Origin of the sequence: Microbacterium sp. 22242 (assembly GCF_052045495.1) — a bacterium.
GTDB lineage: Bacteria > Actinomycetota > Actinomycetes > Actinomycetales > Microbacteriaceae > Microbacterium.
On sequence record NZ_JBQEOZ010000011.1, the window covers coordinates 1 to 55,287 of the forward strand.

A 55,287-nucleotide genomic window follows, 5' to 3' on the forward strand; every position below is an offset into this window, starting at 1 on the left:
GACGCAACGCCGCGGCGAAGACCGTGTCGAAGAACGCACCGCCCTCGTCGTCGAACACCACGCTCCCGCGCCGTGCACCCTCCGGATCGAGCCAGGTGCGGAACGCCCGCCGCTCATACCGCACCCGGGCACGCTCCTCAGCACCGACCGGATCCATCAAGTCCCGCACGCACCGCGCGTGTGCAAGCAGTTCCTCCACCGTGAGGCGCGGCGCCTCGTCCACCAGCTGCCCCGCCGCGGTCGACCACGCATCCTCGCACCCACCCGGAGGCTCGCCCAGCCCACGACGGATCCCATCGAACTGCGCCGACGTCAACCACCCCGCCCGCAACGCCGCACGCAACGCCTCGAACCACGGCAACACCGGATCCGGCCCCGGACGCGGCGTCGGATCCTCCTCCGCGGCTTGCGCCCCGGAACCGGCCCCGTCCTGCGCCCCTGGATCCGCCGCACCCTCAGGCTCCGGATCCTCCGCTCGCTCGGACTCCGAGTCGATCCCCTCATCAAGCAGCGCCTCCCCCACCCGCACCCGCCGGGACGCCTCCGCCTTGCTCACACCGCCGAGCTTCTGCACCAGCGACGCCGCAGACCGATGTCCCAGCCGCTGCGCCAGCCCTTCATGCCCCGCCCGCCACGACGACCGCGCGTGAATCACCCCGGCCTCGATCGCCTGCAACTGTTCGATCAGCGCCCCGATTTCCGCGGTCTCTCCGAACGCCGTCACGAGATCGGCGTCGCTCAAAGTGACGATCACGGCCTGCGCATCCTCGACGCCCGCACCTGCGCCGAGCCGACCCCAGAGGGTCGGGATCAGCGCAGCGATCGCATCGAAGGAAGCCATACCCCATGCTCTCAGCCACCACCGACATTCGAACATTCATCCACAATCGAATTGGCGGATCCAGATCACGAACCGGTAACGAAATCTTCGCCGCTCGCTCGCACTACGGTGGTCAGATGACCACCCCCGACTTCGTCCTCGCGCTCCGAGAGCATGTGGGCCACGCCCCGCTGAACCTCGTCGGCGTCACCGCGATCGTGTTCCGCGACGAGAAGGTGCTGCTCGGCAAGCGCGCGGACAACGGCGTCTGGCAGGCGATCTCCGGGATCGTCGAACCGGGCGAGGAGCCCGCCGACACCGCCGTGCGGGAATGCCTCGAGGAGGCCGGCGTGGCGGTGAAGGTCGAGCGCCTGGCGCTGGTGCAGCAGCTCCCGCGGGTGACGTACGCCAACGGTGACCAGGTCGACTACCTGGATCTGGTGTTCCGCTGCACCTGGGTCGCAGGTAAGCCGCATCCGGTCGATGGGGAGCTCACGGAGGTGGGCTTCTACGACCTCGCCGCGATGGGCGATATCGACGACGCTCACGTGCGCAAGATCGCCCTCGCCATGGCGGAGGACGATCCTGCGCACTTCCGCGGNCAAGACTGACGCCTACTTCTCCGGGAGTTTCACCGAATCGGGGAGCGCATCGACGACGGTCGTCGTGACTTTCTTGACTCTGTCCGGGATGTCGCCGGCGACGCCGGATTTCGTCCCCTGCGTCTCCGCCAGCTCCGCGATGTAGCCCTGCGCGGTGTCGATCACGATCGACCTCGGTCGGTCGTTCCCCTCCTCATAGTGGCTGAGGGTCACCAGGTCGCCATCGCGGTTCTCCACGCGAAGACCAGGGATCAGCGCGATCGCCCGGAAGAAGGCGGCGCGAAGGTCGGCCGGCATGAGATTCACGGTGTCGGGATCTTCCAGGCTCGACAGCACCCATGCATCGGCGGCGTTTCCCGTCATGCCGGATGGCCGGCGCAACCAATCCAGGAGAGCCGCAGGATCGCGCGGCATCTCGGCATAGTGGGGCCGATAGCTGTCCAGATAGAACACGGTCCCCGGAGCCGGACCGCTCCCGTCCGTTGTCGCACCACCGCGCGACGGATCAGTGCTCTGCGTTCCTGTCACACCCCCTGGCATCACCCAGACTCGGCCGACCATGTCCTGACCCAAGCCATAAGCTTCCGGGGAGTTTCGGACCTCCTGCTCGACCTCGGCACCCCTGGGGCCGAATCTCGCCACAATGCTCTTCGGGCCATACACGTAGAGCCAGTCTGCAGCGCGGTCAGCGGGGACGTAAACCGTCTCCATCTCCTGGATCTGCAACGCCGCATCACCATTGCCCCGATACGCATGAGACGGAACCGTGTTCGGGTCTCCGTCTTCGGCGGCAGCCGTGTTCCAGTAGCCGACCGTCTTACTGACCGCCTCGATCTTCAGATACTGACCCGGCTTGAGCGTCGTGTCGACGGCATGGATCGTCACATCGGCCGTCTCGTTCAGTACCTCCGCTGCGGACGCGCTCGGCGGCGCCGGCGGCGTCAGCACGGAGCCGATCACGATCGCCGTCGCGGCAGCGCCGGCCACGAGTCCCCCGATGCCGATCCCGGTCCACCGCCGCCGTCGTGCACGCACTGGATCCTTCATCCGACCGCCCCCCCGCGCGATCTCCCGCGTCAGCGCCGCCCGCGCGGCGCGGATCGTGCCCTCCTCGGGGTGCGCCTCGGCGGCGCCGAGCTCACGCACCTGTTCCATAAGCGGCATCGTTCTCCTCCTTCGCCATCCAGGTCAGCCGGGTCGCGGAGTGCGATCCGGGCGGTGCGAGCTTGCGGCGGACCCGGTTGAGGCGGGAACGCACGGTCCCCACCGGCACGCCCAGCGCCTCGGCGATCTGCTCATAGGTCAGGTCAGCCCAGGCGTACAGCAGCAGCGCGTCCCGGTCCCGGCCGGCCAGCGCCGCGATCCGGGGCGCCAGTGCACGCAGTGCGGTGTCCGCGTCGAGGCGGTCGTCGCTTGCGGCATGCACGGACTCGGTGTGCTCCGCCGCCCCGGCGGAGGCCTCGAACGAGCGCCACTGCCGGGCCTCCGCCGCGCGATGGCTCTTCGCGACCCGCGTCGCGATCCCGAGCAGCCACGGCAACGCCGACTCCGCCGTCTGGTCGAACGACGACCGACGCCGGAACGCGACGAGGAACGTCTCGCTCAGCACGTCGTCCACGGCGTCGGCGCCCACCCGCCGGCGGACATACCCGCCGACGGGCCGGACGTGACGCTCGAAGATCTCCGAGAAGGCCTCCGGTCGCTCGAGCGATCGCCCGATGATCTCGCTGTCTGTGCTCACAACAGGTATTGCCCGAGGATCCGGGTTCGGTTCACGGATTCTCAGCGCAGGTCCCGTCGCATCAGCACCCGCGGGAAGCCGTCCAGGACGGAGCCGGTGTCGGCGGCTTTCACGAAGCCGGCGGACTCGAACAGGGCCCGCGTGCCCGCGTAGGCCATCGTGAGGTTCACCGTCGCGCCTGCGTTGTCGACGGGATACCCCTCGATCGCCGGCGCACCGTGACCACGCGCGTGAGCGACGGCGCCTTCGATCAGCGCATGCATCAGCCCCTGCTTGCGGTGCCCCGGCCGCACCCGGAAGCACCACAGCGACCACACGTCGAGATCGTCGAGGTGCGGGATGAGCCGGTTGCGGGCGAAGCTCGTGTCGCGGCGGGGGTGCACGGCAGCCCAGCCGACGGGTTCGCCGTCGAGATACGCGATGATGCCCGGCGGCGGATCCTGATGGCACAGCTCGCGCATCCTGTCCGCCCGCGCCTGACCCTGCAGCGCTCTGCCCTCCGCACCGCCGATCCGGTAGCTCAGGCAGAAACAGGACTGCGACGCCGGATTCTTCGGCCCCACCAGGGTCGCGATGTCGTCGAACTCCGTCGCCGGACGCACCTCGATGCTCATGTGCTCAGTCTGCCGTGCGCCGCCGCACCGCGGTCACGGCTCCCTGGTGCTGTCCGGCGAGGGATCCCCGACCGGTCCGTCGTTCTCCAGCCCGTCGGGCGCCGCGAGGAAGGCGTCGCCCGGATCCGTCTCGGTCTCGAACGCCCGGCGTGCCCGATCGCGCTGCTCCTCGGCCTCGAGATCGATGAGCCCGATCGTGCCGGTCTCGGTCGACGCGAGCCCGTGCCGGGCGAGGATCCCGCGGCGCTGACCGGCGAGGAAGTCGCGGTTCGCGTTCTGCGCGTCGATGAACATCGTCGTCTTCCCCGCCACGATCCGGCGGGCCCGTCGCGCCTCCCAGTACGGCTTGCCGACCAGCATGAGGATCACCCCGACCGCGGCGTAGACGGACATCATCAGCAGACCGCGGGCGTAGCCGGGGCCGACCCCGTAGACCGTGCGCTTGATCATCTCGGTGATCCCGCTGCCGACGACGACGTTGTTCAGCCACGCGAAGGGCTGCGGCATCATCCACGGCGGATAGGCCGCGCCGGACGCCGGAACGGAGAGGAACACGAACACCACCATCGACGGCAGCGCGATGAACCGTCCGAAGAAGTAGCTCAGGCCGTTCACCGCGAGGCCGATCGCCACGATCCAGCCCCAGGCCATCAGCGCGAGCGGCCAGAAGTGCCCCTGGATGGCCCCGATCACGGGTCCGGAAAGCAGGTTCGTGACCAGCGAGATCAGCAGCCCGAGTCCGACGATGACGGCCAGCCGAGTGCGGTGGCGCAGCGGGCCGCCCATGAGTCCGATGAACATCGCGGTCATGTAGCCGCCGATGCACCACGCCAGCATCAGGTACATCGAGGTCATCCCGAACGCGTCGTGCGCGGGCAGCGGCGACAGGTCCTTCACCGTCGGCGCTGCGCCGTTCGCGCTCAGCACCGGGATCAGCATCCGCTGCAGCAGGGTCGACGCCTGCAGCTGGTGGGCACCGGCGACGAGGAGTTCACGCCGGGCGGGATCGTATGCGGCCGCGACCGTGCCGTGCAGCACGGCTTCGCCGGCGGCACGCGCGTCCGGATAGTCGGTGAAGGCGATCGTGCCGCCCAGCGCCTTCTCCACGCCGGACTCGAGGCCGGCCGAGGCCTGCGCCGACCCGACCACGCCGACCGGCACCTCGTGCGGCGTCGGCGCGTGGAACGCGGCCACATAGCAGAGGCAGAACATCACGATGAAGAACAGCGGCATCCACAGCTGCAGCAGCACGAGCTGCAGCGAGGGGTGCAGCGTCGCGAACCATCGCCGGTACGCGCTCGTGCGCGGACGGTCTCCTGTCCCCGCCCGTCCGCGATCGTCGCGCCGCCTCATCCGCCCAGGGTACCGAGAGCAGCACCTCAGCGATTGACGATGCGCTGATCCGTGTTGGTGTAGCTGATCGAATCGGCGGTCGTGCCGACCAGGCCCATCGTGACGCGGAGCAGTCCCGGTCTGACGTCGTCGAGCGGCGGCGGCGTGTCCGTGCCGAGGGTGAGCGACCGGCCGTCCTGCGTTGTCGCCGTGATCGAGCCGAGGTAGACGTTCACGTGTCCCTGCAGCGTCATGGTGTCGGCGTTCGTCACGAGACCCGCCTCGTCCGGCGGGCGCACGGTGAGCGAGAACCCGGAGATCGTGATCGAGTCGGCCGAGATCTTCAGCGCGCGGACGGTCCCGCCGTCGACGGTGGGCACGTCCACGATCGCGATTCCGCTCAGCCCGGTGAACGACAGCCCCTGCGATCCCATGGAGGCCGGGGTCTTCGTGAACACCGGAGCGCCGGCATCCTTGGTCGCCGTCACGGGCGTGGGCGTCGGTGCGGGAGCGCCGGGGGTCGATCCCGGCGGAGCCGGTGCGGCCGGCGTGCCCGGGGCCGCGGGAGTGCCGGGCACGGCCGGTGCCGACGGGACGCCGTGAAGTCCTGGTGTCGCTTGCGAGGGTGCCGGCGTGGGACTCGGACTCGGTGCCGGACACCAGATCAGCGGGATGCACAGGGCGGCCGGGCGGGCGGCTGGCGCGGCTGCGGCGCCCAGCGTCATCGGCGCGATCAGCGCGAGCCCGGCCAGCAGCGCGCCCGCGGCCCGGCGCTTCGGCATCACGACACGGTCTCCGGGGTCTCGGCGGGCGGCCTGCGCGTCCCCATCCACGCGACGACCAGCACCGCGCCGACGCCCGAGAGCAGCATGCCGACGATGAAGCCGCCCAGGTTCACCCCGATCAGCGAGTAGATCGCGACGACGAGCGCGAGGATCCCGTAGAACACGTGGTGCGCGGGCATCGTGATCGCGAGGATCCCGAGCAGCACGAGCGCGATCGGGATGATCGTGGCCTGCAGGCCTTCGATCCCGAGCTGCACGTGCAGGTGACCGATGTCGAGCTGTCCGGAGAAGAACATCTCGACGCCGCCGAGCGCGACGAGCAGGCCGCCGATGAACGGCCGCCCGCGGCGCCAGTGCCGGAATCCGCCGGCCGACTGCGGCTCGGCGGAGGACGCGCCGGCGTCGGGCGCGGGGTCGGGCTCGGTCTCCGCCGCTTCAGGCGTGCGCACCGGACGGAGCGAAGGATCCGCCGCACCGCGCTGGTTGCGCCGCGGCGTTTCGCGGCGTTTCTCCTCCTCGGTCATCGAAGCGTCGTCTCTCAGAAGCATCCCTTGGATCCGTCCGTCAGCTCCAGCGTCATCCCCGTGAGGGTGAACACCGAGGCCTGGGTGCTCCAGGCCGTCTGCTGCAGGTTCTTGATCGAGACGGTGTCGGCGTCCTGCGCGAAGTCGCCCGCGGAGCCCTTCGCCTCGGTGTTGACCGTCGAGGCGTCGACGCCGATCCGGATCGCACCGAACGAGGCGTCGCCCTTGAGCCCGGTCATGCCGATCTGCAGGTCGCTGGCCGAGGCCGGGTTGCCGTTGCCGCCGGCTTTGATGAGCACGCCGACCTTGCCGAGCGGCGTGTCGGTGACCACGGCCTGGCACAGATCCGCCAGCGTCGCGCTCTTGATGTTCGCGATGGCGACCGTGTGTTCCTTGCCCTCGGTGTCCTTCGCGAGTCCGGCGTACTGCGAGAAGCCGGTGCCCTGCAGCTGCGACGCGCTGATCTGGAACTCGCTCCCCGACACCGCGAACGACACCGGCACGGCGCCCTGTGCGACGCCGCCCATCAGCACGGCGGCGACGACCCCCGCGGGGACGGCGACGAGCGCGATGCGCCCTGCGTGCGACGAGCCGAGCTTGCGGACGCGGTCAGACTTCGGGAACTTCATCGATCCTCCTCCGGGGCGCCGGCTGCTGTGGCGGCGCGCAACATCTCGAGTATATGAGCCGTTGACTCAGAGTCAATATAGCCGAGAGCCGTGCGCGCCGACACTAAGCTCGTGGCATGCCCGACCTGCGCCGCGCCCGCCTCAGCCCCGAGGAGCGCCGCGCCCAGCTCGTCGCGACCGGTGTGAACTTCCTCGCCGAGCACTCCCTCGACGAGCTCACGATGGACGTGCTGGCGCAGCTGGCCGGCGTCTCCCGGCCGCTGCTCTTCCACTACTTCGAAACCCGTCAGGGCATGCATCTGGCGGTGGTCACCACGGCCAGGGACAGCCTGCTGCTCGCCTCGGAGCCGCGCCTCGACCTGGAGCCCCGGGCACGGATCAGGGACACGCTGCTGCGCATCACCGAGTTCGTGCGCCAGCACCAGGGCACGTTCCACTCGCTCGTGCGCGGCATCGCGAGCGGTGATCCGGCGGTGCGACGGGTCGTCGACGAGTCCCGCGAGCGGAACGCGGTGCGGCTCCTCGAGGCGTTCACCGAGCTCGGCGCGCCGGACACCCCGGCGCTGCGCGTGGCGCTGCGCGCGTGGGTCTCGTTCACCGAGGAGACGCTGATCAGCCTGGTCATCGAACGCGACGTGGCGCCGGCGGACGTGGTGGCATTCCTGGAGTCGACACTGGACGGGGTCGTGGCGGCGACCGGCGAGCTCCGGATCTGATCCTGGCCCGGCCGGTGAGGATCTCATGCCGGCGCGAGCTCAGCGGGCTGGCTCAGTCCTCGCCGCGCAGCACGTCCAGCGCGTGCTGGAAGTCGGCGGGGTACGGAGACTCCGTCCGCACCCACTCCCCCGTGGTCGGATGCGCGAACTCCAGCCGGTGCGCGTGCAGCCACTGCCGGGTCAGCCCGAGCCGTGCGGACAGGGTCGGGTCGGCCCCGTAGAGCGGATCGCCGGCGCAGGGGTGGCGATGCGCGGCCATGTGCACGCGGATCTGATGCGTGCGGCCGGTCTCCAGGTGGATCTCCAGCAGCGACGCGCCAGGGAAGGCTTCGAGCGTCTCGTAGTGCGTCACCGACGGCTTGCCGTCCGGCACGACCGCGAACTTCCAGGAATGGTGCGGGTGCCGACCGATCGGCGCGTCGATCGTGCCGGCCAGCGGATCCGGATGTCCCTGGACCACGGCGTGATAGATCTTCTCGACCGTGCGCTCCTTGAACGCGCGCTTGAGCACCGAGTACGCGACCTCGGTCTTGGCGACCACCATCAGCCCGCTCGTGCCGACGTCGAGCCGGTGCACGACGCCCTGCCGCTCCGGCGCGCCGCTGGTCGCGATCCGGAATCCCGCCGCGGCGAGGGCGCCGACCACGGTCGGCCCTTCCCACCCCACGGACGGATGCGCGGCGACCCCGCACGGCTTGTCCACCACGACGATGTCGTCGTCGTCGTAGACGATCCCCAGGTCGGGAACCGCGATGGGCTCGATCCGCGGCTCCTCCTTGGGGCGCCATTCCACGTCGAGCCAGGCGCCCGCGCGGAGCTTGTCGGACTTGCCGAGCGTGACGCCGTCAAGGCTCACGCCGCCGGCTTCCGCGACCTCGGCCGCGAAGGTCCGGGAGAAGCCGAGCATCTTCGCGAGCGCCGCGTCGACGCGGACGCCGTCGAGCCCGTCCGGGACGGGCAGCGCGCGGGACTGCATACTCAGGCGCCGGCTCCTGCCGTGTGGCGATCCTCGGAGCCGTTCTCAGAGGATCCGGGCGGCGCGGATGCATCGGACGGCGCGGATGCATCGGACGGATCGGACGAAGGCTCGCCGAGCGGCTTCTCCGCTTCGGGCGCCTTCTCCGGCTCTCGCGGCTCCTCGGACTCCCCCGATTCGGGAGCGTCGGCCTCCGCGGCGTCAGTCGTCTTGGCGTCGCGCTCCCGGGTGCCGTCGAGGCGGAGGCCCGAGATGATCAGCAGCGCGATGGAGATCATGCCGGTCACGATGAACATGTCGGCGACGTTGAAGATCGCCGGCAGCATCCACGGCATCGAGATCATGTCGACGACGTGGCCGACGGCGAACCCCGGCTCGCGGAACAGGCGGTCGGTGAGGTTGCCGAGCACGCCGCCGAGCAGCGCGCCCAGGACGACCGCCCAGAGCCGTGCGCGGACCGAGAACGCCTTCCACACGATCACGCACGCCACGACGGCGAGGGCGATCGTGAAGATCCAGGTCGCCCCTTCTCCGATCGAGAAAGCCGCCCCCGCGTTGCGGACGTAGAACAGCTGCAGGAAGCTGCCGAGGACGGGAACGGGTTCCCTCTCCGGCAGATGCGTGATCGTGAGGTACTTCACAAACTGGTCGGCGGCCAGCACGAACACCGCGAGGATCGCGATGATCGTGCCGGCCGCCGAACCGTGAAGCGGTTGACGCCGGGCCAACGGGGCTCCTTACTGGCCGGTGGAGGCGGAGTCCGAGGGCCCGCCCTTCTCGTCGAGGTCGCGAAGCTGACCCTCGATGTAGCTGCGCAGCTGGGTGCGGTAGGAGCGCTCGAAGTCGTGCAGCTCGGCGATCTTGCCCTCGAGCACGTTGCGCTCGCGGTCGAGACGCGCGGTCTCCTCGCGCTGACGCTGCTCAGCGTCGGCCAGGATCTTCGCCGCCTGCGCCTTGGCCTCTGCGACCAGCTGGTCACGCTGCGACTTGCCCTCGGCGACGTGCTCGTCGTGCAGGCGCTGAGCCAGCTCGATGATCCCGGCGGTGGCGGTGGCGGGAGCGGCGCCCTCGGCCGGAGCCGCGACGGGTGCCTGCGCGACCGGGGCCTGCTCGGCGGCAGGCGCCTTCTCGCCGGACTCGTAGGCCGCGAGCTTCGCCTTGAGCTCGGCGTTCTCGTCCAGTGCCTTGCGCCACTCGAGAACCACCTCGTCCAGGAAGTCGTCGACCTCGTCCGGGTCGAAGCCGTCCTTGAAGCGGACGTGCTGGAACTGCTTGGTGACGACGTCATCCGGGGTCAGTGCCATTGGTGGCTCCTCTTTCGATGAGTTCTCGGTGGCCGGTGGGACATTGGCGCTTGCCCCTCGGCGCGCACCTCAGGAAAGCATAGCCGTCCTGTCCCAGCGCCGCGAAGACGGGCTCCGCGCGACGGCCGGGTTTCAGATGAACGACCGGGTGATCGTCATCAGGATCAGCACGACGAGCATCGTCAGGGTGAACCCGAGATCGAGCGCGACCGGTCCGAGTCTCAGCGGAGGAATGAGACGCCGGAACAGACGGATCGGCGGGTCGGTGATCGTGTAGATGATCTCGGCTGCGATCAGCAGCCCGCCTCGAGGACGCCACCCGCGGTTGAAGATGGGAATGTACTCGAGGATCAGCCGTGCGAACAGCGTGAGCAGGTACAGCAGCAGCAGGATGTTCAGGACCGCTGCGATCACGGAGATCGCGGGCAGTGCGGTCACGCGTCAGGAGTGCGCGAGCGCGGGCTCGTCGCCCCCGGCGATCCCGCCCTGCCCCGACACCGCGATGCTCTCCGGCGACAGCAGGAACACCTTGCTCGTCACGCGCTCGATGCGGCCGTAGAGGCCGAGGGAGAGTCCGCTCGCGAAGTCGATGAGGCGACGCGCGTCGGCGTCGCTCATCTGCGACAGATTGATGATCACGGGGATCCCGTCGCGGAAGCTCTCGGCGATGACCTGCGCGTCGCGGTACTGCTTCGGGTGCACGGTGAGGATCTCGTTGACCGCACCGGCGGCGGGCTGACGCACCGCGGTCGGACGGCGCAGCGGGGTCACCGGCGCGGGCCGGGCCTCCTCGCGGCGGTCCTCGTCACGACGGGTGCTCTCGTGGCGCGTACGCTCGTGCGTCGCGACCGGAGCGGCCGCGGGGGCCTCCTCGTAGACCTCTTCCTCATCGGCGAGGCCGAGGTACACCATGGTCTTCTTCAGCGGGTTCCCCATCGCGTCCTCCGTAGTATGCGGGTGGTTCTGTTGTCGAGGTTAACCCTGCGCAGGGCGCGGCCCCGTGATTGCGGACCCGATGCGAAGGTGTGTCGCACCCGCCGCGATCGCCTCGGCGTAGTCGCCGGTCATGCCTGCCGAGATCCACGTCGCGTCGGGGGCGACCGCGCGCACGCGCTCGGCATAGCCGTGCACGCGCGCGAACGCGGCGGCGGGGTCCTCGTCGAGCGGGGCGACCGCCATCACGCCGCGCAGCCGCAGCGTCGGCAGCGTCAGCACATGCTCGGCGAGCCGCTCCAGCTCCGCGGGGGCTACTCCCCCGCGGCCCGGATCCTCGGTCAGGTTGATCTGCAGCAGCACGTCGAGCAGCCCGTCGTCCGTCGCCGCGCGGTCCAGCGCATCGGCGATCCGGGACCTGTCGACCGAGTGCACCGCCTGAGCGGCGCGGCGGATCGCGGCCGCCTTGTTCGTCTGCGCCTGGCCGATGAAGTGCCAGCGCAGCCCGTCCAGGCCGGCGAGCTGCTGCGCCTTGGCGGACAGCTCCTGCTGGCGGTTCTCGCCCACCTCGCGGACGCCGAGACCGTACAGCTCCTGCACGAGCGCGGCGGGATGGAACTTGGTCACCACGATCCTGGTGATCGCGCTCGCGTCGCGTCCGGCCCGCCGTGCGGCCTCCGCGATCCCGTCATCGACTGCGGACAGCCGCGCGGCCAGGCTCGGGTCTCCCGGAGCCTGGCTCGCGGTCACTTCAGGAACTCGGGGATGTCGAGGTCGCTCTCGTCGAAGGCCGGCTCGATGCTCGTGTGCACCGGGGCGATGGGCGCGCTGGCGACGGGTGCGACCGGGCGGGGCTCCACTGCGGGCTTCTCCTCGGACGCGGGCTCCTCGGAGTCGCGCTTCTCCGCTGCGGCGGGGGCCGTGGTGCGGGAGAAGATCTGCGGGTCCAGGCGCAGCGTGGGCTCTCCGCTGTCGAAGCCGGCGGCGATCACCGTGACGCGCACCTCGTCGCCGAGGGTGTCGTCGATCACGGTGCCGAAGATGATGTTCGCCTCGGGGTGCGCCGCCTCCTTGACGAGGTCCGCGGCGTCGTGGATCTCGAAGATGCCGAGGTTGGATCCGCCCTGGATCGAGAGCAGCACGCCGTGCGCACCCTCGATGGATGCCTCGAGCAGCGGCGACTCGACGGCGAGCTCTGCCGCCTTGATCGCGCGGTCCGCGCCGCGGGCGGAGCCGATGCCCATGAGCGCGGATCCCGCCCCCTGCATGACCGACTTGACGTCGTTGAAGTCGAGGTTGATGAGACCGGGCGTGGTGATCAGGTCCGTGATGCCCTGGACACCGGCGAGCAGCACCTGGTCGGCGGTCGCGAACGCCTCGATCATGGAGATGCCGCGGTCGCTGATCTCGAGCAGACGGTCGTTCGGCACCACGATGAGGGTGTCGACCTCTTCCTTCAGCTTGGCCACGCCCGCGTCGGCCTGGCTCTGCCGGCGGCGGCCCTCGAAGGAGAACGGCTTGGTGACGACGCCGATGGTCAGCGCGCCGATCGACTTCGCGATCCGCGCCACGATCGGGGCGCCGCCGGTGCCGGTTCCGCCGCCCTCGCCCGCGGTCACGAAGACCATGTCGGCGCCGGCGAGAGCCTGCTCGATCTCCTCGGCGTGGTCCTCCGCGGCACGGCGTCCGACCTCGGGATCGGCGCCGGCGCCGAGACCGCGGGTCAGGTCGCGGCCGACGTCGAGCTTGACGTCGGCGTCGCTCATCAGCAGCGCCTGCGCATCGGTGTTGATCGCGATGAACTCGACGCCGCGAAGGCCGAGCTCGATCATGCGGTTGACGGCGTTGACACCACCACCGCCGACGCCGACGACCTTGATCACGGCAAGGTAGTTCTGGTTCTGGCTCATCCCGTCCTCCGATGTATGTGGAGCCTTGAGCCGGGAGAACCTTAAACCTCAGGCAGAAGGTTAAAGTATTTCCCGGTATTGCTTTCTCTTGATCGAAGGTAAGCGGCAGCACCCGTCCCGGGCCCAAGCGACACGCGCGTGTCCGGGATCGATGTCCGGATTCACCTCCGGAAGAGGTGCAGCGTCAGCCGACGACGCCGACGTTCGGCGATGACACGTCGTACATGCCGTGGTCGGGGCTCGCCGCCATCAGCTTCTGCAGCGTGGTCGCCTTCAACGCGGACTGGTCCGGGCTCCCCCACACGATCTTCGTCCCGCTGCTCAGCTGCAGCGTGATGTCGTCCGGGGTGGGCGCGGTGACGCTGTCGACCTGGGCCCGCAGCGCCGCGGGGAGCGTGCGCAGCACGACGCCGACGCCACGGAAGGACGACGCGTCCGTGCCGCCTTTGAGGTCGATGAGGGCGTAGCCGGCCGGACGGTCGTCGGTCGTGGAGAGCGGCACGCCCGCGGCGTCCACCACGGTGAATCCGCGCTCGGACGCCACGACGCCGACGGGGGTGCGCTCCACGATCTTGACCACCAGGTCGTGCGGCGGATGCGCCTCGAGCTGATACGTCTCGATGAGCGGGAAGCCGACGAGCGCCGCCTTCACCGCGCTCGAATCCACGAGCGCCAGCGGCCTGCCCAACTGGCTCGACAAGGCCTTCTGCACGTCGCGCGCCTTGAGCGCGCTCGTGCCCTCGACCGAGATGGTCTGCACGGCGAAGAGCGGGCTGTACGCCGCGCCCACGCTCCCGCCGACCACCAGCACGGCGACGAGTGCGGCCACGGCCCAGCCGATCCGGCGGCGCCGGGAGCGCTGCGTGAACCGACGGATCTCGGCGCGCAGTGCTCGCCTGCGCGCCCGTGCGGCCTGCCACAGGTCCCGTGCCGTGAGCGGACCGTCCCCTTGCCCGGCACCGCTCTCGGCAGGATCGGCGGACGGCGTGCTCTCGCCGCGCAGGGACGCGGCGTCCAGCGGGATCGGCGCCGCAGTCCGCTGCGGAGCCGCGTCCTCGCGGAAGCCCACATGCGGCGGGCGCACATCCGCGGGGAGGATGCGCGCCTGCGTGGACGGCGCAGCCGAGCGCGCCGGCTCCGCCCGTTCGGTCGGCGGCGCCGAGGTCGGGATCGCGGACGGCCGGCGCACGCTCAGTCCTCGGCGGTCGCGCGGAGCGCCTCGAGCACCTGCGGGATGATCTGGTAGACGTTGCCGCAGCCGAGCGTGATCACGACGTCGCCCTCCCGGGCCACGGTCGCGGTGTACTCCGCGGCCTGCTGCCAGTCCGCGACGTAGTGCACGTGGGCGGGGTCGGCGAACGCGTCGCTGACCAGCTCGCCGGTGACGCCGGGGACCGGGTCCTCGCGGGCGCCGTAGACGTCGAGCATCACGGTGTGGTCCGCGTAGGTCTCCAGCACGTCGGCGAACTCCTGGAACATGTGCTGCGTGCGGGAGTAGGTGTGCGGCTGCTGGATCGCGATGATCCGGCCGGATCCGGAGATCGTGCGCATGGCCTCGAGCGCGGCGCGCACCTCCGTCGGGTGGTGCGAGTAGTCGTCGTACACGCTGACGCCGCGCTCGGCGCCATGCAGCTCGAGCCGGCGCACCGTGCCCGCGAAGCCCTCGACCGCCCGGACCGACTCCGCCAGGCCGTAGCCCAGCGTGCCGAGCACGGCGACCGCGCCCGCGGCGTTGATCGCGTTGTGCACGCCGGGGACTGCGAGCTGCATGCGCGCGCTTTCGCCGCGGAGGGTCAGAGTGGCGGCGACCGGACCGTCGGTGACGACATCGGTGATGCGCAGATCGGCGTCCTCGGCGAGGCCGAACGAGATGACGTTCGAGTGCGTGAGCCCCGCGCGCACGCGGAGCGCGCCGGCGTCGTCGCTGGAGATCACGACCGCCTCGCTCGCCTCGTTCGCGAACGTCACGAAGGCGTCGTGGAAGGCCTCGTCGGATCCGTAGTGGTCCAGGTGATCGGGGTCGACGTTCGTGATCAGGGCGACTGAGGTGTCGTAGAGCAGGAACGTGCCGTCGGACTCGTCGGCCTCGATCACGAACAGGTCGCCGCTGCCCGTGGAGCTCGACGCGCCGAGCTGCTCGATCACGCCGCCGTTGACGAAGTTCGGGTCGGCGCCGAGCGCGAGCAGTGCGGTGACGATCATGCCCGTCGACGTGGTCTTGCCGTGCGCACCCGCGACGGACACCAGCCGGCGCCCGCCGATCAGCCAGTGCAGGGCCTGGGAACGGTGGATCACCTGCAGGCCGCGCTCCTTGGCGAGCACGAACTCCGGGTTCTCCGGCCAGATCGCCCCGGTGTGCACCACGGTGTCGGCGTCGCCCAGGTTGGCGGCGTCGTGGCCGACGTGCACGTCGGCACCGAGGGCCGCGAGAGCCCGCAGGTTGGCGCTGTCGGCCCGGTCGCTGCCGGAGACGCGGATGCCGGCGTCGAGGAACATCCGGGCCAGGCCCGACATGCCCGATCCGCCGATGCCGATGAAGTGTGCAGCGGTGATGCGGTCCGGAATCGGCAGGGTGAGGTCGGGTCTGATCATGACTGAATCATCCTAAGTCGCAGCGCACCGGTCCGGGGGCCTGGCACGCCGGGTCCGGGGCGGCGGCGAGGCTCAGCGGGAGAGGGCGCGGTCGGTGAGCGCGATGAGATCCTCGGTGCCGGTGCGGGATCCGACGCGCTCCGCGGCCTGTGCCATGGCTCGGCGGCGGTCCTCGTCCTGGAGCAGCCCGATCACCTCGCTGCGGATCCGGTCGCCGTCCAGCTCCGCGTCCTCGATGAGGATCGCGGCGCCGCTGTCGATCGCCGCGGCCGCGTTCAAGCGCTGCTCGCCGTTGCCGACGGCATAGGGCACGTAGATCGCCGGGATGCCCAGCGCGCTGATCTCGCTCACGGTGGCGGCCCCCGCGCGGGACAGCACCACGTCGGCCAGCGCGAACGCGAGATCCATCCGGTCCAGGTAGCGGCGCAGCGTGTACCCGGCGACGCCCGGGTCGGGCATGTCGGAGCGGTCGCCGGTGGCGTGCAGGATCTGCCAGCCGGCCTCGAGGATGCTCCGCCAGGATCCGGCGATGGCCTCGTTCAGCCGCTGCGCACCCAGGGACCCGCCGAACACCAGCAGCACGGGACGGGCGGGGTCGAGGCCGAACGCCGCCGCCGCCTCGGCGCGCAGCGCCGATCGGTCGAGGTCGACGATCTCGCGCCGCAGCGGCATGCCGACGACGGTTCCGCCACGCAGCGGCGTCCCGGGGAATGCGACCCCGACCGCCGCGGCGCTGCGGGCGCCGAGCACATTCGCGAGACCGGGGCGGGCGTTCGCCTCGTGCACGACGAAGGGGATCCGCTCGCGGCGGGCTGCGACATAGGCGGGGGCCGAGGCGTAGCCGCCGAAGCCGATGACCGCGTCCACGCCGTGCTCCCGGAGGTGCTCCCTGGCCTGCTTCACGGCGCGCGCGAACCGCACCGGGAATGCCAGGGCGGCCCTGTTCGGACGCCGCGGGAAGGGCACCTTGTCGACGGCGAGCAGCTCGTACCCCCGTTCGGGGACCAGTCGCGCCTCCAGCCCCTCCCTGGTGCCGAGCACGAGCACGCCGGCCTCCGGATCGCGGGCGCGCAGTGCGTCGGCGACGGCGAGCAGCGGGTTGACGTGCCCGGCGGTGCCGCCGCCGGCCAGGAGAAACGTGGTCACCGGAGGACTTTACCGGACCCGCCTGCACGCGCGGATCCGGCGGCTGCCCGCGCGTCCGCCGGCAGCGTGCGCGCGAACGACAACAGTACGCCGCACGCCATCAGCACGGACAGCAGCGACGTGCCGCCCTGCGACATGAACGGCAGCGGCACACCCAGCACGGGGAAGATCCGCAGCACCACGCCGATGTTGATGAGCGCCTGGGAGAGGATCCACACCACGATGCCGCCGGCAGCGACCCGGACGAAAAGATCGTCGCTCTTGCGGATCATCCGGAACACCGCGACCGCGAACAGCACGAACAGGCCGAGCACGAGCGCGCAGCCGATCAGGCCGAGCTCCTCTCCGACGATCGCGAAGATGTAGTCGTTGGAGGCGGCGGGGAGCCAGCCGTACTTCTCGTGCGAATTGCCCAGTCCCAGGCCGAAGACGCCGCCGTTGGCCATGCCCCAGATGGCATGCACCTGCTGCCAGCACCCGTCGTGGTAGCAGCTCGCGTCGCTCTGCGGGCTGAAGAGGCTGAGGATCAGCTTCCGGCGCCGGTCGTTCGTGAACGCGAAGACCGCCACCGCCACCGCGATCACGAGCATCGGCAGGATGAAGATCCGCAGGCGGACCCCGGAGAAGAACATCGTGCCCAGCAGCAGCAGGAACAGCACCATCGAGGTGCCGAGGTCTCCACCGCCGTAGACCGATCCGATCGCGAAGAACGCGACGGGCAGCAGCGGGATGAACACGTGCTGCCAGCGGCCCAGCAACTCCTGCTTGCGCCACAGGATGAAACCGGCCCAGATCGCGAGCGAGAGCTTGATGAGCTCCGAGGGCTGGAACTGCTGCCCGGCGATGTTCAGCCAGTTGGTGTTGCCGTCGTTGCTGTGCCCGAGCGGGGTGAACACCAGCAGCTGGGCGCCGACGGAGCCGATCAGCAGCAGCCAGGCCGTGCGCTTCCAGAATCGGACGGGCAGCCGGCTCATCAGGAACATCAGCGGCACACCGACCGCCGCGATCAGCGCCTGGGAGAGCGCGATCGCGTAGGGGCCCCGCCCTTCGTCCAGCGCGTTGGCGCTGGACGCGGAGAGGATCATCACGAGGCCGAAGAGCGTCAGCATCAGGGCGCTCGACGCGATCAGCGTGAACTCGGTGGACACGGGGCGGAAGACGCGCCCCAGTCGCACCCGTGCCGCCAGGCCGTCGACGCGCGGCTCGGCCTCAGGCCTGGCCGTCGGGCGTGCTGCCACCTGCGTCACCGGACTCCTCGATTCGTTCGGCTGACCCCTGACCGATCCACTGCCGCACCGCCTCGGCGAAGCGATGACCGCGATCCGCGTAGCTGCGGAACTGGTCGAAGGACGCCGCTGCGGGCGCGAGGAGCACGGTGTCCCCGTCCTGCGCGATGCCCGCCGCCAGTTCGACGACGCGGGTCATGACCTCTTCAGTGTCGCCGGGGACGACCTCGATCACGCGCACCGCGGGCGCGTGTCGTGCGAACGCCTCGAGCACCTCGCCGCGCTCGGCCCCGATCACGAGCGCGGCCCGCGCCGTGGACCCCGCGCCGGCGACGAGCTCGGACAGGTCGACGCCCTTCAGGTCGCCGCCGACGACCCAGATCGCACCGGGGAACGCCTGCAGCGAGGACTGCGCCGCGTGCGGGTTGGTGGCTTTGGAGTCGTCCACCCAGGTGATGCCGCCGGCGCGCGCCACGACCTCGATCCGGTGCGGGTCCAGGCGGAAGCCGTCCAGGGCCGCGCTGATCGCCTCCGGCTCCACCCCGAGCGAGCGGGCGAGCGCCGCCGCCGCGAGGATGTTCTGCACGATGTGCGGGGCGTTCAGGCCGTGTGCGGCGAGGCCTTCGACCGTGGCCAGCTCGAGCGCGCTGTTGCGGCGATCGTCGAGGAACGCCCGGTCCGCGAGGATCCCCTCGACGACGCCGAAGTCGCTGGGACCGGGGATCCCCAGCCCGAAGCCGATCGCGCGCGCCCCCTCGACGACGTCGGCCTCCTCGACCATCCGCCGCGTCGCCAGGTCGGCCTTGTTGTACACGCAGGCCACCCGCGTGTTGCGGTACACGAGGGCCTTGGCCGCGCGGTACGCCTCGGCGCTGCCGTGCCAGACGAGGTGGTCGTCGGCGAGGTTCAGGCACGTGGTCGCGTACGGCACGGGCTGGGCGGCCGGATCGGTGAGGCCGAGGTACCACAGCTGGTGGCTGGACAGCTCGACGACGAGCACGTCGAAGGGGGCAGGATCGCGCACCGCGTCGAGCACCGGCACGCCGATGTTGCCGCACGGTGCAGCGCGCAGGCCCCCCGCGACGAGCATCGTGGCGGCGAGCTGCGTCGTGGTCGTCTTGCCGTTGGTGCCGGTGATGAGCACCCACTCCGCGGGCGTGCCGTCGGGGCGGAGCACCTTGTCGCGCACCCGCCAGGCCAGCTCCACATCACCCCACAGCGGGATGCCCTGGGCGCGGGCCCAGGCGATCACGGGATGCGAGGGCGAGAAGCCCGGGGAGGCGATGACGACCTCGGGGGCGAACGCCTCGAGCTCCTCCGGCACGGCGTCCAGGGCTCCGATCCGCAGGTCGGCGCCGATCACCGGGAGCAGCCGCTCGTACTCCTCGCTCGCGCTCTCGCTGAGCACGAGCACCTCCGCGCCGAGCTCTGCGAGGGTGTCCGCGACGGAGAAGCCGGTAACGGACAGGCCGAGCACGGCGACCCGCAGCCCCTGCCAGTCCGCGTGCCAGCTGATCAGGGCGTCGAGATCCCGCGTCATGAGCTGGTCAGCCTCAGCCACTCGACGTAGAAGAGCCCGAACGCCGACACCGAGAGCAGGCCGGCGATGATCCACATCCGCACCACGATGGTCGCCTCGGGCCAGCCGCGCATCTCCAGATGGTGATGGAACGGGCTCTGCAGGAACAGCCGCTTGCCGCGGGTGAGCTTGAAGTACGTCAGCTGCACGATGACCGAGCCCGGCGCGATGATGAACACGCCCGCGAGCAGGACCAGCAGCAGCTCGGTGCGGGTGAGGATCGCGAGCGCGGCGATCACGCCGCCGATCGACATGGATCCCACGTCGCCCATGAACACCTTCGCCTTGGGCGCGTTCCACCACAGGAATCCGATGAGCGCGCCCACGAAGGACGCCGAGATCACCGCGAGGTCGAACGGGTGCGCGACGCTGTAGCAGCCCGCCAGGGACGACGAGGAGAGGTTCTCGGCCGTGCAGGACTGCTTGAACTGCCAGAACGAGATGAGGCTGTACGAGCCGATGACGAACACGCCCGACCCGGCAGCCAGGCCGTCCAGGCCGTCGGTGAGGTTCACGCTGTTCGAGGTGGCGATCCCGATCACGGAGATCCAGGCGAGGTAGAGCAGCCATCCCGCGACCGCGCCGAACGCGAACATCGACAGCACGGGGATGTCGCGGAACAGCGACACGAACCCGCTCGCCGGCGTGTTGCCTGCGGCGCTGCGCACCGTGAGGGCGACGATCCCGAACGGCACCATGACGAGCACCTGCCCGACGATCTTGCGCCAGCCGGACAGCCCGAGGCTGCGCTGCTGCCGCAGTTTCATGTAGTCGTCGATGAATCCCACGGCGCCGAACCCGACCATGAGCCAGATCACCAGCAGCCCGGACGGGGTCGGATAGCTGCCGCCGGTGAACGTTCCCACGCTGTAGCCGACGATGGTGCCGAGGATGAAGATCACGCCGCCCATGGTCGGCGTGCCGCGCTTGGCGTGGTGGCTCGGGTTCTCGATCGCCTCGGGCGTGCGGATCACCTGCCCCCAGCCCCACCTCCGGAACAGCCGGAGGAAGACCGGCGTCAGCAGGAGCGTGAACGCGAGGGAGATCGCGGCGGCGGTCAGCAGGGATCTCACGAGAACGATTCTCCCAGACGATCGCCGAGGAACCTGAGTCCTGCGGAGTTGGAGGACTTCACCAGCACCCGGTCGCCGGGGCGCAGTTCGTCGCGCAGATACTCGAACGCGGCCTCGGCGTCGGGCAGGTGCACGGCCTCGCCGTCCCAGGACCCCTCTCCGACCGCGGCCAGGTAGAGGCGCCGGGCCTCGGCGCCCACGACCACGATGCGCTGGATGTTCAGGCGCACCGCGAGCAGTCCGATCCGGTCGTGCTCGTCGCCGGCGGCCTCGCCGAGCTCGCTCATCGCGCCGAGGACGGCGACCGTGCGCTCCCCCGGTCCGGTGATCTGCGCGAGCGTGCGCAGGGCCGCCGCCATGGAGTCGGGGCTGGCGTTGTAGGCGTCGTTGATGATGCGCACCTCGTCGCTGCCCATCGGCTGCATGCGCCAGCGCTCCGCGATCTGCACCGTCTCCAGGCGGGCGATCGCGGCGGCCGGGTCCACGCCGAGGACGGCGGAGGCCGTGATCGCGGCGAGGGCGTTGTTCACGTGGTGCGCGCCCAGCACCTGCAGGGTCAGCGGCAGCGCGCGCTCGTCGCCGGCGGCGGTCCGCACGTGCACGGTGCAGGACGTTCCGGCGGCGCTCACGTCGATGTCCGCCGCGCGCACGTCTGCCGCGGTGCCCTGCCCGAACCCGACGATGCGCAGTCCGCGCGCCTCGGCGCGAGGACGCATCGCGGCCACACGGGAGTCGTCGATGTTGAGCACGGCCGTGCCCGCCGCGTCCGCGGCGTCGATGAGCTCGGCCTTGGCCCGCGCGGTCTCCTCGATGCCGCCGAAGCCGCCGGCATGCGCGAGTCCGACCATGAGCTCGATCACCACGTCGGGATGGACCAGGCCGGCCAGCCGCGCGATCTCGCCGGGCGCGCTGGCGCCGAACTCGCACACCAGGAAGCGGGTCGAGTCGGTGATCCGGAGCATGGTCAGGGGGGCGCCGACCTCGTTGTTGTACGAGGCGATGGGCGCCACGGTCTCGCCCTCGTCCTGAAGGATCCGGGCGAGGAAGTTCTTCGTCGTGGTCTTGCCGTTCGAGCCGGTCACGCCGACGATGCGCAGCCCGCCCGCAGCGCGCACCCGCGCGACCACCGCACGCGCGAGCTCCGCGATGGCGTCGACGACGTCCGCGACGACGATCTGCGAGATCTCGTCCTCCACGCGGTGCTCGACGATCGCGAGGACCGCGCCGCCTTCGAGGGCCGCGCCGACGAAGCGATGCCCGTCGGTGTGCTCTCCTGGCTTGGCGACGAACACGCCGCCGGCCGTCATCTGGCGCGAGTCCGTGTCGACGACGCCGGAGACGATCGATGCGGGGTCGTGGTCCCCGACGGTGTGCAGGGTGCCGCCGACGATGCCGGCGATCTCCCCGAGTGACAGAGCGATCATGATGCGAAGGGATCCTCCGGGGCGATGACGCGCGATCCGATGAGCGCGGTCATTCCTTGAACTTGGGGAGCAGCGGTTCCATCGGGTCCGTCGACGGCTGCACGCGATAGGTCTTCAGCACCTGCGTCATCGCCTTCTGGAAGGCGGGCGCGGTGGCCGCAGACGAGGTTACCCTAGTGGGCTCGTCGAGGGTGACGACGACCACGTACTGCGGGTGCTCGGCGGGGGCGTAGCCGACCATGCTCGTGAAGTAGACCCCCTCCTTGTACGCGCCGGTCTTCGGATCCGGCTTCTGCGCGGTGCCCGTCTTGATCGCGATGCGGTAGCCGGGGATCTTGATCTGGTCGGCCACAGCTGTGTCCTGCACCGCCACGTTCTCGAGGATGCGGCTGAGCTCGGCGTCCTTGGCCGGATCGAACACGCGCTGCGGCTTCGGCGCCGGTGCCTCGGTGACCTTGCCGTTCGCGGTCGTGCACGACTCGACCAGCGACAGCGGCACCTTCACGCCCCCGTTCGCGATGGTCTGGTAGGCGCTGGCGACCTGGGGCGCCGTCACGGTGTAGTACTGGCCGAATGTGGTCGTGTAATGCGACTGGTAGTCCCAGTCCTTGACCGGGTGGATGATGCCCGAGGCCTCGCCGGGGAAGTCGATCGCGGTCTTGCTGCCCACCCCGAACTTGACCAGCTCGTCGTAGCGCTGCTGGTCGGTGACCATGTCGCCGAACTTCGAGAGCGCGACGTTCGAGGAGTCGATGAGGGCGCCGGCCAGGGTGTAGTCGTAGGCGGGGTGCTCGAACGCGTCGTTGATCACCGCGCCGTTCGGGAACTTCTCGTGGCTGGACGCGTTGACCGAGGTCGAGGAGTTCACGTTCGCGTGCTCCATCACGGCGGCCGCGGTGATGGCCTTGAACGTGGACCCTGGCTCGAAGCTCGTCGAGAAGATCCGCGATCCCCGGTCGTCCGGATCCGAGGCGCCGGGGTTGTTCGGATCGACGGACGGGTACTCCGCCGCCGCCCGGATCTTGCCGGTGCCGACCTCGACCACCGTGACCGTGCCGGCCTTGGCGCCCTGCGCCTTGGCTTCCTCCATGATCATCTGCTGCAGGTACCATTGCAGCTCGGTGTTGATCGTGAGCTTCACGGTGCCGCCGTCCACGGCGGGCTTCTCCGTCATGCTGCCGGGGATGACCACGCCGTCGTTGCCGGTGAGGTACGTCTCCGTGCCCTTGGTCGCGCTCAGGCAGGAGTTCTGCAACTCCTCGAGTCCTTCCCTGTCGCCGTTGCCGGCGATGAAGCCGATCAGGTTGCCCGCGACGGCGCCGTTCGGGTAGACCCGCACGCTGCGGGACACAGGCGTGAGGTAGTCCAGGCCGAGCGCGCGGATCTTCAGGAACTGCTCGGTGCTCAGCCCCTTCTTGATCTCGGCGTACTGCGAGTCCGGGTTCGCCGCCAGCGCGTCGGACGCGATCTTGCGCACCTCGTCGCCGGTCTGCCCGGTGATCGCCGCGATCTTGTCGGCGGCCTTGGCCCAGGGGAGCTTGGGCTTGGTCTTCCCCGTCTCGAGTCCGTGCATGGCCGAAGGGTCCATCTGGAGGTCGTACACCAGCTGGCTCTCCGCCAGAACCGTGCCGTTCTGGTCGAGGATCGACCCGCGCGCGCCGTCGAGGGTCCGCGTGATGCCCAGACCGGTGTCGCCACGCGACTCCTTCACGTTGGCCGCGGCGTTCACCACCTGGATGTCGACGAGACGCACGAGGAATCCGCAGACGACCGCGAGGATCACGGCGAGGGCGATGACGGTCCGACGCCGCGGTGTCCGGGTCGCTCGGGTGGTCATGGGATCTCCGTCCGGGTCTCGCGGTCTGTGTTCTCTGAGGTGCGGGTCGTGCCCGCCTGATCAGCGGATCGTGGGAGTCGGAAGGCCCTCGGCCGTGGGCGGGGCCACCAGGGACGTCCCCGTCTTCGGTTGTACGCCTGTGCCGGGCTTCGCGGGCGCGGGCGACGGCGGCGTGTCGTGGACCAGTGCGTTCGCGACACCGCCGTTCTTGGTCGGATCGACGGTGGAGGCCACCGCCGCGGGGCCGGCAGCGCCGATCACCGTGCCGTCGCTCAGGCGCAGGTAGTTGGTGCTGCCGCCCACGACGAGACCCATCGCCGAGGCCTTGGCCGCGAGCGCCTGCGGCGAGCTGACGCCGTCCAGCTCCTGCGCGGCCGCCTGCGCCTGCCAGTTCAGCATCTTGTTCTGCTGGTTCAGCTGCGAGACCACGAACGAGTCCTGAGTGGTCGCGATCGACAACGCGATCTGTGCACCCCCGATGAGCGCGGCCCCGGCCAGCGCGACGATCGCGTAGGCCAGGCGGGGCCGACGCCGATGAGACGGCCGCTCGATCGCGCGCAGGTGGCGGGAGCGGATCGGCTCGTCGAGAGCCGGTTCCCTCAGGGTCGGATCTGCCAGGCTCATCGCGCCGCGCTCCTCTGATCGTCTCTCACACGTTCCGCCGCCCGCAGGCGCACCGGAATCGCACGGGGATTGGCGGACCGCTCGGCCTCGTCCGCCTGCTCCGCGCCCTTGGTCAGCGTCCGGAACCGCGGTGCGTGCTCCGGCAGCTCGACGGGCAGCCCGGCGGGGGCCGTCGAGGCCGAGGCCGCCGCGAAAGCCTGCTTGACGAGCCGGTCCTCGAGGGACTGGTACGACATCACGACGATGCGCCCGCCCACGGTCAGCGCATCCATGGCCGCGGGGATCGCGTCCGCGAGGACGTTGAGCTCCCGGTTGACCTCGATCCGCAGCGCCTGGAACACCCGCTTGGCAGGATGCCCGGCGCGTGCGACCGCGGCGGGCGTGGCCTCCTGCAGGATGTCGACGAGCTGACCCGAGCGCTCCAGAGGCGCGCCCTCGCGCGCCCGCACGATCGCCCTGGCGTAGCGGCCGGCGAGCTTCTCCTCGCCGTACCGCTCGAAGATCCGCCGCAGCTGCCCTTCGCTGTACGTCGCCAGGACCTCGGCCGCGGTCGTGCCGGAGGTCTGGTCCATGCGCATGTCCAGGGGCGCGTCCTTGGCGTAGGCGAAGCCGCGGTCGGCCTCGTTCAGCTGCAGCGAGGAGACCCCGAGGTCGAACAGGATCCCGGAGGCGCCCTGCGCGTGCTCGCCTATCGCGTCGTAGACCGTGTGCACCAGCGTGACCCTGTCGCCGAACCGGGAGAGCCGCTCCCCCGCGATCCGCAGGGCGTCGGTGTCTCGATCCAGTCCGATCAGCCGGATGTTCGGCAGGCGCTGCAGGAAGGCCTCGGAGTGGCCGCCCATCCCGAGCGTGGCGTCCACCAGCACCGCGCCCTCGTGCTGCAGCGCGGGGGCGAGCAGTTCGACGCAGCGGTCGAGCATCACCGGGGTGTGGATCTGTCGGATGTCCATGAGCTCCTCGTGGTCTGTCCCGGACTCTGATCCCCATCCGCTCGACCCGGCACCGGGGAAGGTGCGCCGGGGCGGGAGCGGCTGGGAGTCACAGCCAGGGTCAGAACAGGCCGGGGATCACCTCCTCCTCCAACTCGGCGAATGCGTCTTCGTGTCCTTCGGCGTAGGCGTTCCACGCCGCGGCGTCCCAGATCTCGGCGTGCGCACCGACACCCGTGACGACGAGCTCCTTGCCCAGACCGGCGTACGCGCGCAGGTGGGCGGGGATGGTGATGCGGTTCTGGCTGTCCGGCATCTCGGCACTGGCGCCGGAGAGGAACATCCGCAGGAAGGCGCGCGCCTCCTTGTTGCTGAGCGGCGCCTGACGGATCCGCTCGTGCACGCTCTCGAACTCGGTCGTGCTGAACACGTAGAGGCAGCGGTCCTGCCCTCGTGTGACCACGACGCCTCCTGCCAGATCCTCACGGAACTTGGCGGGGAGGATGACGCGGCCCTTGTCGTCGAGCTTGGGGGAATGAGTGCCGAGCAACATGCGCCTCGCCCCCTTCCACCCCGTTCCGCGCCGTTTCCTCCACTTTACTCCACTTCCCTCCATTTTGATACCCTCGTGCGCTTCCGATCACCTGTTCCCGCACACGAAGAAGGCCCCTGAACCGCGGGATTCCGGGGGTCAGGGGCCGGTGGAGCGAAATGGAGGGGTTTGTGGGAGAAGGGGGCGCCTCAGCGCACGGAAAAGGGCCCGGACGACGAATCGTCTCGGGCCCTCAAAGTCTTCCGGGAGGTGTCAGTGATCCTCGTGGCGGCGATCCCAGCGGTCGTTCATGCGATCCATGAACGACGGCGACGGCTCTTTCGTCTTGGTACTGGAGCCCGGGCCGCGCCCGCCACCCCGGTGCACGGGCGTGAAGGCCAGCATCAGGCCGCCGAGCATCGCCGCGAAGGCGATCACGCCGACGATGATCCCGCCGACGCCGCCGACGACGACACCGACGATCAGTCCGCCGATGCCGGCCAGCAGCAGCACGGCGCCGTAGATGAGATTGCGATAGCTGAGCGCGCGGTCGCCTGGGTGCGCGGAGACGACGTCGGCGTCGTTCTGCATGAGATGGCGCTCCATCTCATCGAGCAGGCGCTGCTCCTGTTCGGAGAGTGGCATTTCATCCCCCTCGGGTGGTGTTGATCACAGTCTACGCGCGCCGGGAACCGCCAGGCTAGGAAATCACCTTGGAGTTGCGGATGGGGATCCTGCGTGCTAGCTCACGTCGTCGAGGTCGCGCTGGCTAGGCTGAAGGGGTGGCCGCCCCCTCCGATCTCATCGACCAGGTCTCTGCGCATCTGAGCGCGTTCGTCGAGCGGATGCGTGACGAGACCGAGGCCTACGGGGCGGACGCGGCAGCGCTCGTCTCGGCCGCGGAGCGCACGCTCGGCGGCGGCAAGCGGCTGCGCGCCCGGTTCTGCCATGCCGGCTGGGCGTCGGTCGCGAGCCTGCACGGGAGCACGGTCGAGCCGGGCAGCCTCTGGGACGCATGCGCGGCCCTCGAGATCTTCCAGTCCGCCGCGCTCGTGCACGACGATCTGATCGACAACTCGGACACCCGGCGGGGACGGCCCGCGGCGCACCGGGCCTTCGAGACCGCCCATGCGCGGCAGGACTGGAGCGGCGACGCCGGCGCTTTCGGGCGGGCGTCGGCCGTGCTGCTCGGCGACCTCCTGGTGGCGTGGAGCGACGATCTGCTGGAGCTCGGCATCGCCGGCCACCGTCATGCCGACGCGGCGCGTGCGGAGTACGCCCGCATGCGCCGCGACGTCACGATCGGGCAGTTCCTCGACATCGCCGAGGAGTCGGCCTGGAGCGTGAACGACGACGCGGACCACGCTGAGCGCGCGCTGCGCGTCGTCTCCCTCAAGGCGGCCCGGTACAGCGTGGAGCAGCCATTGCTGATCGGCGCCGCGCTCGCCGGCGCCGACCAGGCGCAGCGGACGGCGCTGCGTGCGTTCGGCCATCCGCTCGGCATGGCCTTCCAGCTCCGCGACGACGTGCTCGGCGTGTTCGGCGACGAGCGCGTCACCGGCAAGCCCGCGGGCGACGATCTGCGCGAGGGCAAGCGCACGCTGCTGATCGCCTGGACGAGGGAGGCGCTGGCCGCACCGGGGCGCCGCCTGGTCGACGAGCTGCTCGGGGATCCTCAGCTGACGCCGGATCAGATCGCGAGCCTGCAGGCGACGATCGCCGAGTCGGGGGCGCTCGCGCGTGTGGAGCGGCTCATCGCGGACTACGCGGCCGACGGCGAGGCCGCGCTGAGCGGCGCGCCGCTGGACGCGGAGGCTCTCGAACTGCTGCGCGGACTCGCGAGGGACGCGACCCAGCGCACCGCCTGAACGGGCCGTCGCTCAGGCCAGCGTGCGCGCCACCCGGCGCACTTCGCTCTTGTGCCCGTCGCGCAGCGCGGCGATCGGCGAGCGCCCGATCGACTCCTCGTCGTCGAGCAGCCAGTCGATGACCTCGTCGTCCGAGAAGCCGGCGTCCTTCAGCACGATGATCGTGCCGCGCAGCGACGGAAGCGGGCGATCGTCCTGCAGGAACACGGCAGGCACCGCGAACGGGCCGTTCCTGCGGGAGCCGACGAGATGCTGCTCGTCGAAGAGGCGATGGACGCGTCCGAGCGGTTCGCCGAGGATCTCGACCAGTTCGGGAAGGGTCAGCCATTCCACCGGCGCGGGCGCCGTTTCAGTTCCAGACACCCAGCCATGATCTCATCTCGGGGACACGGTCACCCCCGCGGCCCACGGCGCTCGTCACATCGTGCACATCCTCACCTTCCGTCACGGCAATTGACTCCGAGCAACTTCCGTGACACGGTCGAGAGATCGACGCGCACCGGGGCGCGTGCGGTATAAGACGTCCGAACCGGGGGATCCATGACGACCACACCGCTTGCACGCCGCACCCTGAGCCTCACGGTGCCGACAGCCGTGGTCACCACCATGGCCACGGCGTTCACCGCGCTGCCTGCCCATGCGGAGACCTTCGCCGACCATCGCCCGACGCCGCAGCTCGTGTCGCTCCCGTGGGGAGCGCACGCGTCGGCACATCGCGCGGCCGTGCTCCGGCAGGAGGCGACGCCCCCCGGCGGGCGCTACACCGTGCAGGCCGGCGACACCCTGTGGGACATCGCCCTCCGATTCGGCACGACCGTCGGCGCCCTGATCGCGGGGAACGGCCTGAGCAGGGACAGCGTGCTGCAGCCGGGTCAGATCCTGCAGCTCTCCCCCGCACCGGCGCCCGCCGCCGCTTCCGCGCCGGCACCTGCACCCGCGGCCGCGACGTGCGTCGTCGCGGCCGGAGACACGCTGTGGTCGATCGCGCACGAGCACGGCACGACCGTCGCCGCCCTGTACGCCGCGAACGGGCTCGGGCCGGGATCCGTCATCTACCCGGGGCAGACCCTGCAGCTCGCCGGGGCGAGCGCCGCCCCGGCGGCTCCCGCGGCACCGGCGCCCGCCGAAGCACCTGTTCCGGCCCCCGCCTCCGCGCCCGCGAGCTACACGGTCGCCGCCTCCGACACGCTGTGGTCGATCGCGCACGAGCACGGGACGACCGTCGCGAACCTCTACGCCGCCAACGGGCTCGGACCGGGGGCCATCATCTACCCGGGCCAGACGCTCCTGCTCGCCCCGACCCCCGCTCCGGCGCCGGCCGCAGCGCCGGCCCCGGCGGCAGCGCCGCCCGTGGACACCTACACCGCGCCGCAGGTCACGCTCTCCGCGGAGCAGACCGCGAACGCCCAGCGCATCATCCAGATCGGCCGCCAGCTCGGCGTCCCCGCGCGCGGCATCGCGATCGCCCTCGCCACCGCGATGGTCGAATCCGGACTGACCAACCACCCCGGCGGCGACCGCGACTCGGTGGGCCTGTTCCAGCAGCGTCCCAGCACCGGCTGGGGTACGAAGGAGCAGATCGCGAACGCGGACTACGCGATCACCGCGTTCTTCCGGGGCACGCCGTCGACCAACGGCCTGCTCGACATCCCCGGGTGGGAGAACCTGGGATTCAGCGCCGCCGCGCAGGAGGTGCAGATCTCGGCGTACCCCGCGCGGTACGGGCTGTGGGAGCCGCAGGCCGAGACCTGGCTCGCGAACCTGGGCTGAGCGGCACCGACACCGCAGCTCCTGGCTGCCCGTCGGAACGCGCGGTCCCCGCGATCCGCCTGCACCGCTGCACTTTTTGACAAGCGCGGCAGCGATCTCTGCCGCACCAGTCGAAAAATGTGGCAGAAGAGCGTCGGAGCGCAGACGTGGACCGCCGAGCGGCGTCGGCTGAGCGGCACCGATACCGCATCGTGATCGAGGCGGAATGGCCTTCTCACGCGAGCCGTTGCCGGGCCTCACAGGCAGTTCTCCATAGAATCTTGCCGTGACGACCAGCCAACAAGCCGACCCCCTGATCGGGCGGCTCGTCGACGGTCGCTACCGGGTGCGGGCCAGGATCGCCCGCGGCGGCATGGCCACCGTGTACGTGGCGACCGACCTGCGTCTCGAGCGGCGCATCGCGCTGAAGGTCATGCACGGGCACCTGAGCGACGACACGGTGTTCCAGAGCCGGTTCATCCAGGAGGCGCGCGCGGCGGCACGGCTGGCGGATCCGCATGTCGTCAACGTGTTCGACCAGGGCCAGGACGGCGAGCTCGCCTATCTCGTCATGGAGTACCTGCCCGGGATCACGCTGCGCGAGCTGATGCGCGAACAGCGCCGGCTGACCGTTCCGCAGACCATCACGATCATGGACGCCGTGCTGTCCGGCCTCGCGGCCGCGCACCGCGCCGGCATCGTGCACCGCGACGTCAAGCCGGAGAACGTGCTGCTCGCCGAGGACGGCAGGATCAAGATCGGCGACTTCGGCCTGGCGCGCGCGACGACCGCGAACACGGCATCGGGCGCCCAGCTGATGGGCACGATCGCGTACCTCGCCCCGGAGCTGGTGACCCGCGGGACCGCGGACGCCCGCAGCGACATCTACGCGCTCGGCATCATGCTCTACGAGATGCTCGTCGGCGAGCAGCCGTACAAGGGCGAGCAGCCCATGCAGATCGCGTTCCAGCACGCGACCGACTCGGTGCCGCGTCCGAGCGTGCGCAACCCCGGCGTGCCGGAGCAGCTCGACGAGCTCGTGCTGTGGGCCACCGAGAAGACCCCGGACGAGCGCCCCCGCGACGCGCAGGAGATGCTCGACCGGCTGCGGGCGATCGAGCGCGAGCTGGGCGTGGCGCCGAGCCCCACCACCGCGAAGACCACCATCATCCCGATGCGGGACACCGGCGACCAGACCAAGATCCTGCCGGGGGTCTCGCTCCCGACCGCGCCGACCCCCATCGCGGAGGCACCCAAGGACAATGCGACGCTGCTGCGCCGCCGCACCGCGCAGCGCCGCTCCCGTGGCGCGTTCCTGCTGGTGCTGGTGCTGCTGCTCGCCGTCGCCGCCGGCGCATCCGGCTGGTGGTTCGGATCCGGTCCCGGCTCGCAGCTGTCCGTGCCTGACGTGGCGGGGAAGACCTGGGATGTCGCTGCCGCGCAGCTCAGCAAGGACGGCATGAGGCCGGTGCAGGCCTCCGCGAACTCGCTGGAGGTGAAGGCCGGCCTCGCGATCACCAGCAAGCCCGGTCCCGGCGCACGCGTCGACAAGAACGCGAAGGTCACGGTCGTGATCTCGGCCGGCCCCGCAGCCGTCACGATCCCGAAGCTCGACGAGATGACCGAGGATCAGGCCAAGCAGGCGCTGACGCCGCTCAAGCTCCAGCTGCAGGACACGGTCAAGCTGTTCTCCCGCGCACCGAACGGCATCGTCATCAACGCCGAGCTCACGCCCGCCGGCGGCTCGACCTCGGAGTGCGGCGAGGGCTGCGGCGCGCATCAGGGCGATCAGATCCGACTGCTCGTCTCCCTCGGATCGGTCCCCGACGTCTCCGGCCTGACGGTCGACGACGCCACGAGCAAGCTGACCGGCGTGGGCCTGAAGGTCAATCCGGACTCGAACTCCTCGTACAGCGACACCGTCGGGAAGGGCCGGGTCATCGACTACGCCGACCGCGACGGCGGCGGCAACTGGCGCCCCGGGGACACGATCACGCTGAACGTGTCCAAGGGACCGCAGCCCGTGACGATCCCGGACGTCGGCGGGATGAGCCTCACCGATGCGATGCAGAAGCTGACCGATGCCGGGCTGCAGCCGCAGACGAGCGTCCCCAACACGCTGTGGGGCCTGTTCACGGCGACGTCCACGGATCCGAAGGCCGGTCAGAGCGTCGACAAGAACTCGACTGTGCGCGTGAAGGTCTCCGGCTGATCGGAGGTCGCCCTGATCCCGCCCGGGACTTCGGGCGGGGCGCTGGCTAGACTCCGGGGATGAAGCACTTCGTCGACCCCCCGTCCGGCACGCAGCTGCTCGTGTTCGCCAAGGGCGAGGAGCTCATGGCCGGTCTCGCCTCGTTCGCCCGCGATCAGGCGCTCGCCGGCGCCTGGGTGGACATCGTGGGTGGAGCCGCGGCGGTGACGCTCGGCTTCTTCGATCCCAGCGCGCGGGAATACCGCTGGCGCCGCTTCGAGGAGCCGCTCGAGATCACCGGGCTGCACGGCAATCTCTCCTGGGTCGACGGCCGGCCCACCTGGCACGTGCACGGCACGTTCTCCCGCTCGGACTACTCGGTGCTCGGCGGCCACGTGAAGGAATGCCTGATCGGCCTGACCGGCGAGGTCTTCCTCACGTCCCGCGGCGACCGTCTCACCCGGGTCCACGATGACGAGACAGGGCTGAAGCTGCTCAGCAGACCCTGATTCGGGCCCGTCCCTTCGAGAGGCTCAGGGACCGGCGAGCGTCAGCGCTTCTCGAGCTCCTCGGCGACCAGGAAGGCGAGCTCGAGCGACTGCATGTGGTTCAGGCGCGGGTCGCACAGCGACTCGTAGCGCGTCGCGAGGCCCTCTTCGTCGATCTGCTCGGATCCGCCCAGGCACTCGGTGACGTCGTCGCCGGTGAGCTCGACGTGGATCCCGCCCGGGAAGGTGCCGACCGCGCGGTGCGCCTCGAAGAAGCCGCGCACCTCGTCGACCACGTCGTCGAAGCGACGGGTCTTGTACCCGGTCGGCGTGGTGATGCCGTTGCCGTGCATGGGGTCGGTGACCCACAGCGGCTGCGCGCCGGAGTCCTTGACGGCCTCGAGCAGCGGCGGCAGGGCGTCGCGGATCTTTCCTGCGCCCATGCGCGTGATGAAGGTGAGCCGGCCCGGCTCGCGGTGCGGGTCGAGCTTGTCGATCAGCGCGAGAGCGGTCTCGGTCGTCGTGGAAGGGCCCAGCTTCACGCCGATCGGGTTGCGGATCTTGGAGAAGTAGTCGACATGTGCGCCGTCGAGCTCACGGGTGCGCTCGCCGATCCAGAGGAAGTGCGCCGAGGTGTTGTACGGCGTGAGCGTCCGGGAGTCGATGCGGGTCATCGGGCGCTCGTAGTCCATGAGCAGGCCCTCGTGGCCGGTGAAGAACTCGACGCGCTTGAGCTCGTCGAAGTCGGCGCCCGCGGCCTCCATGAACTTGATGGCGCGGTCGATCTCGGCCGCCATCCGCTCGTAGCGCTGGTTGGCGGGGTTCTGCGCGAAGCCCTTGTTCCAGGAGTGGACCTCGCGGAGATCCGCGAACCCGCCCTGCGTGAACGCGCGGATCAGGTTCAGCGTCGACGCGGCCGTGTGGTAGCCCTGCAGCAGCCGGGCGGGATTCGCCTCGCGGGATCCCTCGGTGAAGTCGTAGCCGTTGACGATGTCGCCGCGGTAGGCCGGCAGCGTGACGTCGCCGCGGGTCTCGGTGTCGCTCGAGCGCGGCTTCGCGAACTGCCCCGCCATGCGTCCCATCTTGACGATGGGCATCGACGCGCCGTAGGTCAGCACGACCGCCATCTGCAGCACGGTCTTGATCCGGTTGCGGATCTGGTCGGCCGTGGCGCCGGCGAAGGTCTCGGCGCAGTCGCCGCCCTGCAGCAGGAAGGCCTGTCCGGACGCGGCCCTGGCGAGCCGCTCGCGGAGGTTGTCCACCTCGCCGGCGAACACCAGCGGCGGGAGCGCGGAGATCTGCGCAGAGACCTCGGAGACGCGCTCGGCGTCGGGCCAGTGCGGCTGCTGCTTGATCGGGAGGGCACGCCACGAGTCGAGGTCCAGAGGCTGGGGCATCCCCCCATCCTAGGGCGCGCGGAGAACCCGGATCGCCTCAGCCCGCCTCTGTGACGGCGGCCAGGCGCTCCTTCACGGTGGACGCGTACACGTCCTCGTAGGTCTGCTCCCCCAGCCGCTGCAGCGCCACCATGATCTCGTCCGTCACGGAACGCAGGATGTACCGGTCGTTCTCCATGCCGGCGTAGCGGGAGAAGTCGAGCGGCTCGCCGATCACCATGCCGACGCGCATGATCTTCGGGATCCGCTGCCCGGTCGGCATCGCGACGTCGGTGTCCACCATGACCACGGGCACGACGGGGACCTTCGCCTCGAGCGCCATCCGGGCGATGCCGGTGCGGCCGCGGTACAGCTTGCCGTCAGGGCTGCGCGTGCCCTCGGGGTAGATCCCGAGCAGGTCGCCGCGGCCGAGGACCCGCAGGCCGGTGTTCAAAGAGGCCTCGGAGGCCTTGCCTCCCGAGCGGTCGATCGGGAGCTGGCCGGTGCCCTTCATGAACATCCGGGTCGCCCAGCCCTTGATGCCGCGGCCGGTGAAGTAGTCGCTCTTGGCGAGGAAGGACATCTTCCGGTCCAGCATGAGCGGCAGGAAGATCGAGTCCGAGAAGGACAGGTGGTTGCTCGCCATGATCGCCGCGCCGGAGGTGGGGACGTGGGAGCGCCCCACGATCCACGGCCGGAAGATCGCCTTCACCAGAGGGCCGATGGCGATGTACTTCATGAACCAGTAGATCATCGCCCCGCAGTCTATCCCGCTGCGCCGGCCCGCACGAGGCTCTCTTCCTCACGTGCGACGCAGTTTCACGATCGGTGCGACTGGATGTCACGCGTGTGGCCTCCTTCCCAGCGGCGGCGTGACATAGACTCCTGGGAAGCATGTACCCGTTCCGGTACCGAAGGAGTTGCCGTGGTCTCTAACGAAGGCGTCCAGTTCGAAGTCCCCGCGATCGTCCCCGCCGCCCCCGAGGACAACATCACCGACCTCCTCGAGCAGCGCGTGCAGAAGACCCCGAGCCTCGCGCTGTTCTCGGTCCCCGAGGGCGACGGCTGGCGCGACATCACCGCCGCGGACTTCCGCACCGCCGTCATCGGCCTGGCCAAGGGCTTCGTCGCGGCGGGCATCCAGCCGGGCGAGAAGGTGGGCTTCCTCGCGCGCACCACCTACGAGTGGACCCTCGTCGACTTCGCCCTGTTCTACGCCGGAGCGGTCATGGTGCCGATCTACGAGACCAGCTCGCCGACCCAGATCCAGTGGATCCTGGAGGACTCCGGCGCGATCTCCCTCGTGGTCGAGAACCCCGACCACTTCGCGCGCTTCGACGAGGTCCGCAGCGACCTGCCGCTCATCCGCGAGGTGTGGCAGATGCACCTCGGCGCGATCGCCCAGCTCACCGCGCAGGGCTCGGACGTGCCCGACGAGGAGATCGAGCGTCGCCGCGGCATCGCGAACGGCGCCGACATCGCGACCCTGATCTACACATCCGGATCCACCGGCCGCCCCAAGGGCTGCGTGCTCACGCACAGCAACTTCGTCGAGCTCTCCCGCAACGCCGCGAAGTCGCTCGACGACGTCGTATCGATCCCCGGCGCCTCGACCGTGCTGTTCATCACCACCGCGCACGTGTTCGCGCGGTTCATCTCGATCCTCGACATCCACGCCGGCGTGCGCACGGGCCACCAGCCCGACACCAAGCAGCTGCTCCCCGCGCTCGGATCCTTCAAGCCCACCTTCCTCCTCGCCGTGCCGCGCGTGTTCGAGAAGGTCTACAACTCGGCCGAGCAGAAGGCCGAAGCCGGCGGCAAGGGCAAGATCTTCCGCGCCGCCGTGGCGACCGCGATCGAGCACTCCCGCCTCCTCGAGGAGGGCGCGAAGATCCCGCTCGGCATGAAGATCAAGTTCGCCCTGTTCGACAAGCTCGTCTACGCGAAGCTGCGCGAGGCGATGGGCGGCAACGTGCGGTACGCGATCTCGGGATCGGCGCCGCTCGGCGCCCGTCTCGGCCACTTCTTCCACAGCCTCGGGATCACCATCCTGGAAGGCTACGGCCTGACCGAGACCACCGCTCCGGCGACGGTGAACACCGCGCGCAAGTCGAAGATCGGCACCGTGGGACCCGCGCTGCCCGGTGTGGGCATCCGCCTCGCCGACGACGGCGAGATCGAGGTGCGCGGCATCAACGTCTTCAAGGAGTACTGGAACAACCCGGAGGCGACCGAGGCCGCGTTCCACGACGGCTGGTTCCGCACCGGCGACCTCGGCTCCTTCGATGACGAGGGCTTCCTGGCGATCACCGGACGCAAGAAGGAGATCATCGTCACCGCAGGCGGCAAGAACGTCTCCCCCGCCGCGCTCGAGGATCCGATCCGTGCCAACCCGATCGTGGGCCAGGTGGTCGTCGTCGGCGATCAGAAGCCGTTCATCGCGGCGCTCGTCACTCTCGATCCGGAGATGCTACCCGCCTGGCTGGCGAACAACGGCCTTCCGGCGGACATGTCGCTCGCCGCCGCCGCCACGAACGACGCGGTGCGCGCCGAGGTGCAGCGCGCGATCGATGTCGCGAACACCCGCGTGTCGCGCGCCGAGTCGATCCGCAAGTTCACGATCCTGCCGACGGAGTGGACCGAGGCCAGCGGGCACCTGACACCCAAGCTGTCGATCAAGCGCAACGTGATCATGAAGGACTTCGCGCCGCAGGTCGCCGAGATCTACAACGAGACCACGGCGACGACGACGGTCCCGCTGGGCTGAGCAGCGGGCCCTTCGACAGGCTCAGGGACCGGATGGACACGCTCAGGGACCGGAGGGACCGGCGCGCCGGGTCGGCGGTTCAGAACCAGGGGCTCTCGCGGACCTCGCGCATCGCGGTCCTCCTCGTCTCCGGATCCAACCGGGAGAGGTACACCTTGCCGTCCAGGTGGTCGGTCTCGTGCTGCAGGGCCTGGGCGAGCAGCCCCTCGCCCTCGAGGACGACCGGTTCGCCGTCGAGGTCGATGCCCTCGACGCGCGCCCACGGGTGCCGCAGGGCGTCGTGCCAGAGGCCGGGTACGGAGAGGCAGCCCTCGCCGGTGGGGACCGGCTCGCCGCGCACCTCGGTCAGCACCGGGTTGATCACGTAGCCGGTCTCTCCGTCGATGTTGTAGCTGAAGGCGCGCAGCGCCACGCCGATCTGCGGCGCGGCCACGCCCGCGCGCCCTGGCAGCTCGACGGTGTCGACGAGGTCGGCGATGAGCGCGCGGACGCCGTCGTCGATGGACCCGATCTCCGCGCACGCCGTGCGCAGCACCGGGTCGCCGAAGAGGCGGATCTCCCTGACCGTCATCAGGCGGCCTGCGCCCGGAGGCCCTCGACGACGATCGCGGCCAGCTCGCGCGCCGCCTGACGCGTCTCCGGCTGCAGCGCGGAGTACGTGATCGCGCTGCCGGCGGCGATCTGCGTGTCGTACGGGATCCGCAGCACGTGCGCCACCCTGGTGCGGAAGTGCGCCTCCAGCTCGTCCAGGCGCACCATGGGCGCGCCGGGCGTGGACTGGTTCAGCACCACGACGGCATCGCGCACCTTGTCGCCGTAGCCGTTCGTCTCGAGCCAGGTGAGGGTCTCGGACGCGAGCCGCGCCTCGTCCACGCTCAGCCCCGCGACGACGACGATCGTGTCCGCCCTGTCCAGGGTCGCGCCCATCACGGAGTGCACGATGCCGGTGCCGGTGTCGGTGAGCACGAGTGAGTAGTAGTGCGCGGCGACCGAGGCGACCTGCTCGTAATCGACGTCGCTGAACGCCTCGGAGACGCGCGGGTCGGCGTCGGAGGCGAGCACGTCGAGACGCGTGCCGTCGCGGGAGACCACGGCCGAGATGTCGTGGTAGCCGGTGACCTGCTCGTGGATGCGGACCAGGTCGCGCACGGTCTTGCTGTTGGTGCGCGCGATCCGGTCGGCGAGGGTGCCGCGGTCCGGATTGGCGTCGACCGCGATGACCCGGTCCTCCCTGGCATCGGCCAGCGCCATGCCGAGCAGTGCCGTCACGGTGGTCTTGCCGACGCCGCCCTTGCGGGACAGCACCGGCACGAACCGTGCGGTGCCGGACAGCGGCGCGGCGATGCGCGCGTTCAGCGCCTTGCGCTCCCTGGCGCGCTTGCCGTCGCCGATGTTGATCCTGCGGCCGGACACGGTGTAGAGCAGGTGGCTCCACACTCCCTCGGGCTCCGGGCGGGTGAGCTGGCTCGGGTCGAGCAGCCGGTCAGCGGTGAGCAGGTCGGCGCTCTCCCGCTCGCGGTCGGCGAACTGGTCCAGGCGGCGCGAGACGAGCTCGGGGTCGGGCGTGCGGGCGGGTTCGTGGCTCACGGTCTCCTCCTCGACGGCAGCGACAGGCGCGGTGTGCACGGCGAGCACCGGGGCGAACGCCGGGGCGTCGACGACGTCGGCGTCGCGGGCGGGCGACGGCTCGGGTTCCGCGACCTCGGCGGGAGCGTGCTCCCGCTCGGACGGCACGTCGACGGCCTCGTCATCCGAGGCCTGCACGTCCGTGCCGGATCCGGGGAACCGGACGTCTTCGAGCTCTTCGGCGACGTCGTCGGGATCCTCGTCGGCGGCGTCGTCGCGATCCTCATCGGCGGTGTCGTCGACGTCCTCCGCACGGATGGCCGGCTCCTCGGATCCTTCCGCCGGTTCCGCCGGAGCCTTCGCCGTGGCCGGCTCGGCCTCGTCGTGGAACCCGGTCTCCGGGTGCGCGCTCCACGTCGCGGCCTGAGGGCGCGCCGTGTCGTCGTCCGTCCCGTCCTCCGGCCCGTCGGCGGCCGATCCGAGCGCCTCCGGTTCGTCGTCTGTGCGGTCGGGGTCCGTCCCGTCCTCCACGAGCTCGGCCACCACGACGGCGTCGTCTGCACCGGCGGGGATCTCGATCACGATGTCCGCGACGTCGAAGCCCTCATGGATCCGCCCGATGCCGTCGTCCTCGCGGACGAGGGCCGCGGGGTCCGCGTCGAGCACGAGGTCGTTGTGGGCCTCGCCGTCGACGACGTCGTCGTCCACGAGGTCGTCGTCCTCGAGACTCGGCAGCGTGACCAGGACCTGGGCGGTGGCGTCGCCCAGCAGGCCGATGTCCGCCGTGCCGATGGCACCCGTGCTGTCGAGGACGCCGAGCGAGTCGTCGGCGTCGTCCTCGGGTTGTATGCTTCTGCGTTCTGTGGTCATGATGTTTCTCCCCCGGGACGCCCTCTCGTCGAGCACGTCGCCGGCCACAAGGCTAATGCACTCGGCAGGGACCGCGCCGATCAGGACCCCGGCGGCGGCCGGAGCCGGCCTGCTCAGCGGGAGGGATGGATCACGACGAGCAGGTCACCGGCGTCCACCTGCTGGGTGGATCCGATCGCCAGCCGCTCCACGACGCCGTCGACCGGAGCGGTGATCGCCGCCTCCATCTTCATGGCCTCGATCGAGGCGACGGGATCGCCGGCCCGCACCGCGTCGCCCACCTCGGCCTTCAGGGTGACGACGCCCGAGAACGGAGCCGCAACCTGACCGGGCTTCGAGGTGTCCGCCTTCTCGACCTCGTGCGCGTCGACGGCGACCGCGCGATCGCGCACGGCGACGGGACGGAGCTGACCGTTCAGGGTCGTCATGACCGAGCGGATCCCCTTCTCGTCCGCCTCGCCGATCGACTCCAGGCCGACGTAGAGCTGCACGCCGCGGTCGATCTCGACCAGGTGCTCCTGGCCGGGGACGAGGCCGTACAGGTAGTCGCCGGTGTCCAGCACCGACAGGTCGCCGTACTGCTCCCGCATCGCGAGGAACTCGCGGGTGGGCGCGGGGAACAGCAACCGGTTCAGCGTGGCGCGGCGGGTGGCGCCGTCCGCGGCCAGCGCCTGCTCGTCCTCTGCGGAGATGTCGGTCACGCCGATGCGCACCGTGCGGCCGGCGAGGACCTTGGAGCGGAACGGCTCCGGCCAGCCGCCGGGCAGGTCGCCGAGCTCGCCTGCCATGAAGCCGATCACGGAGTCCGGGATGTCGTACTTGCCGGGGTTGGCCTCGAAGTCGGCCGGATCGGCCCGCACCGCGGCGAGGTGCAGGGCGAGGTCGCCGACCACCTTGGACGAGGGCGTGACCTTCGGCACGCGGCCGAGGATCCGGTTCGCGGCGGCGTACATGTCCTCGATGAGCTCGAAGTCCTCGGCCAGGCCGAGCGCCTTCGCCTGCTGACGCAGGTTGGACAGCTGGCCGCCGGGGATCTCGTGGTGGTAGACCCGGCCGGTCGGTCCGGGCAGGCCGGATTCGAACGGCGCGTAGACGTTGCGCACCGCCTCCCAGTACGGCTCCAGATCCGAGACCGCGGCGAGGGAGAGGCCGGTGTCGCGCTCGGTGTGCGCGAGCGCGGCGACGAGGGCGGACAGCGACGGCTGGCTCGTGGTCCCGGACAGCGGCGCCGAGGCGGCGTCCACGGCATCCACGCCCGCGGCGCTGGCCGCCAGGAGTGTGGCGAGCTGTCCGCCCGGGGTGTCGTGGGTGTGCAGGTGCACCGGCAGATCGAAGCGCTCGCGCAGCGCGGAGACGAGCCGGGCGGCGGCGGCCGGCCGGATGAGCCCCGCCATGTCCTTGATCGCGAGGATGTGCGCGCCGGAGGCGACGATCTGCTCCGCGAGGCGCAGGTAGTAGTCCAGCGTGTACAGGTCCTCCGCGGGGTCGAGCAGGTCGCCGGTATAGCACAGCGCGACCTCGGCGACCGCGGTCCCCGTCGCCCGCACGGCGTCGATCGCAGGACGCATCTGCTCGACGTCGTTGAGCGCATCGAAGATGCGGAAGACGTCCACGCCGCTGGTCGCGGCCTCCTGCACGAACGCCTCGGTCACCGCCGTCGGGTACGGCGTGTAGCCGACCGTGTTGCGGCCGCGCAGCAGCATCTGGATCGCCACGTTCGGCAGGGCCTCGCGGAGCCGGTCCAGCCGTTCCCACGGGTCCTCGCCGAGGAAGCGCAGCGCGACGTCGTAGGTCGCACCGCCCCAGGCTTCCACGCTCAGCAGCTGCGGGGTGAGCCGGGCGAGGTACGGCGCCGCGGCGACCAGGTCGCGTGTGCGCACCCGCGTCGCGAGCAGCGACTGGTGCGCGTCACGGAACGTGGTGTCGGTCACCGCGAGGCTGCTCTGCGCGCGCAGCGCGGCCGCGAAGCCCTCGGGTCCGAGCTCGCGAAGGCGCTGCCGGGATCCGGGCGCGGGCGGCGCGTCGAGGTCGAGCTCGGGCAGCTTGGTGCGCGGCTCGACGTGCGCGACCCTGGGGCCGTTCGGCTTGTTGACCGTGACGTCCACGAGCCAGTTCAGGATCTTCGAACCGCGATCCTTCGACACCCGTCCCACGAGCAGTTCGGGACGCTCGTCGATGAACGAGGTGCTGATGTCGCCGGCGAGGAAGGAGGGATCCTCGAGCAGCGCCTGCAGGAAGGGGATGTTCGTGGAGACGCCGCGGATCCGGAACTCGGCCAGCGCGCGCCGCGCCCGGGAGACCGCCGCGGGGAAGTCGCGACCGCGGCAGGTGAGCTTGGACAGCATCGAGTCGAAGTGGGGGCTGATCTGCGCGCCCTGGTGCACGGTGCCGCCGTCGAGGCGGATGCCCGCACCGCCCGGCGAGCGGTAGGTGGTGATCTTGCCGGTGTCGGGGCGGAAGCCCTGGGTGGGGTCCTCCGTCGTGATCCGGCACTGCAGCGCCGCCCCGCGCTGGCGGATGTCCTGCTGGCGCAGTCCGAGGCCTTCCAGGGTCTCGCCGGCCGCGATCCGGATCTGTGTCTGCACGAGATCGACGTCGGTGATCTCCTCCGTGACCGTGTGCTCGACCTGGATCCGCGGATTCATCTCGATGAAGACGACCTCGCCTGCCCGCTCCCCCGCCGTCTCCAGCAGGAACTCGACCGTGCCCGCGTTCTGGTAGCCGATCGACCGCGCGAACGCGACGGCGTAGCCGTGCAGCGCCTGCCGGATCGAGTCGTCCAGGTTCGGCGCCGGCGCGATCTCGACGACCTTCTGGTGGCGCCGCTGCACCGAGCAGTCGCGCTCGAAAAGGTGCACGGTCTCGCCTGCCGTGTCGGCGACGATCTGCACCTCGATGTGCCGCGGGCGCAGCACAGCCTGCTCCAGGAACATGCGCGGGTCGCCGAAGGCACTCGCGGCCTCGCGCATCGCCTCGGCGAGCGCCGGGGCCAGCTCGCCCCGCGTCTCGACCCGGCGCATGCCGCGCCCGCCTCCGCCGGCGACCGCCTTGGCGAACAGCGGGAACCCGATCGCGTCGGCCTGCGCGACCAGCTCGTCGACGTCGTCGGACGCCTCGGTGGAGCGCAGCACCGGCACGCCGGCCTCGATGGCGTGGCGCTTGGCCTCGACCTTGTTGCCCGCCATCTCCAGCACGGTGGCGGGCGGGCCGATGAACGCGATGCCGTTCGCGGCGGCCTTCTCGGCCAGTTCCGGGTTCTCGGAGAGGAAGCCGTAGCCGGGGTAGATCGCGTCGGCGCCGCTCTGCTGTGCGACCCGGATGATCTCGTCCACGCTCAGGTAGGCCCGGACCGGATGCCCCCGCTCGCCGATCTCGTACGCCTCGTCCGCCTTCAGCCGGTGGAGGGATCCGCGGTCCTCCCAGGGGAACACCGCGACCGTGCGCGCCCCCACCTCGAAAGCTGCTCGGAAGGCTCGGATCGCGATCTCGCCGCGATTGGCCACAAGGATCTTCTGGAACATGGGCACCTCGAACACTGGGGGCGCTGGCTGGGCGCATCGGGGGGCTGAGTGTTTCCTCAGCCTAGAGGACGGTAACGTGGTGTTCGTGCACGTACTCAGCGTCAGTTCCCTCAAGGGCGGTGTCGGCAAGACCACCGTGACCCTCGGCCTCGCCTCGGCGGCGTTCGCCCGCGGCGTCCGGACCCTCGTGGTCGACCTCGACCCGCAGTCGGACGTGTCCACCGGCATGGACATCCAGGTCGCCGGGCGGCTCAACGTCGCCGACGTCCTCGCCAACCCGAAGGAGAAGGTGGTCCGTCAGGCGATCACCTCCTCGGGCTGGGCGAAAGTGCATCCCGGCACCATCGACGTGCTCATCGGCAGCCCGTCCGCGATCAACTTCGACGGCCCGCACCCCAGTGTCCGCGATGTCTGGAAGCTCGAGGAGGCGCTCGCCTCGGTCGAGGCCGACTACGACCTCGTGCTGATCGACTGCGCGCCGTCCCTGAACGCCCTCACCCGCACCGCGTGGGCGGCGAGCGACCGGGTCATGGTCGTCACCGAGCCCGGCCTGTTCTCCGTGGCCGCCGCGGACCGCGCCCTGCGCGCGATCGAGGAGATCCGCCGAGGCCTCTCCCCCCGCCTGCAGCCGCTCGGCATCGTGGTGAATCGCGTGCGCCCGCAGTCCATCGAGCACCAGTTCCGGATCAAGGAGCTGCGCGACATGTTCGGACCGCTCGTGCTGAGCCCGCAGCTGCCGGAGCGCACCTCGCTGCAGCAGGCGCAGGGCGCGGCGAAGCCGCTGCACATCTGGCCCGGCGACTCCGCGCAGGAGCTCGCAGCCGACTTCGACACGCTGCTCGACCGGGTGATCCGCACCGGTCGCATCGCCCTGCCGGACGACAGCCGGGTCTGAGCACCCGGCGCACACGCGCACACCGACGACGAGAGCCGGTCCCCGCAGGGGCCGGCTCTTCTTGTGTCTTGTGTCCGGTGTCAGGCGGACCGGCGGGAGCGGCGCGCGGCGAGGTCGTCCATCGGCTGCTGCTCGGGCACGAGCGCGTCGAACTCCACGAGCGTGGCCTCGACCTCGTGGAAGACCTTGCCCACGGCGATGCCGAAGACGCCCTGACCGCGGCTGAGCAGGTCGATCACCTCGTCGTTCGAGGTGCACAGGTAGACCGAGGCGCCGTCGCTCATCAGCGTCGTGCCGGCCAGGTCACGGATCCCCGCGGCGCGGAGCTGGTCCACGGCTGTGCGGATCTGCTGCAGCGAGATGCCGGTGTTCAGCAGCTCTTTGACGAGCTTGAGCACGAGGATGTCGCGGAAGCCGTAGAGACGCTGCGACCCGGATCCGCTGGCGCCGCGGACGGTCGGCACGACCAGCTCGGTGCGCGCCCAGTAGTCCAGCTGGCGGTAGGTGATGCCTGCTGCGCGAGCGGCGATCGCCCCGCGGTAGCCGACCTCGTCATCCATCGCCGGCAGCCCGTCGGTGAAGAGGAGATCGTCCCCGAACGACGGTCCGTCGCCCCGTTCCTCGGCGCTCATGCCATCTCCTCCAGATCCTTAAACCACAACGTGAAAGTCGTTGTCTCCACGGTAGGCCAGCGCGGTGCCGGCGACAACGACATCCGGCGCGCGTCGGGGGTGTGTCGCAATCAGTTCGTTACGACAGCAGCCGGCCGATGCCGTCCTTGACCAGCAGCGAGCGCACCTCATCCAGCCGGGAGGCGAGCTCGGGGGCCATCTCGCTGGCCCTGGCGCGGGACGGGGTGTCGGTGCGGCGGAGCAGCGCGGACAGCGCCGACTGCACCAGAGCGATGTCGCGCTCGGCGCTCTGCCGCAGCGGACGGAGGTGGCGCGGACCGATCCCGTGGCTGTCCAGCGCGACCAGCGCCCGCAGCAGCGTGACGGCGGACTCGGGATAGGCCTCGGCGGCCGGCAGCATGCCGCTGCTCACCGCGTCGCTGAGCAGCGCCGAACTCGCTCCGGCCGCGCTGAGCAGCTCGTCGCGGCGGTACCGCCGGGGACCGGCCATGATCGAGGCGGGCAGCGCGGGGGCTGCGCCCGATGCGTCCAGGGCGTCGAGGTGCTCGCGGATGACCTTGAGCGGGAGGTACTGGTCGCGCTGCAAGGTGAGGGCGACACGGATCCGCTCCAGATCGGCGGCGGAGAACTTGCGGTACCCGCTGGGGGTGCGCACCGGGGCGACGATCCCCTTCTCCTCGAGGAAGCGCAGCTTCGAGGCGCGGACGTCGGGGAACTCCGGCGTGAGACGCGCGAGCACCTGGCCGATGCTCAGCAGCCCGGACGGGGCGGAACGCTCGGCGGCCGATGCCGCCATCAGGCGCCCGCCTGCGCGAGGTCCGCAGGAGAGGCGAAGAAGTTCAGCCGGAACTTGCCGACGCGGATCTCGTACCCGTTGCGCAGCTCGCTGCGGTCGACGCGCTCGCCGTTGACGTAGGTGCCGTTCAGCGAGCGCTGATCGACGATCTCGAAGGCGGTGCCGGTGCGGATCACCTCGGCGTGACGGCGCGACACCGTCACGTCGTCGAAGAAGATGTCGGCCTCGGGGTGGCGGCCCACGGTGGTGACCGGGGTGTCCAGGAGGTAGCGGGCGCCAGCGAGCGCTCCGGAGCGCACCAGCAGCAGCGCGGAACCCGACGGCAGGGCCGAGATCGCCGCCTTCTCCACCTCGGTCAGATCGGCGCCGAACGGGACGAAGGACAGGTCGGAGTCGTGCCCGAACGTCTGCGTCGTGTCGTGGGCGGCCTCGCCGCCTCGCCGGACCGCGCCTTCGGGAACGTCGTTCTCAGTCACAGTGCACCCCTCCTCTGGCGTTCCAGACTATCGGATGACGGCGGCGCGAAACAGCCGCGTCCAGCCGTCACGACTGCCCGGCGGCGCGCCGCGGACGATAGGCTGAGGGCATGCCACACTACGACGTCGTCATCCTCGGCGCTGGCCCCGGCGGCTACGTCGCCGCCGTCCGCAGCGCCCAGCTCGGCCTGTCCACCGCGATCATCGAGGAGAAGTACTGGGGCGGTGTCTGCCTCAACGTGGGCTGCATCCCGTCCAAGGCGCTCCTGAAGAACGCCGAGCTCGCGCACACGCTGAACCACAAGGCGGACTTCTTCGGCATCTCCGGAGAGTTCACGATCGACTTCGGCAAGGCGTGGGACCGCTCGCGCGTCGTCGCCGACGGCCGTGTCAAGGGCATCCACTTCCTGATGAAGAAGAACAAGGTCGTCGAGTACGACGGCCGCGGCACCTTCACCGGTCCGAAGGCGATCTCGGTGGCCAAGTCCGACGGCACGACCGAAGAGGTCACCTACGACAACGTCATCATCGCGACCGGATCCACGGTGCGCCTGCTCCCCGGCGTGCAGCTCAGCGACAACGTGGTCACCTACGAGGAGCAGATCCTCTCCCGTGAGCTGCCCGAGTCGATCGTCATCGTCGGCGCCGGCGCGATCGGCATGGAGTTCGGCTACGTGCTGACGAACTACGGCGTGAAGGTCACGATCATCGAGTTCCTCGACCGCGCGCTGCCCAACGAGGACGCGGACGTGTCGAAGGAGATCACGAAGCAGTACAAGAACTACGGCGTCGACATCCTCACCTCGACCAAGGTCGAGAAGGTCTCAGACAACGGCTCGTCCGTCACCGTCACCTACACCGGCAAGGACGGCGCGCAGTCGTCGATCGAGGCGGGCAAGGTCCTCATGTCGGTCGGCTTCGCCCCCAATGTGACCGGCTACGGCCTGGAGAACACCGGCGTGAAGCTCACCGAGCGCGGCGCCATCGACATCGACGACCACATGCGCACCAACGTCGAGGGCATCTACGCCATCGGCGACGTGACCGCCAGGCTGCAGCTCGCCCACGTGGCCGAGGCGCAGGGTGTCGTCGCGGCGGAGACCATCGGCGGTGCCGAGACCCAGACGCTGGGCGACTACCGGATGATGCCGCGTGCGACGTTCTGCTCGCCGCAGGTGGCCTCGTTCGGCCTCACCGAGCAGCAGGCGAAGGACGAGGGCCGCGAGATCAAGGTCGCGACCTTCCCGTTCATGGCCAACGGCAAGGCGCACGGCCTGGGCGAGCCGGTCGGCTTCGTCAAGCTCATCGCGGACGCCGAGCACCTCGAGCTCATCGGCGCGCACATGATCGGCCCGGACGTGTCCGAGCTGCTCCCCGAGCTCACGCTCGCGCAGAAGTGGGACCTCACCGCGCTCGAGCTGGCGCGCAACGTGCACACCCACCCGACCCTGTCGGAGGCGCTGCAGGAGGGCTTCCACGGCCTCGCGGGTCACATGATCAACTTCTGATCCGATCCCGTTCGCAGCAAGGCCCGGTCGCGCCGCACGTGTGACCGGGCCTTCCTGCGTGTCAGGGGGCCTCGCGCGTCACAGCCCTCCCATTGTGACCAGCCCCGCCGACCATTCGCCCAGCGGTGCGGACCCGAGCGCCCGGATGAGCGCCTCGCGGGCGTGCAGCGGGAGTCCCCGCGCGGGCGCGCCCATGGCCATGTAGAAGGCTGCACGCGCCTGCGCGGCCCGGGCGGACCGCGGCACCCGGCGGGCGTACTCGCGCAGGTCGGACGAGCCGTGGGTGAGGGCGATGCGGATCGCGGAGGCGAGCCGGTCGGCGTCCAGCCAGCCCAGGTTCATGCCCTGGCCGCCGATCGGACTGATCTCATGCGCGGCGTCGCCGAGCAGCGCCGTCCGCCCGCGGACGACCGTGCGCGCCCGATGCTGCGCGGCGACGAACGCCGTGGGTCGCGCGTCATCGGGGATGTCCGGATCCGTGCCGATGCGCTCCGCCACGGCCGTGCGGAACCCCTCGGCGACGCCGTCCCTGTCCCCGCGCAGCACCCATCGCCTCCGTGCGCCCGGCAGCGGGAACGACTCGACGAGCCCGTCCGGTTCGCAGTGCAGCAGCGCCCTGGTGCCGGCGGCGGGGTCGTCCACGTCCAGCATCGTGTGGACGGCCCGGCCAGGGCGGCGGTCCCACCCCATCCCGAGCTCGCGCCGGAAGCCGCTGTGCACGCCGTCCGCGATCACCACGAAAGCCGCGGTGAGCTCGCGCCGCCCCTGGTCGGCGTCGACCGTCACGCGCACGAAGCGGCCCTCGTCCCGGATCCCCCGCGCTGTGCAACCGGAGCGGAGCGCCGTCGCCGAGAGTGCGCCGAGACGTTCCCGCAGCAGCGCGTGCGTGCGCTGCTGCGGGACGACCAGCACGCGGCGGCCCTCCGGGAAGTCCAGGGAGGCGAGGACCCTGCCGCGGCTGAGCACGTCGCCCCCGTGCAGGGCGAGCGCCTCGGTCCGGAACGCGGTCGCCACCCCGGCGTGCTCCAGGGCGTCCAGGCCCGGTGGATGGATCCCGATCGCCCTGCTCCGGCGGTCCTCGCCCCGGCGGCGCTCGCAGATCACGACGTCGATGCCGTCCTGCGCGAGCAGGCAGGCCAGCAGCAGTCCGACCGGCCCCGCACCCACGACCACGACGTCGTGATCGAGCACCGGCGCGAGATCCAGCAGCGGGTCAGGATCCGGCATCGTCCTGCTCCCAGCGCAGCTCGAGACGGGCCGGCACGCCGCGCCGCACCGTCCAGCCCGGCGGGGCGACGGCCGCGAGCTCGTCCGTCGTGTACGAGCGCCGGATGCTGGTCAGCCCGTCGTCCCGGATGAACGACCCCGCGAGCAGGTTCGCGGCGAACGGCCAGGTGCCGGCGGCGAACAGGGCGTACGCGGTGCGGCCGCGGGCGATGTCATGATGCGCGACCAGGCCCCGGGGTGCCGCGAGACGGCGGGTGTCCGCGAGCATCTCCTGCAGCCCGGCCGGGCTGAGGTGGTGCAGCAGGTGGTTCGACAGCACGATGTCGAAGGCCTCGCCGGCGCGCACCAGTTCGGCGACCAGTGCGCATCGGTAGGTCACGCCGAGGCCCCCGTCCTGAGCGGCCGCCCACGCGGTGGCGCGCTCGTCGGCGTCCAGCGCGGTGATGTCGGCGTCGAGACGGTCCCTGGCGAGGTGCCGGGCGAGCACGCGGCAGAGATCGCCGCCGCCCGCGCCCACGTCGAGGATCCGCACCTGCCCCGCCCGCGCCCGCGGACGCACGTCCCGTCGGTACACGGCGCCGGGCCGGGAGACCACGGCGTTGACGATGCGGAAGAGCCGGTAGGTGCGCTCCAGCATCCCGCGATCCGCCCCCGGGTCGTCCATCAGCTCGCGCGCGTCGACCGCGCGAGCGGCGAGATCAGCGTGCATCGCCTTCCGCGCCGATCACGGTCATCAGGGCGCTCTCGGCGGTCAGCCCCGGCCCGAAGGCCATCGCCGAGACCCGATCCCCGTCGCGCGCCCCCTCCTCCTGCAGGATCCGCTGCAGCACGAACAGCACGGTCGCACTCGACATGTTCCCGTGCACCCGCAGCGTCTCCCGCGCCGGGTGCAGCTGCGCGTCGCTCAAGCCCAGCCGGTCCTGCACCCGGTCCAGGATGCTGCGCCCGCCGGGATGGATCGCCCAGTGCCGCACAGCCTCCCCGATCCGTCCCTCGTCGTAGGGGCCGGCCAGCTCGTCCGGATAGAGCGGGCGCAGCGCCTCGACGATGGTCTCGCCGATGATCTGCGGCACCGCGGTGGACAGGACCATCTCGAACCCCCGGTCGCCGATCGTCCACGCCATGTCCTTCTCGCCCTCCGGCGCGATCGCGGTGTGGAAGCGGTCCAGGCGCAGGCCGGGGACGGCGGATCGGGCCGGCCGTGCGGTGACGATCCCGGCTGCGGCCCCGTCGGCGAACAGCGAGGAGGCGATGATCACGTCGGGGTCCTCGGAGGTGCGCAGATGCAGCGTGCACAGCTCGACGCTGACCACCAGCACCACAGCGTCCGGATCCGCGGCGCAGAACTGGCTCGCCGCGCGCAGGGCGGGCATCGACGCGTAGCAGCCCATGAATCCGAGGTGGTAGCGCTGCACCGCGTCGGAGAGCCCGAGCGCACGCACGATCGCGTACTCCGGCCCCGGAGCGTGGAATCCGGTGCAGGACACCGTGACGACGTGGGTGATGTCGGCGGCGTCGAACTCGGGGTCAGCCTCCAGCGCCGCCCGCGCCGCGGCGACGAACAGCCGGCCCGCCTCGCGCGTGTAGACGTCGTTGCGGACCCCGGTTCCGGGCGAGAGCAGCGCGCCGGTGGTGCGGTCGAAGAAGACCGGCTCCTCCGTCTCCGCCGTCAGCGAGAGCTCGCCGAGCACGGTGCGGCGGGTGTCGATGCCCGATCCGTCGAAGGATGCCGTGACGATCCGCCTGGCGAGGCGGGAGAGCCCGGGCTGCGCGGCGAAGACGTCGCGCACCTCGTTCTGGTGCAGGATCGTGTCGGGCACGACCGTCTGCAGGGACCTCAGCACCGCGGAGCCGCTCATGGTGCCACTCAAGCACGCGCCCTGCCCCGCCGGAAGGGGCTTGCGCTCCCCCGCGGAGGCGATCGAGACGGAGAACTGCCCGGTCAGCGGACGGATCGGCCGCGTGGATCAGAAGCCGAGGGCGCGGGCGAGCTTGGATCCGGACGCGGACGCCCTTCCGCCTGCGGCCGTGACCGCCTGCTCCACCGCGGCGAAGAACGCCGCCCTGCCCTCGTCGTCGGCGGGCGCAGCGGGCCCGAGCTCCATCTCCCATTCACGCCATTCGCGCCGCCCGCCGCCGCGCAGGTCGGTCGCGCGGACGAGATCGTCCACGAACTCGGCGACCACGCCCTGGGGGCCGGTGAGCAGATAGGCGGTGCGGGCGTTCTCGATGCGGGCCAGCGGGGAGAGCGGCTCCGACGTCCAGCGGGCGACGGCCGCGGCGACCGCGTCCGGCAGGGCGTCGCCGGGATCGCCGCCGAGCGGCCAGCCGAGCTCGAGCCGGCCGTCGCCCTGACGCGGGCCCTTGATGTGCCAGCCCTCGTCCGGGCCTCCGGTGCGACGCCGCAGCGCCACGCCGTTGCGGGCCAGCTCGCCGGCGGCGGTGTCGAAGTAGCGCGCGTCGAGGGCCCTGGCCTCGCCCTCGGTGACCGCGTCGACACCGGGGATCGCATCCCACCGCGGAAGCGGCGTCTCGTCGTCGACGTCGTACTTGCGCTCGACCTCGAGGGTGCGGGAGTGCTCAGTCATCCGACGGATCGATGTCCTCGAGGGACTCGTCGAACCAGTAGTCCACCTCGGTGGGACCGTCGTGCGCACCGGTGTGCGTCGGCTCGCCCCGGCGGTTGTACACGACCTGGGTCTCGCTGTAGGGGACGATCAGTTTGTCGTCCGCTGCGCCGAGGGGAAGGATCTGCCCGTCCAGCGGGCCGCCGTGGAGTCGCGCGAGTGCCATGTCCTCACCCTATCGCCGCGAGCGCGCCGGGGCGCGGATCCCGGCCCTCGCCGCGGGTCCGGGGCGGAGCCGGAGGGCGCGGACCCGCTCATCCGGCCGCGACGCCGAGCACGCCGCCGACGATCATCCACGGCCCGAACGCTATGTGCGTGCGACGGTCCGCCCGGCGCAGCGCGATCAGTCCCAGCGCGTGCGCGGCCCCGAGCACGAACGCGGCTGCGGCGCCGACCAGGAGCGCCTGTCCGCCGTGCCAGCCCAGCACGAGGCCGATGACGGCAGCGAGCTTCACATCCCCGCCGCCCAGTCCTCCCCGGCTCAGCAGCCGCAGGAGCGCATAGAAGCCGCCCAGGAGCAGCATCCCCCACTGCGCGCCGGTCAGCGGATCGCGCTCCCCCGTCAGCAGCGCCTCCGCGAGCACGAGCGCGACCGTTCCCGCGAGCGTGGGCAGCACGATCCGATCCGGGAGCCGGTGCGTGTCGATGTCGACGACGATGAGCCTGGCGCCGATCCCGAGCAGGCCGAGATGCGCCAGCGCGACGAGCACCGCGTGCAGGTCGACGAGGAGCGGATCCATGCGGGAAGACTAGGAGATCGGCGAGGGTCCGTGGGACGCCTGTGGACAACGGCGCCGGCTCCGCAGCCCTCCCCGTCTCCGCGCGTCGCCGACCTCTTTAGGCGATCTCTTTAGGCGATCGCTGCGGGATCGTCAACCGGCTCGGCTCTCCGCGGGAACGCCGGATACGGTCGCGGTGTCGAAGGAGTCGCACATGACATCCCACGATCCCGGCCTTCACCGGCCCGCGCCTCCCGCCGTGGCGCACGAGCGCGCACGCCCCGGCGCGCAGGGGCGCGCCAGAGTGGGCGTCTCCGGCTGGCGGTATGCGCGCTGGCGCGGCGACTTCTACCCGGCGGGCCTCGCGCAGGCGCGCGAGCTGGAATACATCGGCCAGCGGTTCTCGAGCGTCGAGCTGAACGGATCCTTCTACGCACTGCAGCGTCCCGCGAGCTACCAGCGCTGGCGGGACAGCGTTCCGGACGGCTTCGTGTTCGCGGTGAAGGGCTCCCGCTACGTCACGCACATGCTGCGGCTGCGGGGTGTGGAGACGGCGCTGGCGAACTTCTTCGCCTCCGGCCTGCTCGCGCTCGGGGACCGGCTCGGCCCGATCCTGTGGCAGCTGCCCGAGCGGCAGCGGTTCGACCCTGCGGTGCTCGACGCGTTCCTGGCGGCACTGCCGCGCACGACCGGAAGCGCCCTCGCCCTGGCCCGGCGGCACGACGAGCGCCTCGACGGCAGGTCCTGGCTCCACATCGACGCGGACGTGCCGATCCGGTACGCGCTCGAGCCACGCTCGGCGGGCTTCGGCGACCCTGCCGCGACGGAGCTGCTGCGCCGCCACGACGTCTCCCTCGTGATCGCCGACACGGCGGGGAGATGGCCGCGGTTCGAGGAGCTGACCTCGGACCACGTCTACGTGCGCCTGCACGGCTCGGAGGAGCTGTACCACAGCGGCTACCGCGAGGACGAGCTGACCGAGTGGGCGCGCCGGGTGCGGGAGTGGACGAGCGGATCCGGCGACGGCCGCCCGCGCGACGTGTACGCGTACTTCGACAACGACGCGCGGGGCCACGCGCCGCACGACGCGCTCGCGCTCGCCGCCCTGGTCGGCGACCACGGCGCCGTGGAGCCCTGAGACGCCACCCGGGCGATCAGCCGGCGCCTGGGATTTCGGCCGGCGTGTCGGGAGGGGTCAGCCGACGTGTCGGGAGGGGGCGGCCGACGTGTCGGGATTTCAGCCGAGCAGGGCCGCCGCCGTCCGCAGGTCGGCCACGAACGCCCGGCGGCCCGCCTCCCGATCGTCGGCGTCGCGCAGCCGCAGCAGGCTGGACGGATGCACGGTCACGACCAGCGGAGTGCCGGAGGGATCCGACGTCTCGAGCACCTGGCCGCGGACGTCGCCGATGCGCTCGGTCCGCTCCCGCAGCGACCGCGCCGCGGTGGCCCCGAGCGCCACGACGACCGCCGGACGCACGGCGGCGATCTCCGCCTCCAGCCACGGCCGGCACGCGACGATGTGCGAGACGGCCGGCTTCTCGTGGATGCGCCGCTTCCCGCGGCGCTCGAAGCGGAAGTGCTTGACCGCGTTGGTCAGATAGACCGCCTCCTCGTCGATGCCCGCCTCGCCGAGGGCTTCCTGCAGCACCCGGCCGGCGGGTCCGACGAAGGGCTCGCCCTCCAGATCCTCGCGGTCCCCCGGCTGCTCGCCGACGAGCATCATCCTGGCCCGGGCCGGGCCGCGGGAGAACACGACCTGCGTCGCGTCCTGCCACAGCTCGCAGCCCCGGCACGACTCCGCCGCCGCACGCAGCTTCCCGACGCCGGCCCCGGCCGGGACCCACGGCTGCGCGCCCTGGTCCTCCGCGGCGCCGTCGTCGTCCCCGTTCATGCCGAACGGAGCAGGATCCGGCCGTCCTGGACCTTCGTCTGCCAGCACGGCTCCGCGACGCTCGCCGGTCCCCGCTGCACGGAGCCGTCCTCGATGCGGAGCCGGCTGCCGTGCCACGGGCAGGTGACGCAGCCGTCCGTGTCGAGCTCGCCCTCGTCGAGCGGTCCGCCCGCGTGCGTGCAGACGGCCGAGATCGCGTGCAGATCGCCGCGCTGCCGCACGAGCAGCACCGGGACGTCACCCGCGGTCACCCGGGTCAGGGCCCCCTCGGCGATGTCGGCATCGGCGGCCACGTCCGTCCAGTCGTCCACCTCGTCCTGGAAGGCCGTCCGGCTCACGCCGATGCCGCGCACGAAGGAGAGGTGCCCGCCGAGATACGCCGAGCCGAGCGTGCAGCCGAGTCCCAGCAGGCTGAGCGCCGCGCCGGCGCCGTGGTGCCCGCGACGGCGCACGAGCCACGACGTCATCTGCAGGACGGAGGCGGTCGCGTTCGCGAGGCCGTGGACGAGGCCGACGCGCTTGTCGGGGCCGTGCATGGAGGACCAGTCGGAGGCGCCGGACAGCGCCGTCGGCACGGATGCGAGGATGCCGAGGCCGACCATGCGCCGGGCCGCCCGCTCCTCGCCGGCGAGGTCGAGGACCGTGGCGGCGCCCCACGCCCCGATCGGCAGGTCCGTGAGCACGGGATGCGCCTGATGTCCCAGCCAGGAACCGGAGAGCGCGTTCTTCACGGAGGCGGAGCGCGTGGCCGTGTCGACCCAGCCGCTCACCTTCTCCGCCGCCGGATCGAGTTCCTTCGTCTTCCCGATCCTCTCGATCAGGGTCTGCATCGCCGCTGTCAGCATTCGCATGGATCGCTCCTCCGCACCGCGTCGTTGGGCCTCTCTGTCTACCCCCGGGTTCCGACGCGGTCAACGGGGCTTGACACGGAGGGGCGCCGTCGGATGCGGGTCAGAGGTCGATGATCTCGAGGTCGACGAGGATCGTGTCCCCCTCGCCGAATCCCTCGGCGTCGCGCACCTGGCGCTTGAGCGGCAGGACGTACTCGCTGCCGTTGTAGAAGATCGACGTGCGCCAGCTGGTCGACCCCACGCGCACCTGCACCCGGAGCGAGGCGAACCCGCGCGGGGGCGCCGGCAGCTCGTGGATCTCGGCGGACAGCTCCTCCGGCACGGAGGCGAAGAACCAGGCGTCGGTGCGCGCCGCCCACCGCCACACCTCGCTGTCGAACTCGATCCGCACGGCTTTCAGCGTAGTCGCGCGGATCGACTCCGGATCCGGGATCGCATGTCGGATGTACGAGTTATCGTCTCTTCGTACGTTGCATTACTAGAAGAGATGTTCGAGGATGGATCCATGGGGATGGCTCTCGGTTCGATGATGGACCCCGCCGCCGACGCTCGGGCCGGGGATGTGCTCCGGCTGCGCCGGGAGATCACCCGCATGCAGCGCCGGCGGAGCGATCTGCCGCTGATCCCGGTCGCTCCCGCGCTGCAGCCGATCCTGCCGGAGGGCGGTCTGCAGGTCGGCACGACGTACTCGCTCTCCCCCTCTCCCGGGCTCGTGGCCGCGCTGCTCGCGGGCGCCTCCGCCACCGGGGCCTGGTGCGCCGTCGTCGGCATGCCGACCCTGGGCGTCGAGGCGCTGGCCGGGCACGGCGTGGACCTGAGCCGCCTGCTCCTCGTGCCGGGGCCGGGGCCGCGCTGGCTCTCCGTCGTCTCCGCACTCTCCGAGGTGATCCCCCTCATCGCGATCCGCCCCTCGTCGCCGGTCGGCCAGGCCGAGCTCTCCCGGCTGAGCGCACGGTTGCGGGATCGCGGCTGCACGCTGCTGGTCGTCCCCGCCCGCGGGGGATCGTCCGCCCGCGCCGGCGACATCGCCTGGCCGCAGAGCGAGGGCTCGATCCGCATGCACGACCCGCACTGGCGGGGCCTCGGCGCGGGCTGGGGTGCGCTGGAGGAGTGCGAGGCGACGGTCACCGCGCGCACCCGCCGCTCCCCCGTGCCGCAGAGCGTGCGGGTGCGGCTGCCCGGTGCCCATGGCCGGATAGAGGCCGTCTCCCCCGCCGCACCTCGGCTCGTCCCGCTCCCCTCCGTCCGGACCGGGCTGCGCCCGGTCGCCGACGCGCGCGCCCTGCTGGCGGTGGCGGGATGAACTCCGCGGTCCGCGTCCCGTCCGGCGTGCCGCCCGTCCGGGTCATCGTGCTGTGGTTCCCGGACTGGCCGTTGCGCGCCGCGCTGGGAGCCGCCGCGGACGAGCCCGCCGCGATCTT

The 55,287-nt window shown here is 70.9% G+C and carries 57 protein-coding genes (1 of these 57 only partly in view); 12 read left to right on the plus strand and 45 right to left on the minus strand.

The features are described 5' to 3' along the window. A partial coding sequence (locus ACTJJZ_RS12525; RefSeq protein ID WP_440721518.1) for a DUF222 domain-containing protein occupies positions 1–754 on the minus strand: 754 nt, incomplete at its 3' end. 203 nt (positions 755–957) lie between these two features. On the opposite strand from ACTJJZ_RS12525, the gene ACTJJZ_RS12530 reads away from it, so the two are divergent. After that, the gene (locus ACTJJZ_RS12530; RefSeq protein WP_440721519.1) at positions 958–1,431 is read left to right on the plus strand and encodes an NUDIX hydrolase; all 474 of its coding nucleotides are present in this window, start codon (positions 958–960) and stop codon (positions 1,429–1,431) included. Positions 1,432–1,434: 3 nt separating this feature from the next. On the opposite strand, the gene ACTJJZ_RS12535 is transcribed toward ACTJJZ_RS12530, so the two are convergent. The 7 genes from ACTJJZ_RS12535 to ACTJJZ_RS12565 are packed head-to-tail and all read right to left on the minus strand — an operon-like array spanning position 1,435 to position 7,047. Further along, the gene (locus ACTJJZ_RS12535) at positions 1,435–2,577 is read right to left on the minus strand and encodes a hypothetical protein (RefSeq protein ID WP_440721520.1); all 1,143 of its coding nucleotides are present in this window, start codon (positions 2,575–2,577) and stop codon (positions 1,435–1,437) included. Continuing rightward, the gene (locus tag ACTJJZ_RS12540) at positions 2,561–3,163 is read right to left on the minus strand and encodes an RNA polymerase sigma factor (protein WP_440721521.1); all 603 of its coding nucleotides are present in this window, start codon (positions 3,161–3,163) and stop codon (positions 2,561–2,563) included. Before ACTJJZ_RS12540 ends, ACTJJZ_RS12535 begins: the two co-directional genes overlap by 17 nt. 41 nt (positions 3,164–3,204) lie before the next feature. Continuing rightward, entirely contained in the window at positions 3,205–3,777 is a 573-nt protein-coding gene (locus ACTJJZ_RS12545) for an N-acetyltransferase family protein (RefSeq protein WP_440721522.1), read from the minus strand. Between the two features lie 33 nt (positions 3,778–3,810). Next, positions 3,811–5,130, minus strand: coding sequence for an ABC transporter permease (locus ACTJJZ_RS12550; RefSeq protein WP_440721523.1), 1,320 nt, complete (start codon positions 5,128–5,130; stop codon positions 3,811–3,813). Positions 5,131–5,156: 26 nt separating this feature from the next. Next, on the minus strand, positions 5,157–5,891 hold the full coding sequence (locus tag ACTJJZ_RS12555) for a hypothetical protein (protein WP_440721524.1): 735 nt from the start codon (positions 5,889–5,891) through the stop codon (positions 5,157–5,159). After that, positions 5,891–6,418: a DUF6114 domain-containing protein gene (locus ACTJJZ_RS12560; RefSeq protein WP_440721525.1), complete on the minus strand. Its 528-nt coding sequence runs from the start codon at positions 6,416–6,418 to the stop codon at positions 5,891–5,893. The genes ACTJJZ_RS12555 and ACTJJZ_RS12560 overlap by 1 nt, the downstream gene beginning before the upstream one ends. A gap of 14 nt (positions 6,419–6,432) precedes the next feature. Beyond that, complete coding sequence (locus ACTJJZ_RS12565; RefSeq protein WP_440721526.1) at positions 6,433–7,047, minus strand: DUF6230 family protein; 615 nt, start codon at positions 7,045–7,047, stop codon at positions 6,433–6,435. A 116-nt stretch (positions 7,048–7,163) separates the two neighbouring features. On the opposite strand from ACTJJZ_RS12565, the gene ACTJJZ_RS12570 reads away from it, so the two are divergent. After that, complete coding sequence (locus ACTJJZ_RS12570; RefSeq protein WP_440721527.1) at positions 7,164–7,763, plus strand: TetR/AcrR family transcriptional regulator; 600 nt, start codon at positions 7,164–7,166, stop codon at positions 7,761–7,763. A 52-nt stretch (positions 7,764–7,815) separates the two neighbouring features. Here the strand turns inward: ACTJJZ_RS12570 and ACTJJZ_RS12575 are convergent, their stop codons facing one another. From ACTJJZ_RS12575 to ACTJJZ_RS12665, 19 genes are all read right to left on the minus strand, one after another. Further along, on the minus strand, positions 7,816–8,739 hold the full coding sequence (locus tag ACTJJZ_RS12575; RefSeq protein ID WP_440721528.1) for an RluA family pseudouridine synthase: 924 nt from the start codon (positions 8,737–8,739) through the stop codon (positions 7,816–7,818). A 2-nt stretch (positions 8,740–8,741) separates the two neighbouring features. Next, on the minus strand, positions 8,742–9,467 hold the full coding sequence (lspA, locus tag ACTJJZ_RS12580; protein ID WP_440721529.1) for a signal peptidase II: 726 nt from the start codon (positions 9,465–9,467) through the stop codon (positions 8,742–8,744). A 9-nt stretch (positions 9,468–9,476) separates the two neighbouring features. After that, complete coding sequence (locus tag ACTJJZ_RS12585; protein WP_440721530.1) at positions 9,477–10,043, minus strand: DivIVA domain-containing protein; 567 nt, start codon at positions 10,041–10,043, stop codon at positions 9,477–9,479. Between the two features lie 132 nt (positions 10,044–10,175). Continuing rightward, positions 10,176–10,472: a YggT family protein gene (locus ACTJJZ_RS12590; protein ID WP_440721634.1), complete on the minus strand. Its 297-nt coding sequence runs from the start codon at positions 10,470–10,472 to the stop codon at positions 10,176–10,178. Between the two features lie 12 nt (positions 10,473–10,484). Continuing rightward, positions 10,485–10,979, minus strand: coding sequence for a cell division protein SepF (locus tag ACTJJZ_RS12595; RefSeq protein WP_440721531.1), 495 nt, complete (start codon positions 10,977–10,979; stop codon positions 10,485–10,487). Between the two features lie 39 nt (positions 10,980–11,018). Next, positions 11,019–11,726 (minus strand): YggS family pyridoxal phosphate-dependent enzyme, encoded by a 708-nt coding sequence (locus ACTJJZ_RS12600; RefSeq protein WP_440721532.1) that lies wholly within the window; start codon positions 11,724–11,726, stop codon positions 11,019–11,021. Further along, entirely contained in the window at positions 11,723–12,886 is a 1,164-nt protein-coding gene (gene ftsZ / locus ACTJJZ_RS12605) for a cell division protein FtsZ (RefSeq protein WP_440721533.1), read from the minus strand. Before ftsZ ends, ACTJJZ_RS12600 begins: the two co-directional genes overlap by 4 nt. Before the next feature lie 184 nt (positions 12,887–13,070). Beyond that, on the minus strand, positions 13,071–14,075 hold the full coding sequence (locus ACTJJZ_RS12610) for an FtsQ-type POTRA domain-containing protein (protein ID WP_440721534.1): 1,005 nt from the start codon (positions 14,073–14,075) through the stop codon (positions 13,071–13,073). A gap of 2 nt (positions 14,076–14,077) precedes the next feature. Next, the gene (gene murC, locus ACTJJZ_RS12615) at positions 14,078–15,478 is read right to left on the minus strand and encodes a UDP-N-acetylmuramate--L-alanine ligase (RefSeq protein ID WP_440721535.1); all 1,401 of its coding nucleotides are present in this window, start codon (positions 15,476–15,478) and stop codon (positions 14,078–14,080) included. Between the two features lie 72 nt (positions 15,479–15,550). Beyond that, a complete protein-coding gene (gene murG / locus ACTJJZ_RS12620; protein WP_440721536.1) occupies positions 15,551–16,624 on the minus strand; it encodes an undecaprenyldiphospho-muramoylpentapeptide beta-N-acetylglucosaminyltransferase in 1,074 nt (357 codons plus the stop codon). Then, positions 16,621–17,871 carry an FtsW/RodA/SpoVE family cell cycle protein gene (locus ACTJJZ_RS12625; protein WP_440721537.1) on the minus strand — a complete coding sequence of 417 codons (1,251 nt, stop codon included), beginning with the start codon at positions 17,869–17,871 and terminating at the stop codon, positions 16,621–16,623. The genes murG and ACTJJZ_RS12625 overlap by 4 nt, the downstream gene beginning before the upstream one ends. Continuing rightward, positions 17,834–19,390, minus strand: a complete 1,557-nt coding sequence (gene murD / locus ACTJJZ_RS12630; protein WP_440721635.1) for a UDP-N-acetylmuramoyl-L-alanine--D-glutamate ligase — start codon at positions 19,388–19,390, stop codon at positions 17,834–17,836. The genes ACTJJZ_RS12625 and murD overlap by 38 nt, the downstream gene beginning before the upstream one ends. Continuing rightward, complete coding sequence (gene mraY, locus ACTJJZ_RS12635) at positions 19,387–20,502, minus strand: phospho-N-acetylmuramoyl-pentapeptide-transferase (protein ID WP_440721538.1); 1,116 nt, start codon at positions 20,500–20,502, stop codon at positions 19,387–19,389. Before mraY ends, murD begins: the two co-directional genes overlap by 4 nt. Continuing rightward, positions 20,499–21,926, minus strand: a complete 1,428-nt coding sequence (locus tag ACTJJZ_RS12640) for a UDP-N-acetylmuramoyl-tripeptide--D-alanyl-D-alanine ligase (protein WP_440721539.1) — start codon at positions 21,924–21,926, stop codon at positions 20,499–20,501. Before ACTJJZ_RS12640 ends, mraY begins: the two co-directional genes overlap by 4 nt. Before the next feature lie 49 nt (positions 21,927–21,975). Then, positions 21,976–23,763, minus strand: a complete 1,788-nt coding sequence (locus ACTJJZ_RS12645) for a peptidoglycan D,D-transpeptidase FtsI family protein (protein WP_440721540.1) — start codon at positions 23,761–23,763, stop codon at positions 21,976–21,978. A 60-nt stretch (positions 23,764–23,823) separates the two neighbouring features. Continuing rightward, the gene (locus ACTJJZ_RS12650) at positions 23,824–24,387 is read right to left on the minus strand and encodes a hypothetical protein (RefSeq protein WP_440721541.1); all 564 of its coding nucleotides are present in this window, start codon (positions 24,385–24,387) and stop codon (positions 23,824–23,826) included. After that, positions 24,384–25,337, minus strand: a complete 954-nt coding sequence (rsmH, locus tag ACTJJZ_RS12655; RefSeq protein ID WP_440721542.1) for a 16S rRNA (cytosine(1402)-N(4))-methyltransferase RsmH — start codon at positions 25,335–25,337, stop codon at positions 24,384–24,386. Before rsmH ends, ACTJJZ_RS12650 begins: the two co-directional genes overlap by 4 nt. Positions 25,338–25,437: 100 nt before the next feature. Then, on the minus strand, positions 25,438–25,869 hold the full coding sequence (gene mraZ, locus ACTJJZ_RS12660) for a division/cell wall cluster transcriptional repressor MraZ (protein WP_440721543.1): 432 nt from the start codon (positions 25,867–25,869) through the stop codon (positions 25,438–25,440). A 252-nt stretch (positions 25,870–26,121) separates the two neighbouring features. Further along, positions 26,122–26,493 carry a DUF3040 domain-containing protein gene (locus ACTJJZ_RS12665; RefSeq protein ID WP_440721544.1) on the minus strand — a complete coding sequence of 124 codons (372 nt, stop codon included), beginning with the start codon at positions 26,491–26,493 and terminating at the stop codon, positions 26,122–26,124. 137 nt (positions 26,494–26,630) lie between these two features. On the opposite strand from ACTJJZ_RS12665, the gene ACTJJZ_RS12670 reads away from it, so the two are divergent. Further along, positions 26,631–27,716, plus strand: coding sequence for a polyprenyl synthetase family protein (locus ACTJJZ_RS12670; RefSeq protein WP_440721545.1), 1,086 nt, complete (start codon positions 26,631–26,633; stop codon positions 27,714–27,716). A gap of 12 nt (positions 27,717–27,728) precedes the next feature. Here the strand turns inward: ACTJJZ_RS12670 and ACTJJZ_RS12675 are convergent, their stop codons facing one another. Further along, positions 27,729–28,079: an Rv2175c family DNA-binding protein gene (locus tag ACTJJZ_RS12675; protein WP_440721546.1), complete on the minus strand. Its 351-nt coding sequence runs from the start codon at positions 28,077–28,079 to the stop codon at positions 27,729–27,731. Between the two features lie 177 nt (positions 28,080–28,256). On the opposite strand from ACTJJZ_RS12675, the gene ACTJJZ_RS12680 reads away from it, so the two are divergent. The 3 genes from ACTJJZ_RS12680 to ACTJJZ_RS12690 all read left to right on the plus strand — a co-directional run bounded on the left by ACTJJZ_RS12680 (position 28,257) and on the right by ACTJJZ_RS12690 (position 32,165). Then, positions 28,257–29,486 (plus strand): LysM peptidoglycan-binding domain-containing protein, encoded by a 1,230-nt coding sequence (locus ACTJJZ_RS12680; protein ID WP_440721547.1) that lies wholly within the window; start codon positions 28,257–28,259, stop codon positions 29,484–29,486. A 265-nt stretch (positions 29,487–29,751) separates the two neighbouring features. Continuing rightward, positions 29,752–31,677 (plus strand): Stk1 family PASTA domain-containing Ser/Thr kinase, encoded by a 1,926-nt coding sequence (pknB, locus tag ACTJJZ_RS12685; RefSeq protein ID WP_440721548.1) that lies wholly within the window; start codon positions 29,752–29,754, stop codon positions 31,675–31,677. A gap of 59 nt (positions 31,678–31,736) precedes the next feature. Further along, positions 31,737–32,165: a PPC domain-containing DNA-binding protein gene (locus tag ACTJJZ_RS12690; protein WP_440721549.1), complete on the plus strand. Its 429-nt coding sequence runs from the start codon at positions 31,737–31,739 to the stop codon at positions 32,163–32,165. Between the two features lie 41 nt (positions 32,166–32,206). Here the strand turns inward: ACTJJZ_RS12690 and ACTJJZ_RS12695 are convergent, their stop codons facing one another. Beyond that, positions 32,207–33,541, minus strand: coding sequence for a class II 3-deoxy-7-phosphoheptulonate synthase (locus ACTJJZ_RS12695; RefSeq protein ID WP_440721550.1), 1,335 nt, complete (start codon positions 33,539–33,541; stop codon positions 32,207–32,209). Between the two features lie 37 nt (positions 33,542–33,578). Next, on the minus strand, positions 33,579–34,274 hold the full coding sequence (locus tag ACTJJZ_RS12700) for a lysophospholipid acyltransferase family protein (protein WP_440721551.1): 696 nt from the start codon (positions 34,272–34,274) through the stop codon (positions 33,579–33,581). Between the two features lie 84 nt (positions 34,275–34,358). Here ACTJJZ_RS12700 and ACTJJZ_RS12705 point away from each other — a divergent pair, with 84 nt between their 5' ends. After that, a complete protein-coding gene (locus ACTJJZ_RS12705; RefSeq protein WP_440721552.1) occupies positions 34,359–36,287 on the plus strand; it encodes an AMP-dependent synthetase/ligase in 1,929 nt (642 codons plus the stop codon). A gap of 79 nt (positions 36,288–36,366) precedes the next feature. Here the strand turns inward: ACTJJZ_RS12705 and ACTJJZ_RS12710 are convergent, their stop codons facing one another. From ACTJJZ_RS12710 to ACTJJZ_RS12720, 3 genes are all read right to left on the minus strand, one after another. After that, positions 36,367–36,858: a peptide deformylase gene (locus ACTJJZ_RS12710; RefSeq protein ID WP_440721553.1), complete on the minus strand. Its 492-nt coding sequence runs from the start codon at positions 36,856–36,858 to the stop codon at positions 36,367–36,369. After that, complete coding sequence (locus ACTJJZ_RS12715; protein ID WP_440721554.1) at positions 36,858–38,723, minus strand: MinD/ParA family ATP-binding protein; 1,866 nt, start codon at positions 38,721–38,723, stop codon at positions 36,858–36,860. The genes ACTJJZ_RS12710 and ACTJJZ_RS12715 overlap by 1 nt, the downstream gene beginning before the upstream one ends. A gap of 113 nt (positions 38,724–38,836) precedes the next feature. Beyond that, entirely contained in the window at positions 38,837–42,244 is a 3,408-nt protein-coding gene (locus tag ACTJJZ_RS12720; RefSeq protein ID WP_440721555.1) for a pyruvate carboxylase, read from the minus strand. Between the two features lie 85 nt (positions 42,245–42,329). On the opposite strand from ACTJJZ_RS12720, the gene ACTJJZ_RS12725 reads away from it, so the two are divergent. After that, positions 42,330–43,139, plus strand: a complete 810-nt coding sequence (locus tag ACTJJZ_RS12725; RefSeq protein WP_440721636.1) for a ParA family protein — start codon at positions 42,330–42,332, stop codon at positions 43,137–43,139. Positions 43,140–43,219: 80 nt separating this feature from the next. Here ACTJJZ_RS12725 and ACTJJZ_RS12730 read toward each other — a convergent pair whose 3' ends face one another. The 3 genes from ACTJJZ_RS12730 to ACTJJZ_RS12740 all read right to left on the minus strand — a co-directional run bounded on the left by ACTJJZ_RS12730 (position 43,220) and on the right by ACTJJZ_RS12740 (position 45,043). Next, the gene (locus tag ACTJJZ_RS12730; protein ID WP_440721556.1) at positions 43,220–43,771 is read right to left on the minus strand and encodes a MerR family transcriptional regulator; all 552 of its coding nucleotides are present in this window, start codon (positions 43,769–43,771) and stop codon (positions 43,220–43,222) included. Positions 43,772–43,889: 118 nt separating this feature from the next. Continuing rightward, positions 43,890–44,567 (minus strand): transcriptional regulator FtsR, encoded by a 678-nt coding sequence (ftsR, locus tag ACTJJZ_RS12735; protein WP_440721557.1) that lies wholly within the window; start codon positions 44,565–44,567, stop codon positions 43,890–43,892. After that, positions 44,567–45,043 (minus strand): FHA domain-containing protein, encoded by a 477-nt coding sequence (locus ACTJJZ_RS12740; protein WP_440721558.1) that lies wholly within the window; start codon positions 45,041–45,043, stop codon positions 44,567–44,569. Before ACTJJZ_RS12740 ends, ftsR begins: the two co-directional genes overlap by 1 nt. A 110-nt stretch (positions 45,044–45,153) precedes the next feature. Between ACTJJZ_RS12740 and lpdA the strand changes: the two genes are divergently transcribed. Further along, positions 45,154–46,551 carry a dihydrolipoyl dehydrogenase gene (gene lpdA / locus ACTJJZ_RS12745; RefSeq protein WP_440721559.1) on the plus strand — a complete coding sequence of 466 codons (1,398 nt, stop codon included), beginning with the start codon at positions 45,154–45,156 and terminating at the stop codon, positions 46,549–46,551. 78 nt (positions 46,552–46,629) lie between these two features. On the opposite strand, the gene ACTJJZ_RS12750 is transcribed toward lpdA, so the two are convergent. The 6 genes from ACTJJZ_RS12750 to ACTJJZ_RS12775 all read right to left on the minus strand — a co-directional run bounded on the left by ACTJJZ_RS12750 (position 46,630) and on the right by ACTJJZ_RS12775 (position 51,145). Beyond that, entirely contained in the window at positions 46,630–47,778 is a 1,149-nt protein-coding gene (locus tag ACTJJZ_RS12750; protein WP_440721560.1) for an FAD-dependent oxidoreductase, read from the minus strand. Further along, positions 47,765–48,487 (minus strand): methyltransferase domain-containing protein, encoded by a 723-nt coding sequence (locus ACTJJZ_RS12755; protein WP_440721561.1) that lies wholly within the window; start codon positions 48,485–48,487, stop codon positions 47,765–47,767. Before ACTJJZ_RS12755 ends, ACTJJZ_RS12750 begins: the two co-directional genes overlap by 14 nt. After that, a complete protein-coding gene (locus ACTJJZ_RS12760) occupies positions 48,477–49,637 on the minus strand; it encodes a type III polyketide synthase (RefSeq protein ID WP_440721562.1) in 1,161 nt (386 codons plus the stop codon). Before ACTJJZ_RS12760 ends, ACTJJZ_RS12755 begins: the two co-directional genes overlap by 11 nt. A 108-nt stretch (positions 49,638–49,745) precedes the next feature. After that, positions 49,746–50,366: a CYTH domain-containing protein gene (locus tag ACTJJZ_RS12765; protein ID WP_440721563.1), complete on the minus strand. Its 621-nt coding sequence runs from the start codon at positions 50,364–50,366 to the stop codon at positions 49,746–49,748. Further along, the gene (locus ACTJJZ_RS12770) at positions 50,359–50,571 is read right to left on the minus strand and encodes a response regulator (protein WP_440721564.1); all 213 of its coding nucleotides are present in this window, start codon (positions 50,569–50,571) and stop codon (positions 50,359–50,361) included. The genes ACTJJZ_RS12765 and ACTJJZ_RS12770 overlap by 8 nt, the downstream gene beginning before the upstream one ends. Positions 50,572–50,659: 88 nt before the next feature. Beyond that, complete coding sequence (locus ACTJJZ_RS12775) at positions 50,660–51,145, minus strand: prepilin peptidase (RefSeq protein ID WP_440721565.1); 486 nt, start codon at positions 51,143–51,145, stop codon at positions 50,660–50,662. Positions 51,146–51,338: 193 nt separating this feature from the next. Between ACTJJZ_RS12775 and ACTJJZ_RS12780 the strand changes: the two genes are divergently transcribed. After that, positions 51,339–52,262, plus strand: a complete 924-nt coding sequence (locus ACTJJZ_RS12780) for a DUF72 domain-containing protein (protein WP_440721566.1) — start codon at positions 51,339–51,341, stop codon at positions 52,260–52,262. 99 nt (positions 52,263–52,361) lie between these two features. On the opposite strand, the gene ACTJJZ_RS12785 is transcribed toward ACTJJZ_RS12780, so the two are convergent. The 3 genes from ACTJJZ_RS12785 to ACTJJZ_RS12795 form a co-directional block, all read right to left on the minus strand. Continuing rightward, positions 52,362–53,015: a UdgX family uracil-DNA binding protein gene (locus ACTJJZ_RS12785; RefSeq protein ID WP_440721567.1), complete on the minus strand. Its 654-nt coding sequence runs from the start codon at positions 53,013–53,015 to the stop codon at positions 52,362–52,364. Next, entirely contained in the window at positions 53,012–53,866 is an 855-nt protein-coding gene (locus ACTJJZ_RS12790; RefSeq protein WP_440721568.1) for a Rieske 2Fe-2S domain-containing protein, read from the minus strand. The genes ACTJJZ_RS12785 and ACTJJZ_RS12790 overlap by 4 nt, the downstream gene beginning before the upstream one ends. Before the next feature lie 100 nt (positions 53,867–53,966). Further along, positions 53,967–54,257, minus strand: a complete 291-nt coding sequence (locus tag ACTJJZ_RS12795) for a DUF1905 domain-containing protein (protein WP_440721569.1) — start codon at positions 54,255–54,257, stop codon at positions 53,967–53,969. Positions 54,258–54,371: 114 nt separating this feature from the next. Here ACTJJZ_RS12795 and ACTJJZ_RS12800 point away from each other — a divergent pair, with 114 nt between their 5' ends. Both ACTJJZ_RS12800 and ACTJJZ_RS12805 read left to right on the plus strand, forming a co-directional pair. Then, entirely contained in the window at positions 54,372–55,169 is a 798-nt protein-coding gene (locus tag ACTJJZ_RS12800) for a hypothetical protein (RefSeq protein WP_440721570.1), read from the plus strand. After that, positions 55,166–55,287, plus strand: partial view of a DNA polymerase Y family protein gene (locus ACTJJZ_RS12805; protein WP_440721571.1) — the start only. The gene runs 1,462 nt beyond the window's last position; 122 of the gene's 1,584 nt are visible here — the first part of the coding sequence; the start codon lies at positions 55,166–55,168; its stop codon lies off the right edge, out of view. Before ACTJJZ_RS12800 ends, ACTJJZ_RS12805 begins: the two co-directional genes overlap by 4 nt.

Bases quoted from the DNA above. Each gene is read 5' to 3' on its own strand.
- ACTJJZ_RS12535 (WP_440721520.1), bottom strand. From the start codon at position 2,577: ATGGAACAGGTGCGTGAGCTCGGCGCCGCCGAGGCGCACCCCGAGGAG.
- ACTJJZ_RS12545 (WP_440721522.1), bottom strand. From the start codon at position 3,777: ATGAGCATCGAGGTGCGTCCGGCGACGGAGTTCGACGACATCGCGACC.
- ACTJJZ_RS12550 (WP_440721523.1), bottom strand. From the start codon at position 5,130: ATGAGGCGGCGCGACGATCGCGGACGGGCGGGGACAGGAGACCGTCCG.
- ACTJJZ_RS12555 (WP_440721524.1), bottom strand. From the start codon at position 5,891: ATGCCGAAGCGCCGGGCCGCGGGCGCGCTGCTGGCCGGGCTCGCGCTG.
- ACTJJZ_RS12560 (WP_440721525.1), bottom strand. From the start codon at position 6,418: ATGACCGAGGAGGAGAAACGCCGCGAAACGCCGCGGCGCAACCAGCGC.
- ACTJJZ_RS12565 (WP_440721526.1), bottom strand. From the start codon at position 7,047: ATGAAGTTCCCGAAGTCTGACCGCGTCCGCAAGCTCGGCTCGTCGCAC.
- ACTJJZ_RS12570 (WP_440721527.1), top strand. From the start codon at position 7,164: ATGCCCGACCTGCGCCGCGCCCGCCTCAGCCCCGAGGAGCGCCGCGCC.
- ACTJJZ_RS12575 (WP_440721528.1), bottom strand. From the start codon at position 8,739: ATGCAGTCCCGCGCGCTGCCCGTCCCGGACGGGCTCGACGGCGTCCGC.
- ACTJJZ_RS12585 (WP_440721530.1), bottom strand. From the start codon at position 10,043: ATGGCACTGACCCCGGATGACGTCGTCACCAAGCAGTTCCAGCACGTC.
- ACTJJZ_RS12595 (WP_440721531.1), bottom strand. From the start codon at position 10,979: ATGGGGAACCCGCTGAAGAAGACCATGGTGTACCTCGGCCTCGCCGAT.
- ftsZ (WP_440721533.1), bottom strand. From the start codon at position 12,886: ATGAGCCAGAACCAGAACTACCTTGCCGTGATCAAGGTCGTCGGCGTC.
- murC (WP_440721535.1), bottom strand. From the start codon at position 15,478: ATGATCAGACCCGACCTCACCCTGCCGATTCCGGACCGCATCACCGCT.
- murD (WP_440721635.1), bottom strand. From the start codon at position 19,390: ATGACGCGGGATCTCGACGCCCTGATCAGCTGGCACGCGGACTGGCAG.
- ACTJJZ_RS12640 (WP_440721539.1), bottom strand. From the start codon at position 21,926: ATGATCGCTCTGTCACTCGGGGAGATCGCCGGCATCGTCGGCGGCACC.
- ACTJJZ_RS12645 (WP_440721540.1), bottom strand. From the start codon at position 23,763: ATGACCACCCGAGCGACCCGGACACCGCGGCGTCGGACCGTCATCGCC.
- ACTJJZ_RS12650 (WP_440721541.1), bottom strand. From the start codon at position 24,387: ATGAGCCTGGCAGATCCGACCCTGAGGGAACCGGCTCTCGACGAGCCG.
- rsmH (WP_440721542.1), bottom strand. From the start codon at position 25,337: ATGGACATCCGACAGATCCACACCCCGGTGATGCTCGACCGCTGCGTC.
- mraZ (WP_440721543.1), bottom strand. From the start codon at position 25,869: ATGTTGCTCGGCACTCATTCCCCCAAGCTCGACGACAAGGGCCGCGTC.
- ACTJJZ_RS12665 (WP_440721544.1), bottom strand. From the start codon at position 26,493: ATGCCACTCTCCGAACAGGAGCAGCGCCTGCTCGATGAGATGGAGCGC.
- ACTJJZ_RS12680 (WP_440721547.1), top strand. From the start codon at position 28,257: ATGACGACCACACCGCTTGCACGCCGCACCCTGAGCCTCACGGTGCCG.
- ACTJJZ_RS12690 (WP_440721549.1), top strand. From the start codon at position 31,737: ATGAAGCACTTCGTCGACCCCCCGTCCGGCACGCAGCTGCTCGTGTTC.
- ACTJJZ_RS12695 (WP_440721550.1), bottom strand. From the start codon at position 33,541: ATGCCCCAGCCTCTGGACCTCGACTCGTGGCGTGCCCTCCCGATCAAG.
- ACTJJZ_RS12700 (WP_440721551.1), bottom strand. From the start codon at position 34,274: ATGATCTACTGGTTCATGAAGTACATCGCCATCGGCCCTCTGGTGAAG.
- ACTJJZ_RS12705 (WP_440721552.1), top strand. From the start codon at position 34,359: ATGTCACGCGTGTGGCCTCCTTCCCAGCGGCGGCGTGACATAGACTCC.
- ACTJJZ_RS12710 (WP_440721553.1), bottom strand. From the start codon at position 36,858: ATGACGGTCAGGGAGATCCGCCTCTTCGGCGACCCGGTGCTGCGCACG.
- ACTJJZ_RS12715 (WP_440721554.1), bottom strand. From the start codon at position 38,723: ATGACCACAGAACGCAGAAGCATACAACCCGAGGACGACGCCGACGAC.
- ACTJJZ_RS12720 (WP_440721555.1), bottom strand. From the start codon at position 42,244: ATGTTCCAGAAGATCCTTGTGGCCAATCGCGGCGAGATCGCGATCCGA.
- ACTJJZ_RS12730 (WP_440721556.1), bottom strand. From the start codon at position 43,771: ATGAGCGCCGAGGAACGGGGCGACGGACCGTCGTTCGGGGACGATCTC.
- ftsR (WP_440721557.1), bottom strand. From the start codon at position 44,567: ATGGCGGCATCGGCCGCCGAGCGTTCCGCCCCGTCCGGGCTGCTGAGC.
- lpdA (WP_440721559.1), top strand. From the start codon at position 45,154: ATGCCACACTACGACGTCGTCATCCTCGGCGCTGGCCCCGGCGGCTAC.
- ACTJJZ_RS12750 (WP_440721560.1), bottom strand. From the start codon at position 47,778: ATGCCGGATCCTGACCCGCTGCTGGATCTCGCGCCGGTGCTCGATCAC.
- ACTJJZ_RS12755 (WP_440721561.1), bottom strand. From the start codon at position 48,487: ATGCACGCTGATCTCGCCGCTCGCGCGGTCGACGCGCGCGAGCTGATG.
- ACTJJZ_RS12760 (WP_440721562.1), bottom strand. From the start codon at position 49,637: ATGAGCGGCTCCGCGGTGCTGAGGTCCCTGCAGACGGTCGTGCCCGAC.
- ACTJJZ_RS12765 (WP_440721563.1), bottom strand. From the start codon at position 50,366: ATGACTGAGCACTCCCGCACCCTCGAGGTCGAGCGCAAGTACGACGTC.
- ACTJJZ_RS12770 (WP_440721564.1), bottom strand. From the start codon at position 50,571: ATGGCACTCGCGCGACTCCACGGCGGCCCGCTGGACGGGCAGATCCTT.
- ACTJJZ_RS12775 (WP_440721565.1), bottom strand. From the start codon at position 51,145: ATGGATCCGCTCCTCGTCGACCTGCACGCGGTGCTCGTCGCGCTGGCG.
- ACTJJZ_RS12780 (WP_440721566.1), top strand. From the start codon at position 51,339: ATGACATCCCACGATCCCGGCCTTCACCGGCCCGCGCCTCCCGCCGTG.
- ACTJJZ_RS12785 (WP_440721567.1), bottom strand. From the start codon at position 53,015: ATGAACGGGGACGACGACGGCGCCGCGGAGGACCAGGGCGCGCAGCCG.
- ACTJJZ_RS12790 (WP_440721568.1), bottom strand. From the start codon at position 53,866: ATGCGAATGCTGACAGCGGCGATGCAGACCCTGATCGAGAGGATCGGG.
- ACTJJZ_RS12800 (WP_440721570.1), top strand. From the start codon at position 54,372: ATGGGGATGGCTCTCGGTTCGATGATGGACCCCGCCGCCGACGCTCGG.